Annotated in this window: 49 protein-coding genes (1 of these 49 running past the window's edge); 25 read left to right on the top strand and 24 right to left on the bottom strand. The window is 50.5% G+C overall.

Annotated features, from left to right (window positions below):
- The 3 genes from J5I83_RS03800 to groES all read right to left on the bottom strand — a co-directional run.
- Positions 1-61, bottom strand: the beginning of a protein-coding gene (locus J5I83_RS03800; protein ID WP_304053408.1) for an SDR family NAD(P)-dependent oxidoreductase. It extends 698 nt beyond the left edge of the window; the window shows 61 of its 759 coding nt (coding positions 1-61); its start codon is at positions 59-61; its stop codon lies beyond the left edge, outside the window.
- A 257-nt stretch (positions 62-318) separates the two neighbouring features.
- Entirely contained in the window at positions 319-1,962 is a 1,644-nt protein-coding gene (gene groL / locus J5I83_RS03795) for a chaperonin GroEL (RefSeq protein WP_304053406.1), read from the bottom strand.
- A gap of 55 nt (positions 1,963-2,017) precedes the next feature.
- Positions 2,018-2,308, bottom strand: coding sequence for a co-chaperone GroES (gene groES, locus J5I83_RS03790; protein WP_304053404.1), 291 nt, complete (start codon positions 2,306-2,308; stop codon positions 2,018-2,020).
- Positions 2,309-2,473: 165 nt separating this feature from the next.
- Here groES and bioA point away from each other — a divergent pair, with 165 nt between their 5' ends.
- Entirely contained in the window at positions 2,474-3,784 is a 1,311-nt protein-coding gene (gene bioA, locus J5I83_RS03785) for an adenosylmethionine--8-amino-7-oxononanoate transaminase (protein ID WP_304053402.1), read from the top strand.
- Positions 3,785-3,811: 27 nt separating this feature from the next.
- Entirely contained in the window at positions 3,812-5,215 is a 1,404-nt protein-coding gene (locus J5I83_RS03780; protein WP_304053401.1) for an MBL fold metallo-hydrolase, read from the top strand.
- A 71-nt stretch (positions 5,216-5,286) separates the two neighbouring features.
- Here J5I83_RS03780 and J5I83_RS03775 read toward each other — a convergent pair whose 3' ends face one another.
- The 7 genes from J5I83_RS03775 to J5I83_RS03745 all read right to left on the bottom strand — a co-directional run bounded on the left by J5I83_RS03775 (position 5,287) and on the right by J5I83_RS03745 (position 11,581).
- Positions 5,287-6,249, bottom strand: a complete 963-nt coding sequence (locus J5I83_RS03775) for a hypothetical protein (RefSeq protein ID WP_304053400.1) — start codon at positions 6,247-6,249, stop codon at positions 5,287-5,289.
- A gap of 34 nt (positions 6,250-6,283) precedes the next feature.
- Positions 6,284-7,519, bottom strand: coding sequence for a vanadium-dependent haloperoxidase (locus J5I83_RS03770; protein WP_304053399.1), 1,236 nt, complete (start codon positions 7,517-7,519; stop codon positions 6,284-6,286).
- 523 nt (positions 7,520-8,042) lie between these two features.
- Positions 8,043-8,537: a lysozyme gene (locus J5I83_RS03765; protein ID WP_304053397.1), complete on the bottom strand. Its 495-nt coding sequence runs from the start codon at positions 8,535-8,537 to the stop codon at positions 8,043-8,045.
- A gap of 25 nt (positions 8,538-8,562) precedes the next feature.
- On the bottom strand, positions 8,563-9,024 hold the full coding sequence (locus tag J5I83_RS03760) for a lysozyme inhibitor LprI family protein (RefSeq protein ID WP_304053395.1): 462 nt from the start codon (positions 9,022-9,024) through the stop codon (positions 8,563-8,565).
- 177 nt (positions 9,025-9,201) lie between these two features.
- Entirely contained in the window at positions 9,202-9,702 is a 501-nt protein-coding gene (locus J5I83_RS03755) for a phosphate-starvation-inducible PsiE family protein (protein WP_304053393.1), read from the bottom strand.
- Positions 9,703-9,892: 190 nt separating this feature from the next.
- Positions 9,893-10,324, bottom strand: coding sequence for a GNAT family N-acetyltransferase (locus J5I83_RS03750; protein WP_304053391.1), 432 nt, complete (start codon positions 10,322-10,324; stop codon positions 9,893-9,895).
- Between the two features lie 18 nt (positions 10,325-10,342).
- The gene (locus J5I83_RS03745; RefSeq protein WP_304053390.1) at positions 10,343-11,581 is read right to left on the bottom strand and encodes an NnrS family protein; all 1,239 of its coding nucleotides are present in this window, start codon (positions 11,579-11,581) and stop codon (positions 10,343-10,345) included.
- A gap of 141 nt (positions 11,582-11,722) precedes the next feature.
- On the opposite strand from J5I83_RS03745, the gene J5I83_RS03740 reads away from it, so the two are divergent.
- The 6 genes from J5I83_RS03740 (at position 11,723) to scpB (ending at position 16,747) form a co-directional block, all read left to right on the top strand.
- On the top strand, positions 11,723-12,568 hold the full coding sequence (locus J5I83_RS03740; protein ID WP_304053388.1) for a 3',5'-nucleoside bisphosphate phosphatase: 846 nt from the start codon (positions 11,723-11,725) through the stop codon (positions 12,566-12,568).
- 74 nt (positions 12,569-12,642) lie between these two features.
- On the top strand, positions 12,643-13,275 hold the full coding sequence (locus J5I83_RS03735) for an L-threonylcarbamoyladenylate synthase (protein WP_304053387.1): 633 nt from the start codon (positions 12,643-12,645) through the stop codon (positions 13,273-13,275).
- Complete coding sequence (locus J5I83_RS03730; RefSeq protein ID WP_304053386.1) at positions 13,268-13,933, top strand: site-2 protease family protein; 666 nt, start codon at positions 13,268-13,270, stop codon at positions 13,931-13,933. The genes J5I83_RS03735 and J5I83_RS03730 overlap by 8 nt, the downstream gene beginning before the upstream one ends.
- A gap of 99 nt (positions 13,934-14,032) precedes the next feature.
- Positions 14,033-15,235, top strand: coding sequence for a tryptophan--tRNA ligase (locus tag J5I83_RS03725; RefSeq protein WP_304053384.1), 1,203 nt, complete (start codon positions 14,033-14,035; stop codon positions 15,233-15,235).
- 50 nt (positions 15,236-15,285) lie between these two features.
- Positions 15,286-16,095, top strand: coding sequence for a ScpA family protein (locus J5I83_RS03720; protein ID WP_304053382.1), 810 nt, complete (start codon positions 15,286-15,288; stop codon positions 16,093-16,095).
- The gene (gene scpB / locus J5I83_RS03715) at positions 16,061-16,747 is read left to right on the top strand and encodes an SMC-Scp complex subunit ScpB (protein WP_304053381.1); all 687 of its coding nucleotides are present in this window, start codon (positions 16,061-16,063) and stop codon (positions 16,745-16,747) included. The genes J5I83_RS03720 and scpB overlap by 35 nt, the downstream gene beginning before the upstream one ends.
- A 201-nt stretch (positions 16,748-16,948) precedes the next feature.
- On the opposite strand, the gene J5I83_RS03710 is transcribed toward scpB, so the two are convergent.
- A complete protein-coding gene (locus J5I83_RS03710; protein WP_304053380.1) occupies positions 16,949-17,668 on the bottom strand; it encodes a transposase in 720 nt (239 codons plus the stop codon).
- 22 nt (positions 17,669-17,690) lie between these two features.
- Between J5I83_RS03710 and J5I83_RS03705 the strand changes: the two genes are divergently transcribed.
- From J5I83_RS03705 to J5I83_RS03700, 3 genes are all read left to right on the top strand, one after another.
- The gene (locus J5I83_RS03705; protein WP_304053378.1) at positions 17,691-18,407 is read left to right on the top strand and encodes a nucleoside recognition domain-containing protein; all 717 of its coding nucleotides are present in this window, start codon (positions 17,691-17,693) and stop codon (positions 18,405-18,407) included.
- Between the two features lie 83 nt (positions 18,408-18,490).
- On the top strand, positions 18,491-18,694 hold the full coding sequence (locus J5I83_RS14490) for a FeoC-like transcriptional regulator (RefSeq protein ID WP_369683392.1): 204 nt from the start codon (positions 18,491-18,493) through the stop codon (positions 18,692-18,694).
- Entirely contained in the window at positions 18,651-19,277 is a 627-nt protein-coding gene (locus tag J5I83_RS03700) for a hypothetical protein (RefSeq protein WP_304053376.1), read from the top strand. Before J5I83_RS14490 ends, J5I83_RS03700 begins: the two co-directional genes overlap by 44 nt.
- A gap of 238 nt (positions 19,278-19,515) precedes the next feature.
- On the opposite strand, the gene J5I83_RS03695 is transcribed toward J5I83_RS03700, so the two are convergent.
- Positions 19,516-22,902: a M20/M25/M40 family metallo-hydrolase gene (locus J5I83_RS03695; RefSeq protein WP_304053375.1), complete on the bottom strand. Its 3,387-nt coding sequence runs from the start codon at positions 22,900-22,902 to the stop codon at positions 19,516-19,518.
- A gap of 160 nt (positions 22,903-23,062) precedes the next feature.
- Here J5I83_RS03695 and J5I83_RS03690 point away from each other — a divergent pair, with 160 nt between their 5' ends.
- A complete protein-coding gene (locus tag J5I83_RS03690) occupies positions 23,063-24,172 on the top strand; it encodes a biopolymer transporter Tol (RefSeq protein ID WP_304053373.1) in 1,110 nt (369 codons plus the stop codon).
- A 65-nt stretch (positions 24,173-24,237) separates the two neighbouring features.
- Positions 24,238-25,395, top strand: coding sequence for a glycosyltransferase family 4 protein (locus J5I83_RS03685; RefSeq protein ID WP_304053371.1), 1,158 nt, complete (start codon positions 24,238-24,240; stop codon positions 25,393-25,395).
- Positions 25,396-25,602: 207 nt separating this feature from the next.
- Here J5I83_RS03685 and J5I83_RS03680 read toward each other — a convergent pair whose 3' ends face one another.
- The 6 genes from J5I83_RS03680 to J5I83_RS03655 form a co-directional block, all read right to left on the bottom strand.
- Positions 25,603-27,357 (bottom strand): ATP-dependent endonuclease, encoded by a 1,755-nt coding sequence (locus J5I83_RS03680; RefSeq protein WP_304053369.1) that lies wholly within the window; start codon positions 27,355-27,357, stop codon positions 25,603-25,605.
- Between the two features lie 13 nt (positions 27,358-27,370).
- On the bottom strand, positions 27,371-28,519 hold the full coding sequence (locus tag J5I83_RS03675; protein ID WP_304053368.1) for a restriction endonuclease subunit S: 1,149 nt from the start codon (positions 28,517-28,519) through the stop codon (positions 27,371-27,373).
- Positions 28,516-29,697 (bottom strand): YhcG family protein, encoded by a 1,182-nt coding sequence (locus J5I83_RS03670; RefSeq protein ID WP_304053367.1) that lies wholly within the window; start codon positions 29,695-29,697, stop codon positions 28,516-28,518. Before J5I83_RS03670 ends, J5I83_RS03675 begins: the two co-directional genes overlap by 4 nt.
- Positions 29,694-31,529 carry a class I SAM-dependent DNA methyltransferase gene (locus J5I83_RS03665; protein ID WP_304053365.1) on the bottom strand — a complete coding sequence of 612 codons (1,836 nt, stop codon included), beginning with the start codon at positions 31,527-31,529 and terminating at the stop codon, positions 29,694-29,696. Before J5I83_RS03665 ends, J5I83_RS03670 begins: the two co-directional genes overlap by 4 nt.
- Positions 31,530-31,544: 15 nt before the next feature.
- Positions 31,545-33,932, bottom strand: a complete 2,388-nt coding sequence (gene hsdR, locus J5I83_RS03660; RefSeq protein WP_304053364.1) for an EcoAI/FtnUII family type I restriction enzme subunit R — start codon at positions 33,930-33,932, stop codon at positions 31,545-31,547.
- A 75-nt stretch (positions 33,933-34,007) separates the two neighbouring features.
- On the bottom strand, positions 34,008-34,295 hold the full coding sequence (locus J5I83_RS03655; RefSeq protein ID WP_304053362.1) for a hypothetical protein: 288 nt from the start codon (positions 34,293-34,295) through the stop codon (positions 34,008-34,010).
- Positions 34,296-34,322: 27 nt separating this feature from the next.
- Here J5I83_RS03655 and J5I83_RS03650 point away from each other — a divergent pair, with 27 nt between their 5' ends.
- From J5I83_RS03650 to bamC, 5 genes are all read left to right on the top strand, one after another.
- A complete protein-coding gene (locus J5I83_RS03650) occupies positions 34,323-34,520 on the top strand; it encodes a hypothetical protein (RefSeq protein ID WP_304053360.1) in 198 nt (65 codons plus the stop codon).
- A 273-nt stretch (positions 34,521-34,793) separates the two neighbouring features.
- Positions 34,794-36,299 (top strand): FMN-binding glutamate synthase family protein, encoded by a 1,506-nt coding sequence (locus J5I83_RS03645; RefSeq protein ID WP_304053359.1) that lies wholly within the window; start codon positions 34,794-34,796, stop codon positions 36,297-36,299.
- A 56-nt stretch (positions 36,300-36,355) separates the two neighbouring features.
- Positions 36,356-38,956, top strand: coding sequence for an ATP-dependent chaperone ClpB (clpB, locus tag J5I83_RS03640; RefSeq protein ID WP_304053358.1), 2,601 nt, complete (start codon positions 36,356-36,358; stop codon positions 38,954-38,956).
- Between the two features lie 82 nt (positions 38,957-39,038).
- Positions 39,039-39,917 carry a 4-hydroxy-tetrahydrodipicolinate synthase gene (gene dapA, locus J5I83_RS03635; protein WP_304053357.1) on the top strand — a complete coding sequence of 293 codons (879 nt, stop codon included), beginning with the start codon at positions 39,039-39,041 and terminating at the stop codon, positions 39,915-39,917.
- Between the two features lie 9 nt (positions 39,918-39,926).
- Positions 39,927-41,072 carry an outer membrane protein assembly factor BamC gene (gene bamC / locus J5I83_RS03630; RefSeq protein ID WP_304053355.1) on the top strand — a complete coding sequence of 382 codons (1,146 nt, stop codon included), beginning with the start codon at positions 39,927-39,929 and terminating at the stop codon, positions 41,070-41,072.
- Positions 41,073-41,204: 132 nt separating this feature from the next.
- On the opposite strand, the gene J5I83_RS03625 is transcribed toward bamC, so the two are convergent.
- Entirely contained in the window at positions 41,205-41,423 is a 219-nt protein-coding gene (locus tag J5I83_RS03625) for a hypothetical protein (RefSeq protein ID WP_304053353.1), read from the bottom strand.
- A gap of 335 nt (positions 41,424-41,758) precedes the next feature.
- Complete coding sequence (locus J5I83_RS03620) at positions 41,759-42,487, bottom strand: tellurite resistance TerB family protein (protein ID WP_304053351.1); 729 nt, start codon at positions 42,485-42,487, stop codon at positions 41,759-41,761.
- A 246-nt stretch (positions 42,488-42,733) separates the two neighbouring features.
- Between J5I83_RS03620 and J5I83_RS03615 the strand changes: the two genes are divergently transcribed.
- From J5I83_RS03615 to J5I83_RS03600, 4 genes are all read left to right on the top strand, one after another.
- Positions 42,734-43,192: a hemerythrin domain-containing protein gene (locus J5I83_RS03615; RefSeq protein ID WP_304053350.1), complete on the top strand. Its 459-nt coding sequence runs from the start codon at positions 42,734-42,736 to the stop codon at positions 43,190-43,192.
- Positions 43,193-43,440: 248 nt separating this feature from the next.
- Positions 43,441-43,806 carry a hypothetical protein gene (locus J5I83_RS03610; protein ID WP_304053348.1) on the top strand — a complete coding sequence of 122 codons (366 nt, stop codon included), beginning with the start codon at positions 43,441-43,443 and terminating at the stop codon, positions 43,804-43,806.
- Positions 43,807-43,834: 28 nt separating this feature from the next.
- Positions 43,835-45,277: a pyruvate kinase gene (locus tag J5I83_RS03605; RefSeq protein WP_304053345.1), complete on the top strand. Its 1,443-nt coding sequence runs from the start codon at positions 43,835-43,837 to the stop codon at positions 45,275-45,277.
- A gap of 96 nt (positions 45,278-45,373) precedes the next feature.
- Positions 45,374-46,396 carry a metallophosphoesterase gene (locus tag J5I83_RS03600; RefSeq protein WP_304053344.1) on the top strand — a complete coding sequence of 341 codons (1,023 nt, stop codon included), beginning with the start codon at positions 45,374-45,376 and terminating at the stop codon, positions 46,394-46,396.
- Positions 46,397-46,535: 139 nt separating this feature from the next.
- On the opposite strand, the gene J5I83_RS03595 is transcribed toward J5I83_RS03600, so the two are convergent.
- From J5I83_RS03595 to J5I83_RS03585, 3 genes are all read right to left on the bottom strand, one after another.
- Positions 46,536-47,903 carry an alpha/beta hydrolase gene (locus J5I83_RS03595; protein WP_304053343.1) on the bottom strand — a complete coding sequence of 456 codons (1,368 nt, stop codon included), beginning with the start codon at positions 47,901-47,903 and terminating at the stop codon, positions 46,536-46,538.
- A complete protein-coding gene (gene polX, locus J5I83_RS03590) occupies positions 47,900-49,627 on the bottom strand; it encodes a DNA polymerase/3'-5' exonuclease PolX (RefSeq protein ID WP_304053341.1) in 1,728 nt (575 codons plus the stop codon). The genes J5I83_RS03595 and polX overlap by 4 nt, the downstream gene beginning before the upstream one ends.
- Before the next feature lie 152 nt (positions 49,628-49,779).
- Entirely contained in the window at positions 49,780-50,529 is a 750-nt protein-coding gene (locus tag J5I83_RS03585; protein ID WP_304053340.1) for a Mut7-C RNAse domain-containing protein, read from the bottom strand.
- Positions 50,530-50,894: 365 nt separating this feature from the next.
- On the opposite strand from J5I83_RS03585, the gene J5I83_RS03580 reads away from it, so the two are divergent.
- Complete coding sequence (locus tag J5I83_RS03580; protein ID WP_304053339.1) at positions 50,895-52,511, top strand: Na/Pi symporter; 1,617 nt, start codon at positions 50,895-50,897, stop codon at positions 52,509-52,511.
- 190 nt (positions 52,512-52,701) lie between these two features.
- The gene (locus J5I83_RS03575) at positions 52,702-53,739 is read left to right on the top strand and encodes a DUF2278 family protein (protein ID WP_304053337.1); all 1,038 of its coding nucleotides are present in this window, start codon (positions 52,702-52,704) and stop codon (positions 53,737-53,739) included.
- 64 nt (positions 53,740-53,803) lie between these two features.
- Here J5I83_RS03575 and J5I83_RS03570 read toward each other — a convergent pair whose 3' ends face one another.
- On the bottom strand, positions 53,804-56,884 hold the full coding sequence (locus J5I83_RS03570; RefSeq protein WP_304053336.1) for a hypothetical protein: 3,081 nt from the start codon (positions 56,882-56,884) through the stop codon (positions 53,804-53,806).
- A 266-nt stretch (positions 56,885-57,150) separates the two neighbouring features.
- Between J5I83_RS03570 and J5I83_RS03565 the strand changes: the two genes are divergently transcribed.
- On the top strand, positions 57,151-57,671 hold a 521-nt coding region (locus tag J5I83_RS03565), incomplete at its 3' end, for an ABC transporter ATP-binding protein (protein WP_304053335.1).

Below are 57,671 nucleotides of genomic sequence, written 5' to 3'. Positions count from 1 at the left end.
TTAAAACGACTCGTCCTCTCAGTAAATCTTTATCCGCTTGATAATTCTTTAAATTATTCATCAAAAAAAGAACAATAACATGGAAAACTATCTATTTAATCAACTCTTTTGAAATCAGTTGCATTACCATGTCATTGCTTAATAGACAGAAGGCAAAATAAAATTAATTTCTAAACCGGTTTATTGATACAGCACTGATAACTATAAGAAAAGTATATGCTTAAAAAAGATACATAAAAGTTTATCGCTACAATAACAGATTGCCGAAGCAGAGTCTGCCACTGTAGCGATCCTAACATAATCCGCAAGCGGCTAGGGTTACATCTCCATGCCGCCCATACCACCCATACCACCCATGCCGGCACCTGGACCAGCAGATTCATCTTTTGGCAGTTCCGCTACCATTGCATCAGTTGTTAAAATGAGACCAGCAACTGAGGCAGCATTTTGCAATGCTGAGCGAGTTACTTTAGTAGGATCTAATACACCCATGGCAACCATATCTCCATATTCGCTCGAGGCTGCATTGTAACCAAAATTACCCTGCCCTTCTTTCACTTTATTAACTACCACAGACGGTTCATCACCACAGTTAGCTACAATTTGACGCAGAGGCTCTTCCAATGCACGTAAAACGATTTTAATACCGGCATCTTGATCGTGGTTATCACCTTTCACTTTACTTACGGTATTAATCGCCCGCAACAATGCTACGCCACCACCAGGAATGATGCCTTCTTCCACCGCTGCGCGCGTAGCATGCAGCGCGTCTTCGACGCGTGCTTTTTTCTCTTTCATTTCAACTTCAGTAGCCGCACCCACTTTGATTAGTGCTACACCACCGGCCAGTTTTGCTACCCGCTCTTGGAGTTTTTCCTTATCGTAGTCACTAGTCGCCTCTTCGATCTGGGTACGAATCTGAGCTACACGCGCTTCAATATTTTTAGTGTTACCTGCGCCATCGATAATGGTGGTATTTTCTTTACCAACCTCAATTCGCTTAGCTTGCCCCAAATCCTCCAGTTTAGCTTTTTCGAGTGACAATCCAACTTCCTCAGCAATCACTGTACCGCCTGTAAGGATTGCGATATCTTCCAGCATTGCTTTACGACGATCTCCGAAGCCAGGCGCTTTAACTGCGCAAGTTTTAAGTATTCCGCGTATGTTGTTTACTACCAGCGTCGCCAGCGCTTCGCCGTCCACATCCTCAGCAATGATCAACAAAGGCTTGCCTGCTTTGGCAACTTGCTCCAATACTGGTAATAAATCACGAATATTAGAAATTTTTTTGTCGTGTAACAACACATAAGGATTTTCCAGCAATGCGATTTGTTTTTCCGCGCTGCTGACAAAATAAGGAGAGAGATAACCGCGATCAAATTGCATCCCTTCGACGACTTCAAGCTCGTTTTGCAAGCCTGAGCCATCCTCAACCGTAATCACCCCTTCTTTACCCACTTTTTCCATTGCCTCAGCAATGATCTTGCCTATTTCCACATCGGAATTGGCTGAGATACTGCCAACCTGCGCAATTTCCTTACTGGTGGAACACGGTTTGGAAAGTTTTTTCAAATCTTCAATCGTTGCAGCAACTGCTTTGTCAATACCACGCTTTAAGTCCATCGGATTCATACCGGCAGCGACATAACGCATTCCCTCTTTGACAATAGATTGCGCCAGCACGGTCGCTGTCGTGGTACCGTCACCAGCCACGTCAGATGTTTTGCTCGCGACTTCCTTGAGCATCTGCGCGCCCATGTTTTCAAACTTATCTTTCAGTTCAATCTCTTTCGCTACTGAAACGCCATCTTTGGTAATCGTAGGTGCGCCGTAAGAACGCTCCAACACTACATTACGCCCTTTTGGACCCAAGGTAACCTTAACCGCATCGGCCAGAATGTTGACCCCATTGACCAAATTATGACGGGCCACATCACCAAATCTCACTTCCTTTGCTGCCATAATCTTTCTCCTAATTTACAGTACTATTATCTAATTACTAAAAACTTGAATCCGATTAACCTTCGATTACTCCCATAATGTCTTCTTCGCGCATCACCAGATACTCTTCACCTTTGATCTTCACGCTCTGGCCAGCATATTTCCCAAACAGCACCTTATCGCCTACCTTCACTTCCAGCGCACGAACTTTACCATCATCACCCACTTTACCTTTTCCTACCGCGATTATTTCGCCTTGATCTGGCTTTTCTGTAGCAGAATCAGGAATCACAATGCCAGAAGCAGTCTTGCGTTCTTCTTCCAGCCGCTTGACAATAACACGATCATGCAAAGGGCGAATATTCATAGTTGTTTCTCCTAATAATGATTAAAAACATGAACACCAATAAATTAATAACGTTGACCTAGACACAGAAAGCTGTGTAGAGATGTTAGCAATAATATAAGCAATATTAGCACTCACCTCCGACGAGTGCTAATAATAAAATCTATTCGAAGGAATTTCAAGTCAATGAGTGATAAAAATTTATCAAAGCGCAGTCAGCAAGTTGTTTGGCATCCATGCAGTCAGATGAAGCAGCATGAAAATCTTCCGCTTATCTCCATTGTAAGAGGGCATGGTGTATGGTTATATGACGCCGATGGTAATCGTTATCTCGATGCGATCAGCTCATGGTGGGTCAATCTGTTTGGTCATTGTCACCCCTATATCAATCACGCGCTCAACGATCAACTTGGCAAACTTGAGCATGTCATGCTCGCAGGTTTAACCCATGAGCCGGTGGTATTGCTCTCGGAACGTTTGAGTAAACTCACACCGGGCGATTTGGGGCATTGCTTTTATGCCAGTGATGGTGCCTCAGCCACTGAAATTGCCTTGAAAATGAGTTTCCACTACTGGCAACAATGCGGCTTGACTAGTAAAACTGATTTTATCAGCCTGCAAAATGGCTATCATGGCGAAACACTGGGTGCATTGTCAGTGACCGATGTTGCCCTCTTTAAACAAACCTATGCTCCATTACTACGACATTCTCAGCATATGCCTTCACCAGACTGGCGTTATGCGCCGCAAGGTGAATCTGCCGAAAATTATGCGCTGGGCGCAGCACATGAACTGGAAAATTACCTAGCAGAACATCATGCCCATACGGCAGCACTGATTCTGGAACCACTCGTGCAAGGTGCAACTGGCATGGCCATGTATCATCCTGTTTATTTACAACGTGCCAGAGAAATTTGCAATCAATATCAGGTGCTCTTGATTGCGGATGAAATCGCAGTTGGCTTTGGTCGCACAGGAACAATGTTCGCTTGTGAGCAAGCCAGTATTACGCCTGATTTTTTATGTCTGTCAAAAGGATTGAGCGGCGGTTATTTACCGCTTTCGGTCGTCTTGACGACGCCCACAGTATTCCAGGCTTTTTATCATGACAAAACCTCGCAAGCTTTTCTACATTCACATTCTCACAGTGGCAATGCCCTAGCTTGTCGCGCTGCTTTGGCAACGCTTGATCTATTCGAACAGAACAACGCTATTGAAACCAACCGGAGCAAGACGAATTATCTCAACCAATTATCGCACCCACTGCAATCTCACCCAAAAGTGAAAAATTTTCGCAACTGCGGCATGATCTGGGCATTCGAAGTCATCACTGATGACACTGCTTTTACAAACACCTTCTTTAAAAAGGCGCTTGAGAAAAAACTACTGCTACGCCCGCTCGGCAATACCGTTTATTTCATGCCGCCGTACATTATTAATGAGGAAGAAATGGACTGGCTGGTAAAAAGTGTTGTCCACATTCTTGATACATTCTAATAATCCAAAGAGAAAGGAAAATACCCTATGCAACTCACCTTTCTAGGTGGCGCCGGTGAAGTCACTGGCTCAAGTTATCTGATTGAAACCGCTCACACCCGCTTTCTGGTTGATTGCGGCATGTTCCAAGGCGGACGTGAGGCAGATCGCAAAAACAGAACTGCTTTCAGTTTTGATCCGGAGCAAATTGACTTTGTTTTGATCACACATGCCCACATTGATCACTCTGGCCTCCTGCCTCGCCTTAGCGCCTTGGGATTCAGAGGCCCTGTTTATGCCACTGAAGCCACTATCGATCTGCTCAAGGTAATGCTGAAGGACAGTGCCTATATTCAGGAAAAAGAGGCTGAGTGGCAAAACAAAGCACGCCGGCGTAAACACATGCTCGCTAATCACGAGAATGCGCCGTTGTATACCGTGGCCCAGGCAGAAGCTTTTCTCAAGCAATTACGAAGCATAAATTATGATGCAGAAATTTCTCCTCACCCCTCAGTCCGCTGTAGATTTCGTGATGCGGGACATATCTTGGGTTCCGCCATCATTGAACTATGGATAAAATCCAATGCAAAGCAGAAAAAGCTGGTATTCTCCGGCGATCTTGGCCAACCTAACCGCCCTATCGTGCGTGATCCCACGCCCATTCAGCAAGCCGATATTCTGCTAGTCGAATCTACCTACGGCAACCGCCTTCATCGAACCATGACCGACACCTTGGATGAGCTGGTACATGCTATTAATGACACACTGCACCGCAAAGGTGGCAATATCATCGTACCCGCCTTTGCTGTCGGACGCACCCAGGAATTGCTCTTTCTGCTGGTTGATCTTCACCGCCAAGGCAGGCTTGGAGAAATAGATATCTATGTCGATTCGCCCATGGCGCTGGCAGCAACAGATATCACGCTACAACATGGCTCTCTGCTAGACAGGGAAGCAACCGAGGCGCTGCAGTGGTTCAACAGTCATGGCAGCAAATTAAAAATCCATTTCATCCAGGAAGTGGAAGATTCGATCATACTCAACACGATACAACAAGGTGCAATCATCATTTCGGCCAGCGGCATGTGTGAAGCAGGACGCATTAAATACCACCTCAAATTTAACCTGCCCAGAGCCGAATGCACCATTCTCATTACTGGCTATCAAGCTGCGGGAACATTGGGGCGAAGATTGGTTGATGGCGTCAAGCGCGTCCGTATCTTCGGTCAGGAAATACCTGTCCGCGCGGATATTTATACCATTGGCGGTCTTTCTGCACATGCAGATCAAGCAGGTTTACTGCACTGGCTCGGAAGCTTTAACAGCGCGCCGGAAAAAACCTTCATCATTCATGGTGAGCCAGGCAATGCTAACGCGCTGGCAGAGGCCATCAAACAACAGCTGAAGTGGCACATCGTTGTACCAGCACGATTAACTTCAGTTTTGCTTTGACTAAAATAAACAATCGCCCTGCAGAACTGCTTCCATGTGCCCTGGTTATTAGCCACATGAATGCTTGATATCTACTCATGCATTACAGTCGATTTTGGTCTTGGACCAGTTCCCCGTAAACGTGTCAAATGCTGCAATAAATCAAACCAGAATGGTGCGCCGAAAAGCGCAGCAGATGCAGTAATCAGCCAACCAAAAATAACCAGCAACAAACCAGCTAAGTCGTAATGATAAAACTCAAACAGACTGGAACAACCGGTCTCTGCTGTACAAAATTTTTGATTCTGCCAGCCGATGGGTAATTCATCCAATTGTTTCAAGGAATCGATAATAATCAGACTACTATCCTCAGTAGCAGCCGAATTATCCGTAAGCATCCTATCTGCCGCAACAGAAGCAGCAGACGGCAAATTCGCCGCCATGGCGATCCGGGCAGCTAAAGTCGGCTGTTTCCACAACGTGGAAAAAAGATGAATACTATCGATATTCAATATCGCCGCTAGTACAAAGGCAATAGCAAAACACCAGACTTGGGATTGCCGTTTAAATGAACCTGCCGCTCGATCCATTCCCGCGTCGAACCAGGCAGCCAATTCCGCTTGAAATTTTCCCATTTTACCGGCAGACCTATCATACATGCCGCGAAGCAGTTTGCGAATCTGCTCATCCTCGATAGCATCGATATCCTCACCGAGCTTAGCAAAATCGCCAGGAGCTGATCGAATTGCATCGATTAAGGCAAGAGAAAAATTATTTGAATCAATATAGGAAGGACGATTTTTAAGATCTACTAGCGATGTGACTGCCCCATTACCCATTGGATGGACTAAGGCATGGTTATATATTTTTACAAGTAACTCCTCACCAACGGCATTGCCCGCATTCAGCAGTTTCTTAACCCCAGTCAATAAATTCTTTGAGCGAAGACCGAGAAAAGATGCAATGGACTCATAAATGGAGCTCGTGATCAATGCAACTGACGCATAGCAAAATACCAATCCAATTGCAACTTCCACCACCGTGCTATTTAGCATTTATCCTCTAGCACTAATACTAGCCCCACCTTGTTCACCTTGAGGTGAGCTGATATTTCTTGACTGCCAGATTGCCAATCTGCTTGCCCATAGCAGCACCAACCATGCCTGAGTTACGATAGTGCACGCCATCATAAATGCGGGCATTGATTACTTCCTGCATGAAATCGTCGACTGCCGTCCAGCTGCGGACTGCGCCACTTGCTGCCTTGCTGGTTGTGGTCAATAACGGCGTAGCGCCAGCGCCAATTTCAGCCTGCAACACAGTCCCAACTGCCGCAGAAACAATGCAATGCGCACAGGGGTATTCGGGATGCATGGGAGTATCAATGAAAGGTAGCCAGGATGCTTCTCTTTCCGTCGCATCATTGCTATCGATATCACCATTACGGATTGCGGTCATGGGACGCCAGAAACCATAGTGATACTTGGCGTCGAATACAGCGATCAGCGCATCATCCGAAGCTTGCGTGACTGCCGCAAATAAGCGTGCGTTCTGCGTAATTTCTCTTCCTGGGACATTTGCCACCGAGCGCACGATACCATGATAAATCGGCGGCATTACTTCTTCCCAAAAACGGGCAATTTCTGTCTGCTCACTCGTGCGCTGTTGGCTATTTCTACTGCCAAGCGCCTTAACCTCATTATAGTCGCGTGCCCACAATTCACTTCCCAGTTCAGGAGGTGGCGCCGGGCGTAACTGGTCAGGACTCACCATCAACCAAGGCTTACGCTGCGCCCACTGCGGCGCTTCCGGTATCATGGTCGGTACATACACACCCGGGCTCGTAGCAGGACGGTAGTTTTCTGGCGCAGCAGCTCCATCTCCTGCGCGCAGCGCCAACACCGCTGCGGCTGCTTTCTCGCCTATAACAACCCCCTTGTTTTTTGCTGATCCATCAGCAATCATTGCCAGCGCGGCCTGGTAAGCATGCTCAACTGCAGCCTGTTGAGAAGGCACAAGTTTTGACAAGACCGCATGGTTTGCAGCTGCGATCGCAGCCTCTATCGAAGCGCCCGCCGCTGCTGCCAGCTTCAGATCGCTCACTGGATAGCGCTGAGTAATCGCATTGACCGCTTCATAGGCTGCTGCATGCACCATTGCCAGTGCCCGTTCAGCCGGTAGCGGCCCGATATTGGCATTGACTACGATATTGCCTGCGCGTTGATTCCATTCCGTTATGGCATCCGCATGCGCGGGCAAAATCATATCTATCCAAACAGCAACAAGCAGAAATACTATTTGCTGACATTTAACCCTGTATTGCATACCATTCTCTCCTTTTCGCATTGCCTCAAGCTTAAAAAATTCCCCTTCATCCTTTCTGCGACAATTTGCCACATTTTTGTTATCTCCTCTCACAGTAACAATAAGCCACTCGCAGCTTTCACTTCATTGGCATGCTCATCCTTGTATATCAAAAACGGTTTTCATGCAAATGTTCTTAATTGGAAGAAGGAGTTTTACATCACCGAAATCAGGATACACCCCGGCAACCCCAGAATACATCCTGAAGCAATGGCAATTGCGCTTGGACAAAAAGATCGGCTGCCATTCCCTTTCAGGGCCCTGGCGGCTAACCCCCAGATAATGCCCATTTATTGCATTGCAATATAAGCGCTTATGGTCAACACCGCCGACACCATGAGCTAGTGTCCAGGTAGAAAAATTGTGCACGCCATAGCTATTAAAATTCTGCGGAAAAAACAGACTTTCCCCAGTTCTTCCCAACCTCTCGCTTGCACAACCATTTCAGCGAAATCGTCATGCGCACTTACAGCAATGAACTCCCTCATAGAGGGGTATTCCACAGAGCGATTTCTTTATCACGCCGGTTGACGAGGCCTTGCACAATTTTTCCGCTATCTTTTACCCAACGCCTTAATTGTGCAGGCACCTGATCGTACTGCCCTTGATTCAACAATTTAAGCAACGTGCTATTCTGAAAGGCAGCCGCGCCCACATTAAAGGCAAATGATACCAAGGCATTAAACTGATTCTGGTTGAGCGGCACTGTTACTGCCTCATTGATAATCTTTTCAGTATCATCCAAGTCTTGATCCAGCAAATCCCAGCACTGCTGCTCGGTAAGTCCATTGCGATAGTCTACTGGCTGTCCTCTAATGATGATTTTTCCTGATGTGCGTTCCGATCTGGTCAACAAATGACCAATGCCTATCGTCGGCACACCGCCCGAGTCCCAATACACATGGGTAGCCAGGCCTTCCCACTCCTTGAATAAATTCTTTCCACCTTGATCTACTTGCATTGGCATTGGCATTGGCATCGGCCACCTCCTGACCAATCATGGCTTAATGTTCCTGCTTAATCTGTACAGAACCCGCACACACGTCCCCTTCTTCTACGCCATCAAGCCACTCCCGTAGTTGCCTGATTCTTTCCTGGGTGCGTTGCGCAAGAAAATGCGCCGCGCACATTGGATATATAGATCCATACTGTGATTGCTTGCATCCGGCAGGAAATCTGGCCGCCAGTTCTGCATCCCGAAAAATCAACCAGGCGTGCTGGGCGTTACGGAGCTTCTCAAGAAACTCGCGATCCTCTTTATATTTGCTGATTATGGCATGGTAAACACGGTTCAGCTCATCATCGACCTCGTTCAATCGATTTTCCGCACATTGATTAAGATCCATTTGTGACGGCGAGCAAGTCTTACACTCCGATTGATCAACGGCAGAAGCTGCAGAAGAAAGCAGGAGTGCTGCAGCCAGCACCCGGCAACCCACCCTTTCTGCTAGTTTAAATTGCCACATTGCTTACTCTCATCAATATAATCTGCGACCAAGTCATCTCAAGATCTCCTTCATCACCTAATTTCTTGCGCAAACATCCGAAGAAACAAGATCAAAAGTGTTGTCTGAGCTGCCATACTCCATCAATGCCAGACGCAGGCGCCACGAACGCGCCAAGCATTTAGCCCGATCAATATGTCATAATTTCTTTGTTATCAGCCAGTAAGTGACACCCAACCCTAATACTACTGCAGCAGTCGCAAAAATATAGTCCGGCGTGATCTTTTCGTAATCCAGCACAATTACCTTCCGGGCAATGGCCATAAGCGCAGTCGCAATCACAAGCTGCACAGGAAGCACATGCGCACCAAGGTAAAGTCTGATATTAATAAAAATTTCAATTGCGATCAAAATCGCCAGAAAAGCCCCAAACGTCTCCAGCATATCGCTGATACTTAGCAGGAAAACAGGAGGAGTAATCAACCGTTGGTATAGCACATATATCACATCACCAACAGCCAATACAATGATGATAACCATCAAAATAGCCAGCACCCTAACTGCACCACGAATTACGAGATGCAGAATGCGTATCAGAGGATCTTCATGCTCCTTTGGCAGTTCTTCATGAAGCAGGGTTCGACGACTCTTCTCCTTCGTCATCAGAATCAGTGGGCTGCTATCATCTTCTTGACTCATTTGTTATCGATCCTGATCATAAACTTGAGAGACATATCCAGCATCTCTCAAAGTAATTAAAGATATACAGAGCATAGATTCAATTATCTGAGGGCGCAAGCCGCAAAACGGCTTGCCACCCCACCTGTTGATATCGTTGAACCACCCTCAGAAAAAATTTTTTCAGCGAATCATTCTCTTAATCCTTGCGTCAATATATGTCAGGATGATGGATTTCCAAGAACCATTCCGGGTAACGTAATACCACGAAGCCATTTTGTTCATACAAACCATGCGCATCCAGGGTGGCCAACAGCCAGCGGCGCAACCCCTGCAACTCTGGATGCGCAAGAATGCACGCAATCAGCCATTTTCCAAGACCCTGTCCTCTGTAATCTGGTACGACAAACACATCGGCAAGATAGGCAAAGGTAGCACAATCCGAAATAGCCCGGGCAAAGCCAATTTGTTTGTTATGGTGATATAAACCAAAACAAAGCGAATGCTCCACTGATTTCTCGACGGTTGCTCGAGGAATATTTTTTGCCCAGTAAGATTCTTTGCACAAAAAACCATAAATCACTTCCATGTCCAGATCTTCCCGCTTGTCTGTCACCGTGAATTCACCTTGTTGCCACTTCATAACTCGCGACTCTCTTTATCAACCTGGCTTACCATCTATTCGTGGCCGCCAGTAGATAGGCGCAAAACGCGCTGCCCAGAGAGTGAAGCAGATAAGCCATACCGTTGCTGCAAAAAGATAAAGCATTGACGCAACCGTGGAAGCAACCGGAATAATGTCAGCCAATATTCTGAATAAAGTAGCCGTTTGGAAGCCGAGAAACAACAACCAGGTGAAATGATCCAGCGCCAGCGGGCGGCCGGAATGCCCGATCGTGACACGCGAGGCCATACCCAGCACCATGCTGGCGAAATAACCTATCGCCAACGCATGAAGTGGTGCAAGCCCAAACCAGATACGCTCACCATCGTTCAGCCACATCATCAGACTCTGCATCGCAAATAACAACATTGCCACGCTCAGCCAAGCAAACGAGATATGCAGCACCGCCAGCAGGCTCACACTGAAGCTGCGCAACAATCCCCAGGCCCACGACAGATAAAGCGCACACCCGGCCAGTGGCAGATCCACCCACCATGTATACTGCGGCATCCCCATAAGCTGCAGCAGGCCATGTCCGGCTGAACAGGCAAGCATCAGCCAAAGCAGCGCATAGGGTCTGACAATCACGTAATTTTCCAGCACCCGGCTGGAGAAAAAGGGAATCATACGATGCGAAACGGTCAAGAGGATAGGCAGCAGGAAAAACCAAATACCTGCCTGCCGTGAAAAATCGAGAAACACCCAATGGTCGGTCAATAACCATACAAGATAAGCTGCCATCCCCAGCCAGCCAAAAATAAAGGCAATACTGGCCACCCGCGCATGACGTTTATCCTGTGCCTGCGTGTTAAACAACACTTGCAACAAGGCCATAATCGCGATTCCCCAGCCTGTCAGCATCAAGACAATTCCTGTTGCCAATAAACTTTTTCCCGCAAACAAGCCCATATAGAACAGGATCACCCCTCCGGCCATAAACAAGCAAGTCGCCAGAAAATGATGCGGTTTGATCTTTTCACCATTCATCCAGTTAGGAAAGGTGGTAAACAAAAAACCAAATATGAAAAACGGGAAAAACCCATATACCATCAAAAAAGCATGCGCCCAGATAGGCGCCATGCTCCATGCCGGCGCATTGCCAACCATGCCGTAGCGCCCCATCAGATCAAGCGTCCACCATAACAAGGTAACCACGCCCTGTAACGCACCCACCAGAAACAAACTGCGATGCGGCGCGGCAGACAAGTGATGCCAGATAGTTGTCTGTTTATTCATATATTTTCCTTGTAATGTCATTTAAAATTTAGTTAGCTGATGAATAACCCCTAGACCATATCAGCCTTTTTCGCTTAACGTTTTTATCATGCTGCATATTTGTTATGATGTACCTATTCTTTACGTATAGCACCCTATTTGATGCTCAATATTGATCTGCATTGCCACTCCTCTGTTTCAGATGGTTTACTGTCGCCTGCTCGCTTGGTAGAACACGCAGCCTTACGTGGCGTCAATGTGCTCGCGTTAACCGATCACGATGATGTAGCGGGATTAGCTGAAGCGCGTATTGCAGCGCGTGAAAAAAATATCACACTTATTAATGGGGTGGAAATCTCCGTCACGTGGCAGGGCAGAACCTTGCATATCATTGGTCTTGGAATCAATCCGGAATATCCTCCTCTCGAAGGAGGACTTGCCTGGATTCGAGTGGGGCGGATGAGGCGCGCACGTAACATCGCTGCTGAACTGGATCGTTGCGGCATCCATGGGAGTCTAGAAGGCGCCTATGCTTATGCCGGGGATGGACGTTTGATTGGCCGCACCCATTTTGCACGCTTTCTCGTTGAAAAAGGATACGCAAAAGATGTCAGATCGGTATTCAAGAAATATCTGGTAAAGGGCAAACCAGGTTATACCCCGCACCAATGGGCAACATTAAATGATGCTGTCAGCTGGATACGCGAGAGTGGCGGTCAGGCAGTGATTGCCCATCCAGCGCGCTACCAACTGGGCAAGAACGTTCTGGAAGCACTATTACACGAATTTCGCGAGCTCGGTGGTACTGGCCTTGAAATCATCTCACCCACTCATACCGCCGAGCAGGTAAAGTTGTTTGCAACCCATGCTCAGCGACTGAATTTTTTAGCTTCATGCGGCTCAGACTATCATGGTCCTGGCGAAAGTTATTTTGATCTCGGCCAATTACCGCCATTACCCGCTGGATGCAAACCCATCTGGCATGACTGGAATATTGAAAAAAATTAAATCATTATTGAGCCGCTAAATTAAACTAGCGCCACATTAAAAAATATCGATAAAACCCTGGATCTTGATTAATTATGGCACAATTTTTTTCTATTCACCCACAAAACCCCCAAGCAAGATTGCTGCGGCAAGCCGTTGCGATCCTGCATGAGGGTGGTATCATCGTTTATCCGACAGACTCCTGCTATGCGTTCGGTTGTCAGATCGGCAATAAAGAGGCCATGGAGCGCATACGGGCCATACGGCAAGTCGATGAGCAACATCATTTCACACTGGTATGCCGTGACTTGGCTGAGATTTCCAACTATGCCAAGGTAGATAATATCCAATACCGTCTGCTCAAGGCTTGCACACCTGGCAGCTACACCTTCATCCTCAAAGCCAGCCGGGAAGTACCCCGCCGCTTGCAGCATCCCAAACGTCAGACCATCGGTCTGCGTATTCCGGATCATCCGGTAGCACACGGTCTTCTATCAGAATTGGATGAACCGTTATTGAGCTCTACGCTGATTCTGCCGGGAGATGAATTCCCGCTGAACGATGCGCTGGAAATTCGCGAACGCCTGGAGCATCAGGTCGATCTAGTGATCGATGCAGGTTCCTGCGGCACAGACATGACAACCGTGATTGATTTGACAGAAGATGCACCCGAATTGATTCGCCCTGGCAAGGGCAGCCTTGCACCTTTTGGAATAGCACATGGATAGTATTATTCAAGGCATTGCGATTTACGCGCTACCCGTTATCTTTGCCATCACCTTACATGAGGCAGCACATGGTTATGTTGCCAAGCATTATGGTGATTTGACTGCCTACATGGCGGGACGCATTACACTCAATCCAATCAAGCATATCGATCCAGTAGGCACCATTATCGTGCCACTGACGCTATTTATCATCGGCAAACTGACTATGGGCACCGGTTTTCTGTTTGGCTGGGCCAAGCCGGTACCCGTTAATTTCAGCCAGTTACGCCATCCGAAGCGGGACATGCTGTGGGTAGCGGCAGCGGGACCCGGTGCGAATCTTTTTATGGCTTGTTTCTGGGCGCTGATTATCAAGCTTGGGCTCATGTTTCCAGAAAATATTTATGCTAAGCCAATGATTTTTATGGGCATGGCGGGCATTGATATCAATCTCATCCTGATGGTACTGAACCTGCTGCCGTTACCGCCGCTGGATGGCGGGCGTATGGCCGTCAGTCTGCTGCCTCATCACCTTGCCTACCAATTCTCCAAGATCGAGCCTTATGGGTTTATGATTTTATTGTTACTGTTGATGACGGGTGTGCTGAGTGTGATCGTCTTGCCATTTATCATCTTCATGAAGCAACTTCTCGTTTGGGTGTTTGGACTGTATGTCTGATTTCGCAGCGCAAAATGCGCCTGCCTTTCATAAATCAATAACACGCAAATGCTCTCATTTTATTTCCGACTAACTTTGTATTAATTTAGGATTTGTAGCATGTTTGCTGATCGTGTTTTATCGGGAATGCGCCCGACGGGTAATTTGCATTTAGGACACTACCATGGTGTGCTGAAAAACTGGATTGCCTTGCAGCAGCAGTATGAATGTTTATTTTTCGTTGCTGACTGGCATGCACTGACCACCCACTACGACTCACCTGAGTTGATTGAACAGCATACCTGGGACATGATCATCGATTGGCTAGCTGCCGGCGTTGATCCTACCCAGGCAACGTTGTTCATTCAGTCAAAAGTACCCGCCCATGCCGAACTCTATCTGTTACTGTCGATGATCACGCCGCTCGGCTGGCTGGAGCGCGTTCCCACCTATAAGGATCAACAGGAAAAACTGACTGAAAAAGATTTAAGCACTTATGGTTTCTTGGGATATCCGCTGCTGCAGAGCGCGGATATCCTCATTTACCGCGCCAATCTTGTGCCGGTCGGCGAGGATCAGGCACCGCACCTTGAGTTTACCCGGGAAATTTCGCGCCGCTTCAACCATATTTTCGGTAAGGAACCCGGTTTTGAAGAAAAGGCTGAACTGGCCATCAAAAAGCTCGGCTCCAAGAAATCCAGGCTTTATCGCGAATTACGCAACCGCTATCAGGAGCAAGGCGATGAAGGCGCACTGGAAGAAGCCAAATCATTGCTGGATGAACAGCAGAATCTCAGTATGGGCGACCGGGAGCGGTTATTCGGCTACCTGGAAGGCGGCGGCAGGGTCATCCTGTCGGAACCCGAGACACTGCTCACTCAGGCATCGAGAATGCCGGGACTGGATGGCCAGAAAATGTCCAAATCCTACAACAACACCATCAGTTTGCGCGAAGACACCGACACCATTGTAAAAAAAATTCGTACCATGCCGACCGATCCGGCACGGATACGGCGCAGTGATCCAGGCGATCCAGCCAAATGCCCGGTGTGGTCATTTCATACCGTCTACTCCAATGATGAAGTCAGGAACTGGGTGCTGGACGGCTGCACCACTGCTGGCATTGGTTGCCTGGAATGCAAGCAACCAGTCATAGACACCATTCTGGCTGAGCAGGCACCTATTTGCGAGCGCGCCAGAATGTATGAGGAAGATCCGGCACTGGTCAAAAATATCATCGCGGATGGTTGTGAAAAAGCCAATAAGCTGGCAGAAGAAACCATGCGCGATGTCAGGGAAGTGATGGGATTAAACTACTCCTGATTGCTGGCTTTCCCCGGTTTTGATAACAAGAAAGTAGCTTATCGCGGCTCATGAGTGTAGCAGACGATGTGGTCGATATTCAGCCTGTGGCCAGGATCTGTGGTCAGCCGTTACTGGAAATACCGCGCGATCTCTATATTCCGCCCGAGGCACTGACAGTATTTCTTGACACGTTTGAAGGCCCGCTCGATTTATTGCTGTATCTCATCCGCAAGCACAATCTCGATATCCTGGATATCCCGATGGCAGAGCTTACCCAGCAGTACATGGCTTATGTGGAGATGATGCGTGCCGATCAATTTGAGCTGGCAGCAGAATACCTGCTCATGACTGCGCTGCTGATCGAAATCAAATCGCGCATGCTGCTGCCACCGCCTGTCACGGAAATGGAGGAGGAAGCCGATCCGCGCGCTGAATTGGTGCGCCGCCTGCTGGAATACGAGCAAATGAAAAAAGCAGCGATGCACCTGAATGAACTGCCGCAAGCCAACCGGGATTTTGCCCTGGTGCAGGTATGGATCGATCATGTGGCGGCCAAGCAACTTCCTCATGTCAACGTAGATGATTTACGGCATGCCTGGCTCACACTGCTCGAACGCGCCAGGGTCAACCGCCATCATCATATCAGCCATGAACAAATTTCAGTGCGCGCCTGCATGAGCCAGATCCTGCGCACGCTGCAAGGCGGCAAGGTGGCCCGTTTTGATGAATTGTTCAATCAAACCGCAGGTGTTATGGAAATCGTCACCAATTTTCTCGCCTTGCTGGAGCTTGCTAAGGAAACGCTTGTCGCCATTGAACAATCCGAAAACTTTGGAATGATTTATGTCAAATCAGCCCAGCCCGCTGCTGCCGTCTGAAATACTCTCCTCCTTCAGCCAGGAAGAAATCATCAGAATCCTGGAAACTGCATTGCTGACCACACAGGAACCACTCACCCTGGCAGAATTGAAGAAATTATTCGATGGCGAAGTCAGCAGCAAACTGCTGCACACCTCACTCGAAGCATTACAAGCAAAATGGCGCGATAGCGGCATCGAGCTGATTAATGTCGCTGGTGGCTGGCGTTTCCGCAGCCGGCCGGAAATGCAAGTGTTTCTCGACCGCCTCAACCCGCAGAAACCCCCTCGTTACTCACGCGCCGTACTGGAAACCTTGGCGATCATCGCCTACCGGCAGCCGGTGACGCGCGGCGATATCGAAGACATCCGCGGCGTCGCGGTCTCCAGCAACATCCTGAAAACCTTGGAAACACGCGGCTGGATCGAAGCCGTCGGCCAGCGCAACGTACCCGGCCGCCCCACCCTCTACGCCACTTCGGAAAGTTTTCTTAACGACCTCAACCTGCAATCACTCGAGCAACTGCCACCACTAGAAGAACTGGCAGCACTCACCGAGGTAGTCGAATCCCAGGATCAGGAACCGCCTACCGATTCAGAAACGATGGAAACGTTGGAATCCGAGCAAGCAGAATCACGTCAGAGCATCACACCCGAGCCATCAGCGCATTGAGTAAAGCCGCCTGCTTATTGGAAGCAGCATCGATTTGACTTTCCAGCGTATCGCACAGCGCCATCAGCTGATCGACTTTGGCGACGATGCGGTGTTGTTTAGATGGAGGCCATATATGAAAAAATGAGATAATTCTATCTTATCAACCGGACTGATTTTCTTCACAAAAGAATCAAATTAAAGTTATTCATAGGATATAGCCTACGTCACATAAAATGATTCGATTCTAAAGAGCTGCTCAACAGTTTGGTTTTGTTGTTTTCTGATTGCTTTGGCTTGTGCCCATTTGTGCTCAATGGGGTTAAGGTCTGGTGAATATGCTGGCAGATATTCAAGTGCATGTCCGGCTTGTGTGATTGCATTTTGAATATCCTGTCTTTTGTGAAAGATTGCGTTATCCATGACCACAACTGATGCTGGCGGGAGTTTTGGCAACAGATCGTATACCGTCCAGCCGAAAAAAGTATCTGCATCAATATTGCTTTTGAACAATCCTACCGCCAGAAGATATTTGCCGATCAATGCGCCGATCACGTTGACGTGGTTTTGAGCTTTATACGCCTTAATCGTCTCCTGGAAGATGTGCCGTTCGTCTTCGTCCGCTTTGGGATGCCGCAGTGTTTCTTTATAGCTGATGTTCATACGCCGCAGCGCGTGGCCGATACCTTTTTCGCTTACACCTAGTCGACGAGCCCGTTCGGCTTGATAGGCGTCCGGAAACGCCTGCACATCACGGGCCAACGCGATCATGTCGATCTTCGTCGCCGGTTTGTTACGGGTCTGCTTGGGATTGGGATTCTTCACCCAGCGCGTCACGCTGGCAATTCCCACACAAAAACGCGCCGCCGCCTGCGCAATGGTAAGTCCTTCCTTCTTGCGAACGGACAAAACTTTGCAGCGAAATGATGATGGATAAGTCATCTATGAATTGTAATCAATTTATTTGAGCTTTGCTATAGATGGCAGCATTGACAACGAAGACAGTGACCGGTCGGTGCTGGCCGCTATCGGCCGCAGCATCGCTCCCGCATTTGCCCCCATGGGCCTGCAGGAAGACAATTGGCCCGCTGCTGTAGGCATTTTTACTGGAATTCTGGCTAAAGAAGCCGTGGTTGGCACACTGAACGCTGCCTATACTGCATTGGCCGCCAGCGGGGCAGAGGAAAACAGCGGCAGGCCACCTTTCGATCTGGCCGCTGGTTTGCGTGAAGCCTTCACCACCATTCCTGCCAATTTGAGTAATGCGCTGGCTAGCTGGTCAGATCCCCTGGGACTGAATGTCGGAGATGTAAACGATCCAACTGCAGTAACGGAAAAACAGGCGCTTTCCACTAGCACCTTCGGTGCCATGGCCAGCCGCTTCGAAGGTGCCGCGGGTGCTTTTGCCTACCTACTTTTTATCTTGCTCTATTTCCCCTGTGCTTCAGCCATTGCCGCTGTGTATCAGGAGGCGGGTGGCCGCTGGACTATGTTTGTCGCATGCTGGACTACCGGTCTCGGCTACGGCATCAGCACCCTGTATTACCAGGCCGCCACCTGGAACCAGCATCCCGCGACTTCACTCGCCTGGATCACGGCTATCTTGCTGGCGTTTGGCGCCACGTTAGTGGCGATGCGCTGGGTTGGCCATTCTGTGCCGGATAATTTGAGCTTGCGCTAAAGCTCGGTTGAAGGGAAAGCACCATGATTCTGTCGCGCCTGACCAGTTACCTCCAACATCACAGCTGCGCCAGTCTCCACGATCTGGCGTTGCATCTTGATGCTGCACCGGCAGCGTTACAGGGAATGCTCGAACGCCTGGAACGCAAGGGCAAGGTAAGGAGACTACCGACGCCCCCACCATGCAGTCATTGCGGTCATTGTGATACTTCTGTCATTACATTTTACGAATGGATCGCTCCTGATGACGAGGACCAAACCCGTCGCGACGACAACGTTCAAAGCTGAGCCAGGCAAGGCGACGAAATCCGTCACGGCACCGCGTGTGCTGCTGGTGATCGGCATCCATCGCGAAGAACTGGCTTTCGGCAAGGCAGTAGGTGCAATGGTGAATGCGGAGGACGTAGCCGTGCTCACTATCCCGGAAGGTATCTCGGGACGACATCCGCGTGCGGATCAGCTTTTCCAATATGAACGCCTGCATCAACGGCTTTATACCCAGCTACTGTCTCATGTCGAGGGTCATTATATGGCGTTGATCGATCTGCATAGCGGCGAGGATCAGAACGGTCCCAAAGCAGATCTTTTCTGTGCTGACAAGTCCTTGCGCGAACAACTGGAACAGCGCATACGCGAAGATGCCAGCCTGTTGGATCGAAGGGTGCGCCTCATTCCCTTGGGTGCACCCGGCCTCCTGCATGCTGTCACCGTTATTCCCGAAGCGATCTGGAACAACTCTGATTTTCGTTATATCGGTGTGGAAATCTACTTGCCCGAAACCAAAGCAGGAAGGATAGCTTCTTGCCACTTGGCCAACTATCTGATCGGCATCGTCGCTGATTGCTTTAGAGACGAACCTGTGCAGCTATGATTTCCGCTGGAGCGGAAGTTATTTACTAATCCAAGCGGCCGATCCAATGATGCAGATACAAAAGAGCTGCGTACACAGCACAGGAAAATCATGCCGGGCACCGTATGTTCTCACATTGCGCGCCAGTCGTTGCCAATGTCAGGGAGATTTCCATCAATCAACTACGAGGATTGCGAAAAAACGCGAAGCAATCGGGTCACACATTCTGGTTGCTCCAAATTCATCCCTGCTGAGCCAATTACCGCTCAACTAATACCACTTCAACCGTATTCACCTTACCGTCCCGCAGGTATTGCAGCATCGTTTTCTGTCCAACCTCAAGCGTTCGTAAAATATTGGCATACGATGCCAGGTCGTTGATCAATTCTCCGGCCAGTTGAATCAGGATGTCACCTGCCTTTAGCTGTGCTTGATATGCTGGAGAGCCATGAATAATGTTATCCACGCGCACGCCTTCACCTTGATGGGAGAAATCCGGCACTGTGCCGAGGCTGACTTTGCGTTTATCTTTTACTTGAGCAGTTTCAGGTTGCGTATTTTGTGTGTTTAGCGTGACGGTCAGGGGTTCGGGACGATTGGCCAGATATTCGCTCGCTTCTTTGAGGATGGTGGCTACTTTGACCAGTCCGGCGGCATCGATTTTATCCACCGTGTCACCGGGAGCGTGATAGTCTTCATGTGCGCTGGCAAAGAACTGGACAGCAGGTACGCCTGCTTGGATGAAAGCCGCCTGATCGCTGGAGCCGAAATCGTCCTGCACCGCATTGACCGGGATGCCAGTGACAAAGCCTGCGCCACGAAACACATGCACCAGCTCACGCGCGCTGCCGGTGCCGAACAGGGTGACCGGATTGTTCCCGAGTCGTCCTACTGTATCCAGATTGAGCATGGCGGCTATTTTCTCTAGCGGATAGGTCTTGGTGTTGTTGATGTAATGCTTTGAACCGAGCAGGCTGGCTTCTTCGCCGGTGAACGCGACAAAAATGATGGTACGCTGCGGTTGCCACTTGGGAGCGATCTGCCGCGCCAGTTCCAGCATGACCGCAATTCCGCTGGCATTATCATCTGCACCGTAATGAATTTTACCCTGGTTGGCTGCCCGCACATCCGGCCAGCCCATGCCGAGATGGTCATAATGCGCGCCGATCACCAGACTTTGCCCGGCGAGTTGCGGGTTTGTGCCAGGCAAAATGCCGATCACATTGCGCAAGGTGATCTTTCCTTTTGGCTTGCCGACATCCTGCTGCCAGATCTGGAAATAGCTGTTGTCATCGCCACCGGGCAGCAGGCCAGCCTGCTGAAAATGCTGGGCGATATAGTCCCCAGCCGCATCCAGTTCGGGGCTGCCCAATTCACGTCCCTTAAATGCTTCGCTGGCTAAATGGGTAATGTCTGCCAGCATGCGGCTGTCAGAGAACAGCGGGGGTAATTCCGCCAATGCGCGGCGGGGTGCTAAAGTGCCGACGTGGCTGGAAGTAAATGAGGCATCGTCCTTTTGCTTGATTGACTGCATTAACGGCGATTGGGTAACAGGCCATTGACCTTTGTTGATATTGGTCAGTTCATCACCTTCAAATGCGAGGTAGCTGTATTTGCGGTAATGCGGCAGTTTTCTGGCCAATTCTGCAATTGCTGTGGGGTGATCAGATGCTACCCATAACAGTGTTTTGTCCGGGTTGGCAGGCTGTCTGGCCGTCAGCACTATCGCATGCTTATCCTCTCGATAAGTTTGCTGGTCCAGTTGCAGCGCGCCTGCGCGATAAGCTACATCCTGGGACGACAAAGCAGCGATCAAGTCTTGACTGAATTTGTTTTGCCAGCCCATGATCCAGATTGTTCGATCGGTAGGTAGTTTATCCAGTTGATCATCACGCACCACTTCCAGTGAACCGGCTTGGGTTTTTTGCCAATTTGTAGCCAGTGATTGATATGCCTGCAATACGTCTTTATCTGCCTTTGCTGGCAGTACCAATAGCGGTTTTTCCGCCCCGAATCCTTGCGACAAGGCGGATGGAATTTCGCGGCTATCCAGACGCCGGAATACATCAAATTGTGGATCGATATCGATGCGCACGGGCCGTGCATGCAAATCCAGTTCGATCGTTTGAGCGGGTTGATTAATGTCTATGCGAGTTTGATAAGCCTTTGCTTCTCCCTCCAGATGAACAGCGACAGGCACAGTTAACTGGTAGGGTGCTCCCTGCTGGGTTTGTTTGATCACCGCCTTGAGTTTGAACCCATCTGTGCTGGGTTCAGCGTGTGCATCTTGCAGCAGGAGATTGGGTGCGCCGCTGTGGTGCACCCATTGTTCAAAGAACGGAGAAAAATCCTTGCCGCTAAGTGTGTTAAAGGTCGCCTTTAAATCCTCGAAAGTCGCCTGCTTGAATTTGAACTGTTTGTAAAAAGTGCGTAATACCCGGACAAAGTCTTCATCACCCAGTTCCTGCCGCAGCATGTGAAAAAACATCATGGTTTTTCCATAACCAACCGCTTCTGAACTGGAACTGTGACGCGAAGTAAAGCGGGCAATCGGGAAATCCTTTTCTTTATTGACAAAATCCGCATATTTTTGCAGCACGTCACGCCGGTATTCCTCGCCTTTGCCACCTTGTTCACTCACCAGATGATCGGCGAGGTAGGCGGTCAATCCTTCTGACCAATTTCCTTTGGCGTAATCGACAAATACGCCATTTCCCCAGTAGTTATGCAAAATCTCATGCGGATAGGATGAATGCAGGATGAAAGGAAAGCGCACTACCTTGGGGCCGAGCAGGGTAAAAGAAGGCATGCCGTAGCCGGTTTCCCAGAAATTCTCGACCAAGGCGAATTTTGCATACGGGTAAGGCCCCAGCAGTTTGTTATACATGGCAATATACTGTGCGGTGGTGTCCAGATATTTCTGCGCTAATGCTTCATCGGCACCGCGCAAATAGACATAGGCATCCACTGCGCCCGCTGATTGTTTGTAACGTTGATAGCGTCCTGCCACGAGATAGATATCATCCTGTGGCTGTTTTTCTTCCCAGATCACTTGCTGGGTCGTCTCTGTTTTCTGCTCTCGTACTAGCGCGCCCTGGCTGACAGCATCCCAGGCAGCCGGCATCTGAATATCCAAGCGAAATGACACCATGGCATCTTCAAACTGGGGATACCAGGCAGTGGAATTGGCCAGAAAAATGCCTTCATCCGAAATGAGTCCAGGCGTATAACTGAAACTGCGTGCGTATTCCAGCGCAGGGCCCTGCACGGCGTGATTGATTTTTCCGCTGAAAGTCAAGGTGAATTCCTCTTGTTGCGGCGGCAGGGTCAAGGTGTACAGTTTTAATGGAGCCGGTCTGGCGCTCAAGGCAGCATTACTTTGCTGTAAGGTGATGTGCGCACCTTGTATTTCGGTCACCGTCAAATCAGCATGCAGGCTGAAATCAAGCTGAATTGCTGTTGGTTGATTGCGGTAGCGTTCCGGCACACGCACCTGATCTTTTACCTGGATTTCCGAGGTGGCTGGTGACAGCGTAATTTCCATCTGATGATGAAAGGTCTCACTGCTTGCGAATACCGTGACACCATAGAGTAAGCAACTGATAATGAAACCCCATGTCACGTTCAATTTGATTGATTTTTTCATGCTCTAAATTTTATAACTATTTGATACTCAGGTTGTTCTAATGGATATTGTCATGATTGCTAAACTGATTTGCAGCAGCTTGCTGGCAATGACATCTTGTTTACTTTCTTTTTAAAGCTATGTTTAAATGATTTTTTTAGCAACGAGGCTTATAAGTCAAATGAAAAATTTTACACAGATATCTTCTTTTACCAGATCTCCATTATTAATCAATAGACTGTTGGCAGCACTTTTTTTCTTTAGCGCAACCCATATCAGTGCAGCCGCGTTTATTTCTGAGGAGCATCAGCTGTCAGACAAAGAAGTCAGAGTCGGCGAAGCCTATTACCGTGCCGATATGCAGTGGATGGCTTATCAGGCAGAAGTCTCCGAAGAAAATCCCTTTTATCAAATTTACCTGAAAAATCTGGCAAGTGGAAAAGTACAGCAAGTATCGCCCGGCACTGGCAAAACAACGTGCTCATGGGTACATCCTTTACAAGAAAAAGTGCTGTTTTCCTCGACCCATGAAGATCCTGATGCCAAAGCCAAGATGGCTGCCGAGATTGCAAGAAGAAAATCCGGTGAGCGGCAATCTTACGCCTGGGATTATGATGAATTTTATGATATCTATGAAACCGACTTTCAAGGCGGGAAAATCAGGAATCTCACCAATACCCTCGGGTATGATGCGGAAGCTTCTTGGTCGCCCGACGGCAAACTGATCGCGTTCGCTTCCAATCGCAGAGCCTACACTGAACAATTATCCGAAGAAGAAGCGGCGCTGTTCAAAAAAGATCCCTCCTCTCTAATTGATATTTACATCATGAATGCCGATGGTTCCAGCGTAAAAAGATTAACCCATACCAATGCCTATGATGGCGGCCCCTTTTTTAGTCCGGACGGCAAGAGAATCGTGTGGCGCCGTTTCTCAGCGAATGGCCGGGAGGCAGAAATATTCACCATGAATATCGATGGTTCGGATCAGAAACAAATTACCCGTCTCAATATGATGTCGTGGGCGCCTTTCTATCATCCTTCCGGAAAATACATCATTTTTTCCACCAACGTCCATGGACACCGCAATTTTGAGCTGTACATCGTCGATGTGGAAGGTAAAAAAGAGCCCGTGCGTGTAACTGACAAGGAAGGTTTTGATGGCCTGCCGGTATTTACCCCCGATGGCAAATATCTTACCTGGACCAGTGACCGGACACCTGAGAAAAAAGGCCACCTCTTTCATGGAAAATGGAATCATGAAAAAGCGCTGGAAAGCCTTTCCTTACAATAAATTGAATTAACCATCGGCAAGAACAGGGAAAATCGGTTGGTATTCATAAATCTGTCATTGACGCTTTGAAGATACTTCACGTTACTCGCGACAACCACGAAGACAAGCGCTACGGCATGAGTCGCGCGGTTACCCAGTTGCAGTCGGGCTTACGCACGCGGGATGTCGAAATTGACGGCTTATGCGCTGGAGATCTGAGTCCAGCAACTGTTCGTCTCGCATATGACCGTGCTCAGCGCTGGGCGCACCGCTGGGGCCGGGATCTGCTGCCATTGTTCGACGTTATCAGCCGTGCCTGGCATACAGGTGTGGCTGCAGCCGATCTCGTTCGCACGAGTGGCAACGATCCGATCACCCATGTCCATTGCCACGATGCGGTGATAGCTCATGGCTACCTGCACCGTGCCAGACAGCAACGGTCACCATGGGGCGTAACGCAGCATAGTTTTGACACCATTGCGAACAGTTTGCATCATTACTACATGCCCCTTCCGTCGATGTTGCGCAGCCTGTTGTTACGCCTGGAGCGTGAGGTGTTCGAGCAGGCGCAATGGGTCATTTTCCCTACCGGGCTCGGTGCTGCCCGGGTGTCACAAGGCTTGGGGCTGGACGGTGAATTGCCGCCCAACTGGTTCGTCCTGCCACACGCTAAAAGGCCCTGGCAGCTGCCGCCACGTGAGACAGCACGCCAGCGTTTGGGCTGGCGCGATGACGAGCGTATTTTGCTGTGTGTGGGACAGTTGATACCGCTTAAACGTATTGATTGGGTAGTACAGGCAATGAAGGGGGCACCATCACCCTGGCGGCTTGTGATTCTGGGCGAAGGCGACAGCAATGGCCTGCATCGCGTGGCAGCAGAAGCGGGCATAGCTCCACCATTGATCACTGCCACCGATGATCCGCGCGACTATTTTGCCGGAGCAGATGCCTTTACCAGCGCGTCTGCCACCGAATCCTTCGGGATGGCGCATATCGAAGCGTTGCAAGCGGGGTTGCCATGCGCTTGCACGGCAGTCGGCGGCGTGCCCGAATTGATGGGTGATGCCTGTGTGTTATTGCCCGATGAGTTCGATGCCTATGTGCAGGGATTGCACAGATTCCTGGCTGACGAGTTGGTTCTGCGTCAAAGTGCCGAACGTGCGCGGGTGCACGCAGCAACGCTTCCAGGCGTGGATGAAGTCGCCCGCCAGCACATTGAAATTTACCGCATTGCACTACGGTAAAGATTTTTTAATCCATCTTAGTTCTAGCGTTAATGTAGCTAATCTTGCTATAAACAGCGGTATTACGAATCGACAAAAAGGCGTAAGAAGAAGCATTATCCGAGTGATCAGAGCAATGGTGCGTGGTATTACTTGAAACCGCATTTACCGGTATCGACAGTAGGGAGACCACGATTCTCGCAGTGTTGCGGGAGTCGCAATTGCTGCTCATGCTGATTTAGTTGGGTGATCGGAAACGGTATCATCGAGCGCAAGTGCCTTACAAAAGAGCTGCCGAAGCTCGGTTAGCTTCTCTTGCTTGATACCGCCGCTTTCAAGTTCTTTGAGGACTTGCACTGGCTTCTGGTCGTTCCGACCGGGCAGGGGCTTGTCAAGGAAGGATTCCATGCATTGGGGAATAAACTCCGGTGCGGCCAAACGATGGGAATTCGCCTTGCTTCTGAGCATCTCGTTGACGGCCTTGTGGTGTTGCTTGTTCTGATCGTCATCGAGCATCAGGCCGTATGGGATATGGAAATATTCCAGAAGCGCGATGTATCGATGGAAGTTGAATTTGCCCATCACGTCAACAACAGCGATCCGGTGTCTACTCAAGTCATGCCAGTCACGAGCGAGCAACCAACCGAACAATGCCTTTTCGGTTGCCCCTTCCACGAGAAGTACTCGGTCAGCAAAGAACATCGAGGCACGTTCGGTATCCAGCCAAAGCTGATATCGGAATCGCTCTTCCTGCGTCGCGATCTCTTCGTCATTGGACGCGTTGGCGAGTAGCTTTTCCGCCTCTTTCTTCTGCTCCTCCTGCACTGCCGGATCGTTGACATAGGCTTCGAGACACCTCTTGAAGTCGAGCCCGTCGGCAAAGACTTTCTGGATTTCAACTCGTCCGATCTGACCGAATGTTGTCAAACCGTTCTCGCGACGAGCGCGCACGATTTGACAAAGATCATCGGCTACCTTGCCGACGAAGATCGGCGAGTGGCTCGTCACGATAACCTGCTGCGCGTCGCCCGATCCGAGGCGCCGCAGATGATAGGCCATGTTTTCTTGCTGTGCAGGGTGCAGGAAGGCTTCGGGCTCTTCGAAAAGAATCAGCGTGAAATCTGGATCAAACTCCTTCTTCTCTACCTTCTTGCTTTCGGCGAATGCCGGGGCGAGCTTGATCAACTCGTAGAGAAAGGATCTCTGGAAACCATGGCCGTACCGATCCAGCGCAAATGCCGTGTCGCCAAGCATGGCATCGGCGAATCCATGCTTGACAAGGTTTTTGGTGATGTCGTCTGGTGAAACGGTATTCACCGACATGTCGAAACGGATGCCCCAGTGTTCGATGGCCTCGTTAATCGGCTTAGCGATTTTGGCAAGGAAGCCATCCGTGCCGCGTGCTTCATCGTTGAGCTTGCCGAATGCGCTTTCTACCTCCTTGTACGCAGCGCTGTCCGAGACCACTCGCTTCAACATGAAGTTCAGCATGTCACGTAGCGGAGAAGGACCCATCGTTTTCATTTGGTCGGCCGGTGTTGTCAGTGCGGGGATGTAGATGACGCGCCCGACCTTAGCCGTGCCAACGTTCTTTGCGCCGTAGAACAGTTCCTTTTCGGGTTCACCTTTGACGATGCCGTAGATATTGCTCTGGTTCGACTTCACGCGATCTTTCGAGGCGAAATACCTCCGGACCATCAAGACTTGATCAGCGACTCCGTCTTTGTACTTGTCAGCGAGTCCTGACCATTCTTCATCAGTTAGAGCGAGCGAGAGTTCGATCCAGGACTCTTCCGAGCTTTTCCCGACTTTGGGCACATCATCGTTCGACCATTTGATCTCTTCGTAAAAAGCCCGTAGCGCTGAAAGAGCGTTGCTCTTGCCCGCGTTGTTAGCGCCGACGAGCATCGTGTAGTCATGGACTTCGACGTCCGCATCAATGATCGAACGGAAGTTGTGAATACGCAAGCGCTGGAGTTTCATTCGGATTTCCCAATCAGTATTGTTGTTTGAACACCCGCTCCAGCGTCGCCGGTAGCAGCGCGGCGTTGGCTTCGCGGATGGTAGCGTGTTTGCCCTTGAGGACTGCGACTTCAGCTTGCAGGCGGTTAAAGGTTTGCTGTGTGACTAGCGGAGGCATTGGCACTTCGATGGCCATCAGCTTTTCCAGTCCAAGGGTACGGTTGCGACCAGCTCCACCGGGCGACGCTTTCCCGATCTTCAATATCCCCTCGTCGGTCAGGAAGTAGTAGCGCAGGAACTCGGCGGAGGTCAGATCGGGGTCAGCTTGGCAAGTGATGAAGCGATGGGAACCGAAACGGCCTGTGTCTTCGGGCTGGGCGATTGCAATTGCTCCCTCCCATGCGAACACGTTGGAGAAGAGCAAGTCGCCGGGTTCGATGCGATACAGGCGCTTAGTGCCCACTTCACTGCCAGACAATGGCGGTTTGTGGAAGGTACCTTTGCCGAACGAGCGGATGCCAAGTTCCGGATAGCTTCCGTCCAGATCGATGGATTGTTCCCGTCGTACCAACGGTGCTACTTCCGCCATCGTCCGCAGCGGCGCGTCGGCGATGGTATCGCGGAAGCGCAGGGCCAGCAGGTGTTCGGCATCGCGTTCGACGGCATCCAGATGCGCTTCGACCTGTCGTGTTTTCTCGGCCAGTGTGTCGAGGCGGGTGACGAGGGCTTGTTGTTCGGTCAATGGAGGAAGGGCGATCTGTTGGTCGAGAAAGCGGTCCTCCTTGATGCGCACACGGTTTGTGGTGCCTTCGCTGGCGGCCTTGCATAGCTCGACAAAGGGGGTTGAGCGAACCAGCCAGCCCATGAACGCCGCATCGCATCGGTCCGGATCACGGAACTCGAACGACGGGAAGTCGTTGCTGACGATGGCGCCATCAAGTTCCGGGGGCACCAGACCGATTGCGCCATTGCGCGCATCGATCTTGGATAGGATCAATTGGTTTGCTCGCACAATGCGACGCACCGAGACGACATCGCTGCCGCGCACCTTGCCCCGGCTAACGATCCCTTTGCCCCAAAGCTTGATCGTGACCTCATGATACTCAGCAGCCGGGTTAATCACTGCGGATTCATCGGAACGACGGAGCAACTCGCCCAAAGCGACTTTAGGCCACGTTTTCATTTGCCGATTTCCGCGTCGCCACCGCGCCCAATGCGCCGCGCCTCCAGTTCCCGCCGCGTTTTGTCCAATTCCTCGGCCAGCAGCTTTTCATTGGGCAGCACGGTCTGGTATTCGGCGGCCAATACCTTGTTGGGCAGGCCTTCCAGCGCGTAGTGGGCTTCGGCAGCGCCTTTTTCGGCGCACAGGATCAGGCCAACGGGCGGGTTCTCGTCTAGCTTCATCCAGTGTTCGCGGGCGTAGTTCAGGTACAGGTGCATCTGCCCGGCGTCGGCGTAGCCAAACTTGCCGACCTTGAGGTCGATGACCAGCAGGCACTTGAGCCGCCGGTGGAAGAACAGCAGATCGACGCGGAACCAGCTGTCGTCGATGCGCAGGCGGCGCTGGCGGCCGACGAAGGCGAAGTCATCGCCCAGCTCTAGCAGGAAGTCGGTCAGGTGCTGGATGAGCGCTTCTTCCAGCTCGGATTCGGAGTACTCGTCCTTAAGGCCCAGAAACTCCAGCACAAAAGGATCCTTGATTGCTTGCTCGGGGGTAAGGGCGTCGCCGGGTTTCGCCACTTCGCCCTTTTTCAGCATCGCTGCCTTGTTGTGCGACAGTGCGGTGCGCTCGTAGAACTGGCTGCCGATCTGGCGGTCGAGCTGGCGCACGCTCCAGCCGCCGCGCAGTGCCTCGATTTCGTAGAAGGCGCGAGCCTGCGGGTTCTTGACCGACAGCAGGCGCACGTAGGCTGACCAGGGCAACGGGAAGACTTGGGCGAGTGCTGGCAGGTCGGGCAATAGCCCAGACGTTGTCGAAAGATTTCCCGATGCGGCAGATTCTCCAGACGGTGTCTGGAGAATTCGGGTCGTAGAAGATTTTGCAGACAGCGTCTGCAAAATCTGGTCGGAAGGCCAAGCGAGGTAGAAGGCGCGCATCTGGGCCAGATTACGCCAGCCAAAGCCGCGTCCGAACTGGCGGCTCAGGTCGGCGCCCAGGCGCTTGATCATCGCTTCGCCATAGGCTGCCCGATCCTGCCCACCCTGCTCGAATTCAACGATGCGTCGCCCGATTTCCCAGTAGGTAGCCGTCATCAGCGCGTTGACACTGCGCGCCGCAGCGCGGCGGGCACCGTCCAGCAAGGCGACGATGTCGGCGTGAACGAGCGCGTAGTCGGATGGATTCGGGGTCAAGGTCGTCATGCCTGTATCTCGCTCACCAGAGCTTCGATTTCGCCCAACAGGCGTATTACCTCGGTCTCGTGGCTGCGCATCGAGGCGATCAGGTCTTTTGGATCGGCATGTTCCAGGCCGGCCTTGGCATGAGGGTTCTTGAGATCCAGGTTGTAGATGGGCCAGTAGAGGGCATCGCCCTCGGCCTGAGCGGCCTTGGCGGCCTGCTCGTGAGCTTGCTGCTCGGTCTTCAAAGTGCGCAACTGTTCCTGCAGCGCGGCTTTCTCGCCATTTGCCGCTGATTGAACGGCTTGCTCCAGTTCGCGGATCGGCTTACCCAGCGCGATGACGGCGTTGCGTTCGCTTTCTGCCCGTTGCCAGTGGGGCGTGGCGGCTTCGATGGCAGCGGCGCGCTTGGCGGCGAAATCCACCTTCCACGCCTGCGGGTTTTCCTGACGGTCGTTCCACCAGGCCAATGCTGGCCCGAACGCCTCAAATTGTAGCGGGGCGGTCTTGCTGTATTTCTTGCGACCCTCGGGCAGCGGCAGTTCGTAGTACCAGATGGTATCGGTGGGGCCGCCGCGCTCGAAGAACAGCAAGTTGGCCGGGATGTCGGTGTAGGGGGCGAACACACCTTGCGGCAGGCGCACGATGGTGTGCAGGCGGAATTCCTTGAGCATTTCCTCCTTGATGACGGCGCACACGCCGTCGCCAAACAGGGTGCCGTTGGGCACGACTACGGCGGCGCGGCCACCCTGGGCAGCCGGTTTGCCGCCGGGCACCGGGGCGCCTGCCACGCGTAGCTTGCGCATGATGTACTGCAGGAACAGCAACGCGGTTTCCGCCGTCTGCATGTTGGGCGGGAAGTTGGCCTTGATGCCGATCTCTTCCTCGCCGCCGAAGGGCGGATTGGTGAGGATCACGTCCACCCGCTCGGCATGGCCGATTTCGTTGAGGCGCCGGTCCAGTGTGTTGCCGTAGGCGATATGCGGCTCTTCCAGGCCGTGCAGCAGCAGGTTCATCTGCGCCAGCATGTAGGGCAGCGGCTTGGCTTCCTGGCCGTAGAGGGTGTCGCGTTGCAGCATGCGGCGCTGCTCGGGCGTGGTTACCTGCGGGGCGATGTGGTCATAGGCTTCCACCAGAAAACCGCCGGTACCGCAGGCCGGGTCGAGTACGGTTTCGCCCAGGCGCGGGTCGCTCACCTGTACCATGAAGCGTACCACCGGGCGCGGGGTGTAGAACTCGCCGGCATCGCCCGCCGCGTCGCGCATCTCGCGCAGCATCGATTCGTACAGGTGCGAGAGAGTGTGGATTTCCTCGCTGGCGGAAAAGTGGATGCCGTTGATCTTGTTGAGGATGTCGCGCAGCAAGTAGCCGCTGACCATGCGGTTCTGCACGCCCTTGAACACGTTGGCGATAACTTCGCGCTGGCTGCCTTTCTCTCCCTCGCCCGCCAAGCCGCGCAGGTAGGCGAACAGGCCGCGGCCCTTGCTGCCATCAGAGCGCGTAGTGATTTCTTGGCTGATGAAGGCGAGCAATTCGTCGCCGGTGATGCCGTCCTCGCGGGCGGCCCAGTCGCGCCAGCGGTAAGGGGCTTCGATAATAGGCTGGTAGCGCTTGCCGTCGAGCTCGGCTTCCTCCTCGTGGATGATTTCCAGATCGTCGAGGAACTTGAGGAACATTATCCAGGTGAGCAGCGGTAGACGATCCACATCGCCATTGAGGCCCTTATCCTTGCGCAGGATGTCGCGCGCCGACTTGATCAGCGCAGAGAGTCTCTCGCGGGTAGTCAGTGGAGCCCTGGCTTTGGCGCGGACGCGGGGCTTTTTCTCGGTGGTTGCGGTGGCGGCAGCTTTGGCCATCGGTTCGGGTTCTCGTTATTGATAGAGCGCGGTCTGCAGCCGGGATACGGCGTCCTTCATGCCGCGTACGCCACCGAAATAACGGGCGGCGATCTCGGAAGGACTGCCGTAGCGGTCGAAGGGTTGCACTTTCATCAGCTCGGACAGCGTGTTGAATTGCAGAGTGCCGCGCTCGACGTAGCGGTCGAGCAGCAGCGTGAGGATTTCGCGGGCGGTGTCGCCATACTGGGCGAACAGGTCCTGCGCCTTGCGACGGGCCTGCTCGGCACGCTGGCGGCGCGTGAGCAGCGGCGCGTTCCAAGCCAGGTGGCACAGCAGGTCGAAGGAATCGGCGTCGGGCTGCTCGCTGCTGGCGGCCAGTTCTTCGAAGCTGATGCCGCGCTCGGTCAGCTCGCGCAACACTTCGCTGCGCGTATCCGGGTTGGCCCAGGCCGATTGCAGCGCCTCGCGCGTCGGGTACAGGGTGCGCACGGCGCGGCCGGAGTATTCGGTGTACTTGACTACCTGTAGCTTCTTGCCGCCGCTGTCGAGATCATAGACCAGGTGGCCGATGACCTCGACCTCGCCGCCATCGATGTAGTACTTGCGGGGTTCGGGTGGCGGTTCGTTGATGAGCACGCCAGTGTCCGGGCCGATTTGCTCTTCGGGGATTTCGTATTCCACTGACGGCGTGTCAGCTAGTGTTTCCTGCTCGGTCTCGGTGATGCCGAGCTGCTCGCCTGTTTCGTCGATCGTCACTTCCTCGATGCGCGCCGGTTCGCCATCGAAGTCCGGATCAGCAAAGTGGCGGGTGGCCGTGCCGGTGAAGGCGATGAGGGTGAAGTACTCCTTGCCGTAATCGATCTTGAGCCGCGTGCCTCGCCCGACGATCTGCTTGAATTCGGCGCGGGAGCCGACCACGCGGGCCAGCACCACGTTTTTGACCATCTCCGCATCGACGCCGGTAGTCAGCAGTTGCGAGGTGGTGAGAATGACGGGTGCAGGCTTGTCCACATCCTGGAAGTGTGCCAGATGGGTCAGGCCAATCGCGCCTTCATCGGCTGTGACGCGGCAGACGTAGTCCGGGTACTGCTTGACGAGATCACTGTTGAGATTGAGCAGTTCCTGGCGCATCTCAGCGGCGTGTTCCTGATCGACGCAGAACACCAGCGTTTTGGCGAAACGGTCGGCGCTCTTGAGAAGGTCGGTCAGGTGTCGGGCCATCGCCCGCGTGCGGGCCCGCAGCGCCACGACACGCTCGAAATCCTTGGTCTGATACTCGTCGTCGGGAACCGCGCGTCCGTAGCGATCCAGTTCGTCTTTGCTGGGCCGCCAGCCCGCGGCATCGACGGTAGTGATGACGCGATGCACGCGGTACGGCGCGAGAAAACCATCCTCGATGCCCTGGCGCAGGCTGTAGGTATAGACCGGGTTGCCGAAGTATTCGTAGCTGTCGCGGGATTCCTCGCGTAGCGGAGTGGCCGTCATGCCGAACTGCACGGCGGGCTCGAAGTAATCGAGCATCGCACGCCAGGTGCTTTCGTCACGGCTGGAGCCCCGGTGGCATTCGTCGATGATGATCAGATCGAAGAAATCCGGCCGGTACTGGCGGAACACGTCTTCGCTGGCGGTGGTCAGCGCCTGATAGATGCCGAAATACATGTCCCGGCTCTGGCGGGTGTCGCCGCCGGCGATCTTGTGACGCGCGTCGCCGAAAGGCGCGAACATCTTGGCCATTGGATCATCGACGAGGATGTTGCGATCGGCCAGGAACAGGATCTTGGGGCGGCGGTATTCACCCGTGCGGTTCCAGCGACTGTTCCACAATTTCCAGCAGACTTGGAAAGCCACGCAGGTCTTGCCGGTGCCGGTGGCCAGCGTAGCCAGGATGCGCTTTTGCCGCTGCAGGATGGCCTCGATCACACGGTGAATGGTGATCTGCTGGTAGTAACGTGGCACTTTGCCGGACATAAGATTGAACGGCTCCAGCAGATGTGATGTCACCTCTTGCGGTAACTGCGTCGCGGTCATCAAGCGATCAAACAGCTCGGCGGGCGTGGCATAGCGTTTCACCTCGCGCTCGGTGCCTGTGATGTAGTCAATTTCGATGATGCGGTGACCGTTGGTGGCGTAGGCAAACTTGAGTCCGAGGATTTCGGCATACTCACGTGCTTGCTGAATGCCCGTCTCTGCCGGCAGGCCGGTTTCCTTGGCTTCGACCACGGCTAGGGGGTGGTCGCGGCGGTAGTATAGCAGGTAGTCGGCACGCTTTTTCTTGCCGCGCCGAACCTTTCCGCCCGCCACGATGATGCGGCCGTTGGTGAAATAGCGTTGTTCACCGATAGTATGTGGCGCGGCAGCCCAGCCGGCCTCGACCAGTTTGGGCGTAACGAATTCGCGGCAGGTGTCTGCTTCGGTGATCATGCCGTCTCTCCTTGCCTCGCTATTCATCCTTATCCCCTGAGTCGATCAGAATCCTGAAGCTGATCGTCAATGTCACTAGATTGATCTCACGCATTTTCTTCTTTTCAGCGCCACTAAACCGCAGCCTTCCATCATTCGCAGCGCGCGCACAAAGTTTGGCGCCAGATGCCCGGCCAGCTCGGTCAGTGAGTTAGGCAGCTTGTTATGGATGAGGTGCAGCAAGGCTTGGTTGATCCCGGACAGCGCTACCATCATCATCATCATCGTGGACATTGCCGGAAAACAGAGCGTTGGATCGTCTTTAGCGATCGCTGTCCCCTCCGAACAACCAAAGTGACGAAGACCGACAGCGCAGCGCTGCATTTAGGATGTTCTATCGGCATGGCATAAATGAAACATTTTATCAATGTGGCACGCCAGCATCCAGCTTTTAATGAACACCCAGATTCCGCGATTGGTTTTTTTAATGTCATTCTTTGGTATGCCGAGATATGCTCGCGGGAGAGGAAACAAGGAAAAAAATCAGTAAATTTGATGGCAGTTATGTGTATGGCACTGCTATTTTTGGTGTTATTGGTGCAAGAGTGAGAGGTAGTAGATGTTCGCGTCGATTCGGATCTTTGGCTGAGTGACTGTAGCCCAGCTTCATGCCGTACTACAAAGCCAGATTACGCATTTGCCGGATGAGCCGATTAAACTGGGTATTTGCGCGACTAAAATTTTATCTGCAGGGAACCGGCGAAACGATTTGATCGTCTTTACCAATAGCTTTTGTCAATGCTAGTCTGGCATTTTCTGGATTGATTCTTACCGCTCCATGAGATACTACGAATCAACATAAGGAGGATAATTGAATTCAATATGTCCAACGTACTGAATCTACTCGTATATAGTATCGGCACAATCCTGGGGCTGATAGTCGTCGGGGCTATTGTGGCGCTGTTTATCCGCGACATCACCCAGAAGCAGCACACGATCTTGCGCAACTATCCGATCATTGGGCGGTTACGCTATTTTTTCGAGATTCAGGGAAAATACTTCCGCCAGTATCTATTTTCCGGTGATCGGACCGAATTGCCATTCAATCGTGCCACCCGGGCCTGGGTATACAAAAATGCCAAGAATAAGGGAGGGATAATTGGTTTTGGTTCGACTTATGATTTGCGCGAGCCCGGTGCGATCATTTTCGTCAACGCGACTTTTCCAATTTTAGAAGAAGATCAGTTGCCGACGCCTTCGCTGCTGATTGGTGAAGATTATTGTCAATTTCCTTTCGAAGCTCATTCGATCATCAATATCAGTGGCATGAGTTATGGCGCCATTTCTGCGCCGGCAGTACGGGCGTTATCACTGGGTGCAGCCAAGGCTGGTTGCTGGCTCAACACTGGAGAAGGCGGGCTTGCACCTTATCATAAGGAAGGTGATTGCGACATCATTATGCAGATCGGCACGGCCAAATATGGTATCCGCGATGAACACGGCAATTTTTCCCCTGCGCGCGCCAAGGAAATCGCCCAATTCGTCAAGGCTTTTGAGATTAAACTCTCGCAGGGTGCTAAGCCTGGCAAGGGGGGGGTGCTGCTTGGTCCCAAGGTACACTCTGAAATTGCTGCTATTCGCGGTATTCCTGCGTTTCAGGATTCTATCAGCCCCAATCGTCATCGTGATATTGGCAGTATTGATGAATTGCTGGATAAAGTGGCTTATATCCGCGATTTAACCGGGCGTCCGGTAGGTGTTAAGACAGCCATTGGCGGCTGGCGCTTTATCAATGAACTTTGCGATACCATTCATCGGCGTGGGTTGGAGTACGCGCCTGATTTTTTGACTATTGATGGCGGAGAAGGCGGCAGCGGCGCTGCGCCACAAACGCTGGTCGATCATGCCGGATTGCCGATAGCAGAGGCGTTACCACGCGTGGTGGATGCGTTAATTGAATCCGACTTGAAGAAACGGATTCGTGTCATTGCGGCAGGTAAGCTCGTTACCTCGGCGCATGGTGCCTGGGCATTATGTGCGGGAGCAGATTTTGTTAATACTGCCCGTGGCTTTATGTTTTCGTTGGGTTGTATCCAGGCGATGCGCTGCCACCTGAATACTTGTCCGACAGGTGTTACCACGCATAATCCCCGGCTACAACATGGTCTGGTGGTAGAAGAAAAATACCTGCGTGTTGCTAATTATGCGATGAATGTCAACAAGGAAATTGGCATGATCGCGCATTCCTGCGGACTCAGGCATGCGCGCGAGTTTCGGCGTGAGCATGTGCGCATCGTCGAAACCGCGGGCAAGAGCATCGCCTTGAATATGCTGTATCCTTATCCGGAAGTGCGTAAAGAATTTAATGAAGCAATGCGCAAAGATTGAAATTTCGTTGCCTTCCCATATAGTAAGGTCAATTTCCATTCTCATCAGGAGCTTCTATGCGTTTCGATAAACTAACCACAAAATTTCAGCAAGCACTCGGTGAAGCCCAAAGCATGGCGCTCGGTAAGGATCATCCGTATATCGAACCACAGCATTTGCTACTTGCATTATTGCAGCAAGATGATGGCGGGACAACTTCACTATTGCAGCGTGCGGGTGTTAATGTTAGCCCCCTGCGCGAGGCGTTGATAAAAAGCCTGGAACGTATGCCCAAAGTGGAAGGCGTTGGTGGAGAAATCAATATCTCGCGCGACCTCAATAGTTTGCTTAATTTGACTGATAAGGAAGCGCAGAAACAGGGTGATCAGTTCATTGCTTCGGAAATGTTCCTGCTGGCCGTACTTGAGGATAAAGGTGAAACTGGGCAGTTGCTGAAACAACATGGCGCGAACCGTAACGCTTTGGAACAAGCGATCAAATCAGTGCGGGGTGGTGAGCATGTGTCCAGCGCGGAGGCAGAGGGAAGCCGTGAGGCATTGAAGAAATATACGCTCGATCTTACTGAACGCGCACGCATGGGCAAGCTGGATCCGGTGATTGGGCGTGATGACGAAATTCGGCGAACTATCCAGGTGTTGCAACGGCGCACCAAGAATAATCCAGTGCTGATCGGTGAACCAGGGGTAGGTAAAACCGCCATCATCGAGGGGCTGGCGCAGCGTATCGTCAATGGGGAAGTGCCTGAGACCCTCAAAAACAAGCGCGTATTGTCACTCGATATGGCAGCATTGCTAGCAGGCGCAAAATATCGGGGTGAGTTTGAAGAGCGGTTGAAAGCAGTGCTCAAAGAGCTGGCGCAGGACGAAGGCCGCACCATCGTATTCATCGATGAGCTGCATACCATGGTGGGCGCGGGCAAGGCTGAAGGTGCCATCGATGCCGGCAATATGCTGAAACCCGCGCTGGCCAGAGGAGAATTGCACTGTGTCGGCGCGACGACTCTGGATGAATACCGCAAGTATGTGGAAAAGGACGCGGCGTTAGAGCGGCGTTTTCAGAAAGTGCTGGTCGACGAGCCGACGGTGGAAGCAACCATTGCCATTTTGCGTGGTTTGCAAGAACGCTATGAAGTGCATCATGGCGTGGACATTACCGATCCCGCCATTGTAGCGGCAGCAGAGTTATCCCATCGTTACATTACTGACCGTTTTCTGCCGGATAAGGCCATCGATTTGATCGATGAGGCGGCTGCCCGGATTCGTATGGAGCGTGATTCCAAGCCTGAAGTGATGGACAAGCTCGATCGCCGACTGATCCAACTCAAGATCGAACGGGAGGCGATGAAAAAGGAAAAAGATGAAGCATCGCAAAGACGGCTGGCGTTGCTGGAAGAGGAGATTAAAAAACTGGAGCGTGAGTACGCCGATCTGGAAGAAATTCTCAAAGCGGAAAAATCACGTGTGCAAGGCTCACAGCAGATCAAGGAGGAACTGGAAAAGCTCAGAAAGGAAGTGGAAACCGCGACACGCAAGGGAGACTGGCAGAAAGTCTCGGAATTGCAATATGGCCGTATTCCTCAACTGGAAGCACAACTTGCAGAACAAATCCAGCAGACTGAAGCAGCTATACGAGGCAAAGATACCAACAAGCCGAAGTTGTTTCGGACACAAGTAGGTGCTGAAGAAATCGCCGAAGTAGTTTCGCGTGCAACTGGTATTCCGGTTGCCAAAATGATGCAAGGTGAACGCGAAAAACTGCTCTTGATGGAGCAAAAATTACATGAACGTGTGGTGGGGCAAGATGAAGCAACACGACTCATTTCAGATGCGATTCGCCGCTCGCGCTCAGGACTGGCTGACCCCAACCGGCCTTATGGTTCTTTTTTATTTCTGGGGCCTACCGGCGTAGGGAAAACGGAATTATGCAAAACATTGGCTGAATTTTTGTTTGACTCCGAAGAACATTTGATTCGGGTTGATATGTCGGAATTTATGGAGAAGCATTCCGTGGCGCGCTTGATAGGTGCTCCGCCTGGCTATGTTGGCTACGAGGAAGGCGGCTATCTTACCGAATTGGTGCGCAGAAAGCCTTACTCGGTGATTTTGCTCGATGAGGTAGAAAAAGCGCATCCGGATGTATTCAATGTGTTGCTGCAGGTGCTCGATGATGGACGCATGACGGATGGACAGGGGCGGACGGTTGATTTTAAAAATACGGTGATCGTCATGACTTCTAACCTCGGTTCGCAGATGATTCAGCAAATGAGCGGAGATGATTATCAAGTGATCAAACTTGCAGTGATGGGGGAGGTCAAAGCTTATTTTCGTCCCGAGTTTATTAATCGCATTGATGAGGTTGTTGTCTTTCATGCGCTGGATGAAAAGCATATTAAATCGATTGCACAGATCCAATTGCGCAACTTGGAGGCACGCCTGGAAAAAATGGAAATCAAGCTCGAAGTCACTGATGCTGCTTTATCAGAGCTTGCGCGAGCAGGTTTTGACCCTGTCTTCGGTGCGCGTCCATTGAAACGCGCGATACAGGCACAAATCGAGAATCCACTCGCAAAAGAACTTTTGCAAGGTAATTTTGCTGCTAAAGATACGATTAAAGTGGATTGTGTAAATGGTATTTTGACATTTTCCAAAGCTGCATGAGTTTTTATAAAAGAAAGCCAAGCGATAATGCATGTGAGTAGAGAGTTTCAGGTAAAATATTATTTTTTTAAAGTGAATTCTTATGCTGAGAGGTAGCCTGGTCGCGATTGTTACGCCTATGTTTGAAGATGGCGCTTTGGATCTGGAGAAATTTTGTGCGCTGATCGATTTTCATATTTCACAAAAAACAGACGCTATAGTAGTGGTCGGGACAACGGGCGAATCTCCTACTGTAGATTTTGATGAGCACAATTTGCTGATACGAACTGCAGTAGCGCATGCGGCTGGGCGAATACCGATTATCGCTGGTACTGGAGCAAACTCCACGAAAGAAGCGATTGACCTGACTATCTTTGCCAAGGATGCGGGTGCAGATGCTTGCTTATCGGTGGTTCCCTACTATAATAAGCCGACGCAAGAAGGGCTCTATCAACACTTCAGGGCAGTGGCGGAAGCAGTCGATATTCCGACGATTTTATATAATGTGCCTGGTCGAACAGTTGCCGATATTTCCAATGATACCGTCCTTCGGCTGGCACAAATTCCTAATATCATTGGCATAAAAGATGCCACAGGTAACATTGCGCGTGGTTGTGATTTATTGCATCGTGTGCCAGTGGATTTCAGCGTGTATAGCGGGGATGATGCAACTGCACTTGCATTATTGCTGTTAGGAGGTCATGGTGTCATTTCAGTAACAGCAAATGTTGCACCGAAATTAATGCATGAAATGTGTGTTGCAGCGTTTGCTGGAGATTTGACGACTGCCCGCACTATTAACAATAAGTTGTTGAAACTGCATGTAGATTTGTTCGTCGAAGCAAATCCAATTCCAGTAAAGTGGGCTGTGATGCAAATGGGTTTGATAGGCTCGGGTATCCGGTTGCCTTTAATACCGCTTTCTGATCAATTCCATCAGTTGATCAAAGATGCCATGAAACAAGCTGAGGTTCTGATTTAAAGGTTTGTGATGTCAAGAATAAAACACCAAAGAGCAATCATACTGAGCGTAGCGTGGGTGCTAATGATTTCTGGCTGTAATTTATTGCCGGAAAGTAAAAAAATAGATTATAAGTCGGCTGGTAAACTGCCTCCGTTGGAGGTGCCGCCTGATCTGACAGCACCATCTGCAGATGATCGTTATGCTGTACCTGACATCTCTTCTTCAGGAAGTGCAACATTCTCTACATATAACAGAGAACGTGAAGAACAACCGCAGGCCTATAATGGTGGTGCTATATTGCCGCTAACAACAGATGCAGTCTATGTTGCCCGATCTGGCACTCAGCGGTGGTTAGTCGTGCAACAGGCTCCCGAAGATGTTTGGCCAATAGTCAAAGAATTCTGGCAGGATTTGGGATTTCTGATTAAGGTTGAGGCGCCTGATGTGGGAATTATGGAGACTGATTGGGCGGAGAATCGTGCAAAAATTCCGCAGGATATTATTCGCAGCGTTCTTTCAACTTTTCTGGATAGTTTGTACTCCACTTCTGAACGTGACAAATTTCGCACACGGTTAGAACGAAATGAATCAGGTGCGACCGAAATTTTCATCAGTCACCGAGGGATGGACGAAGTGCTTGCTGACAGAAATACGCAACGTACTATTTGGCAGCCGCGTCCTGCTGATCCTGATTTGGAAGCAGAGATGCTTGCCCGCTTGATGATGCGCTTTGGTACAGAAGAAGAACTTGCCAGACAAGAAGTGGCTGCTGTAACGAATGGTGCCACCGTCGAGAAGCAGGCTTATATGGACAAAGCCAGGGACGGTGTACTCATAGTGAGCGAAACATTTGAACGCGCATGGCGTCGCGTCGGGCTGGCACTTGATCGTGTGGGCTTTACTGTTGAAGATCGGGATAGATCAAATGGTGTTTATTTTGTTCGTTATGCCGATCCTGATATCGAAAGCCGGAAGGCAAGTGAAGGGGAAGGGATACTTTCAAAACTTGCTTTCTGGCGGAGTGATGCTAACTCAAAAGCGGAGCGATATCGTATTCAAGTAAACGAAGTCGGTGCCAATAGCGAAGTCAAGGTACTTAACCAGGATGGCACACCGGAAGAATCAGAAGCAACTAATCGAATTCTTAATTTATTGTATGAGCAGCTCAAATAGCTTAGATACTCGGATAGTATACGATCTCATGCCTAATGAATGAAATTCAGTGTGGGGGAGAAGGGGCAGAACTAGAAATTAAAAAAACCGCCGAGTTAGGCGGTTTTTAATTTTGCGACATTTCTTATATGATTAATGTCCTGGTTTGCTGGTGCCACCGTATGGACGTGGGTCAGCGCCTTCTTTAAGGCAGTTGCCATTAGCATCTAATCCATGAGGGCATTCTAACTTTCCGCCGGATATGATTCTCTCGTAGTTTTCTTTTTCTTGTTCAGGTAATGCCTGGCCTGGTCTGCCACATCCTGACAATGTTAAGGCTGTTAAAGCGGCGGCGATCAGAAAAAATCTCATTATATTGATTCCTTATTAAAATTTGTGTAACTAAGAACTTGTGACGATTTCAGTATATAACGAAAATACTTCAGTGCTCAAGCATTAGTTAACAAAATTTTCACGCTTTAGCCGCAGAATATACTACCTTTAATTCGTCAAACCCTAGAACCAGACACGGTTCTGCTGGGATATCGTGCCAGCCGGAAATTTTGTCAAAGCCACAACTGGCAGGCAAAACAGATACGCTGCCTGCTGAGTTCCAGCATAACATTGTGCAGGGCGCAATAACTGCTGTGCTTCCGGGTATAACGGTCAATTCTATGGTTGGCACCAGAAATAATATGAAAATAGATTTAAATTACGGGGGAACCCGTCATTTCATGAAGCCTTCTAACTGTTTCTATATCCAGACTAAGTGCTTGTGCCAATTGGCGTAAATAGTTCTTTTCCGCTTCCGTATCGATATCAAGAGCAAACAATGAAGCTGCATAAACCTGGGTGGCAACAATTTGGTTAGGTACGCTAGAAACCAGCTTATTGAGATCCAGTGGTTGATTTAGCTCATCACGAATAAATTGACGTTCCTCCTCTGTGAGACCGTCTTCACCCGCCTTGCCCATAATTTTGTTCATTTCTGATTGATCAAGCTGTTTGTCTGCTTTGGCAGCACTGATCATCGCCTGCAGTATGAGTTTTTCTGTTTCTGCTGAAGTCATCGCTGCTGCTGGTTCCTCGGGCGAGGAATCAGCACGCTCCTGCACATCCGAGAATTGGGCACCATATTTTTTTTGAAGCGCATTGATTGCCATGGCTCCCAGCATTGATAATGCGCTTCCGCCTAATGCGCCTGTTGCTGCGGTAGCGCCGCCGCCCAGCAGAGCGCCAGCCAGTGCCCCTATGCCGCCCAGTTGCGCGCCTGTGACGTTACCCGCCTGCTTGGAATGAAGGAATTTTTCAATCAGGCTTAACCATTTATTGGTAGATTTTGTAGACTGAGGAGAATGGGCCATATGTTCAAGTCTTGAATGCCCTTCGTTTGTCATTGCGTTCAACAAACGTCCAACAATGTCGCCATAGCTCATGATATAACTCCTTTGCTTGAATAATCTTTGTGAAAAATTATAGGAAGATTGCCTATACCCATCAAACTATGCTTGAAGTTAATCCGAAATAGGAGGGCGAGTAAATACGTACAAACACGTAATGCAACTAATTCTGATACATCAATTATTCTTATTATGCTTCATTATATTATCGGCTCATTGCTATGCTCTCGTTTCTTCCGCATGGTTATACTGATCGATCATCCAGAAAATGAGTGATTACCCATGAAACGTCACAAAAGCCTTTATCTTTTGTCTCATGATCATCATCATGTGCTTGTTCAGGCAAAAAATCTGCGCATTGCCTCTACCAATGCGGACATGCCATTGCTTCACCAGATTGCTAGTCGTTTTGTTGCTTTCTGGGATACCAGCCTGCAAAGCCATTTCCGTCAAGAAGAGGAAATTTTACTGCCTGTTTTCTCTCAGTATTCATCGACAGATCGCCTGGAAATTGTCGAAACCTTAAAGCAACATGCCGATATTCAGCAAGCCGTGGATCATTTGAGAAAAAACCTTGCCCAGGAAACAGTGCTAACGATGGAAAGTCAGGCGCTTTCAACGCTACTTAGCATGCATATCCGTTTTGAGGAACAGCATTTATTCCCCGCCATTCAAGAAATTGTTCCGGAGGAAGCCTTATGGGAAATCAATCGTCGACTCACTGCGAAATCAACATGCTAGTGCTAGTCGGTATGGGAAGAGCCGGTAGCTGCGGTTTTCCATCATCGCTCATTTTGCAAAAACTAGCACAGCCGATCAATGTCCACTGCATCACGAACATTATGGCTTTATCTTTACCAACAGGCTGTTTTTTGTGCTCAATGAGTGTCACAAAGGTGTCACAATAAAGTGGCAGTGTAATCCGAATTAACTTGCCTGCTATCAAGCTGGCGCATCTACTTCGCAATGACCAAATCAAGCACGAAAGAATGAAGGCCTATACTGCGTTACTGCGGGAATTAGAGATATTGCAGCAAGAATTGATCGCAGTAGAAAATGACTCTGCCGAAATCTTAAATCTGATCGATGCGCATCATAAAGCGAGTGCCGCTAACTTGATTCATTACCTGGGGCTACGCCGGCGGGATATGCGCCCATTACAGAAGAAATTAGCCGCAGCCGGTTTGTCCTCCTTGGGACGCGCAGAGGCAGAAGTTCTCAGCAATTTGAATGCGATCATTGTATTGCTGCAGCACGCGCTGGGAAAGCAGGCACAAAAAAAGCCTACGGCCCTGACCATGCCTTCAGTCAGCGGCACTACCTTATTGGAAAATAATACAAAATCTACTGGGTAATCCTCCTCCCAATAGATGGGTGCGTATCATGGTGACGTTGCCCACCGAAGCTGCCAGTAATTACCAATTGGTCAAAGAGATGTTGCTGGCAGGGATGGATTGTGCCCGTATCAATTGCGCCCATGATAATGCAGCCCTATGGTCAAGGATGATTGCGTATATCAAACAAGCCTGCCGTGAAACAGGGCGTTCTTGCCGCGTTCTGATGGATCTGGCCGGGCCCAAGCTACGTACTGGACAAATTGCATTGGGCCCTGGTGTCATTAAATGGCGTCCTCATCGTGATGTTTACGGCAACCTGATCGCACCTGCCCGGATTTGGCTGTATCCTGAAAATGGATCGCCCGCTTATCCGAAACAGGCGGATGCTTGTTTGCCCGTCAAGAAAGATTGGCTACAGCAATTAACGCCTCAGGACAAAATCGAGTTTGTTGACGCAAGAGGTGCCAGCCGCACGCTCAGGATAGTTGAGCAGGCAGGCACAGGCTGTTGGGCTGAGTGTAATAAAACAGCCTACATCAGACTAGGGAGCAAGCTTAATCGGGTAGGCAAACGTGTCTCCGGAAAATCATCTCTGACGAATGCTTGTGAAGTGGGCGTATTGCCCAGGATAGCCGAGGTGATCCGGTTAAAACGCGGTGATCATTTATTGTTGACGCGCGAACAGGTTCCGGGAAGAGCTGCGCAATTGGATTCAGCTGGTCATCTCATTTATCCGGCGAGTATTGCCTGCCTGACGCCTGAAATTTTTGATCATGTTCAACCCGGGGAGCGTGTACTTTTTGACGATGGTCGCATTGGCGGGGTTATTCATAGTGTCAACGCGGATCATCTCGTGGTCGAGATTACCCAGGCGTGCGATACCGGCGAGAAATTACTGGCTGACAAAGGGATCAATCTGCCGGATACGCATTTAGAACTAAGCGGATTAACGGTGAGGGATATTGAGCATCTGGCGTTTATTGTGGAGCATGCCGATATCGTGGGGCTTTCTTTCGTGCAACACTCTGCTGACATTGAATTATTGCAAGATCATCTTCAACAGCTCGGCGGACAGAAGCTTGGGATCATGATCAAGATCGAAATACGTGCTGCCTTTGAGCAATTGCCGGAGCTTTTGCTTACGTTGTTACGCTGGCCGGCAGTTGGTGTAATGATTGCGCGCGGTGATTTGGCGGTAGAATGTGGCTACGAGCGATTGGCTGAATTGCAGGAAGAGATTTTGTGGCTGTCCGAAGCCGCCCATGTTCCGGTTATCTGGGCAACACAAGTGCTGGAAACGCTGGTCAAAAGCGGTAAGCCCAGCCGGGCTGAAGTTACTGATGCAGCCATGAGTGAGCGGGCTGAATGCGTGATGCTCAACAAAGGCGCGCATATTATTAAAGCTATTGCAGTGCTGGATAACATCTTGCAGCGCATGCAAGCGCATCAACGGAAAAAAAGCGCATTGCTGAAGCGTTTGCACTGGTAATGAAGTGGAAGCATGCTGACTTTTCCTTCGCTTGCAATTGTTATACTGTTAGTTTGCTAACCAAAATGAGCATTCCTTTCTGATTCAGGAGAAAACATGTCGCGGTTGAAATTTTTGGTGGCGTCGCTATGGATAACAATGCTTTTCTGCACACATGCTCAGGCACAACCGCAATCTGAGCGGGGTAACAGCGCAGGCTCAGGGAAATTCGAATTCGCATTGATAGGTGACATGCCCTACCGCGCTGATGATTATTGGAAATTCGATAATGTTATCCACGCCATCAATGCCAACGAGCAGTTGGAATGGGTGCTGCATGCGGGCGATATCAAGTCGGGTTCATCACGCTGTTTTGATGAATTGTTTCTGGATCGCTTGGAACGATTCCAGCGATTCAGAATACCGTTCATCCTAACGCCAGGCGATAACGAATGGACAGATTGCCATCGTATTTTTGCCGGATCGTACTTGCCGCTTGAGCGATTGGCACGTTTACGGCAAATTTTTTATCCACGCCCGGGTGTGAGTTTGGGGCAGAAAACCATGACCGTCCAGAGCCAGGCAAATGATCCAAATTTTCCGGAATTTGTCGAAAATGTGCGCTGGATGAGAAATCAAGTCTTGTTTGCAACCTTGCATATTGTTGGCAGTAATAATGGACTAGCGCCTTTTGCGACACGTACGCAAGCGGATGACGATGAGGTTGCGCGCCGGATAAACGCTGCCGTATCGTGGATAAAGCAGGCTTTTGACGAAGCTAACGCCATGAACGCGCGTGGCGTGTTTCTACTTTTTCAAGCCAATCCTCGATTTGAAGGGGCTAAAGGAAAACGAGCGCGACAGGGATTCGAAGAAATTCTCCAAGCGTTTGAACAAGCGGCCGTGGATTTTGGTAAACCCGTTATGCTTGCTCATGGGGATTCGCATTATTTCCGGGTGGACAAGCCCATGCGCGGCAGTGTGAGCCATCTTCGTCTGGGAAACGTCACGCGGGTGGAAACTTTTGGTGACCGCGACGTGCACTGGGTGCGCGTAGTGGTCGATGCTGATGCACCAGAAGTTTTTACTATCCAGCAGGAAATTATTGAGCAGAATCAGAAAAGCTATTCGCTGTTCTAGTGGACTAATGGATCGTTTCCATAAAACCCCTGTACCGTTCACGGTGAGCTCGTCGAACTGCTAAGCAACTGACATTGGCTTTCGACAGGCCGGATGGGGACATTTGTAAATATTTCACTGAAACAATCTCCTGGTTACTTTAGCGGTTTGCTGCTTGCGGCTGATCCAGTGACAGTAGTCGCTTATCCAGCCATTGTTCGATTTTTTCCAGGAGTTCATCGCGTAACGGTTGCGATGAGAACAGGTGCTCGTGATGGCTTATTTCCGGTAGCGGCAGTAGCGCATTGTCGGGATGATTCTGCAGGGTAGCCTGTGCGAAATCTTCGCTGCCCCAGGCAGGGGTAATTGGATCTCGCCCCGAGTAGATCAGCAAATAGGGGAGGGTAAACTCGTTCATGCGGCGGCGAAAGTGAACGACTTCTGCTTCGATTCCCTTGACATAGCGCAACAGAGTGCGGCGGATGATCCAGCCATCTGCGCGGATGCGGACTTTTTCTGCTTCGCTGTCAGTGAGATAGTCTACGACCCAAGGCGGTGAAACCGGCGTGAACAGCGTTCGCAGGCCGGGCCAGGAAAAAATTTCAAATAGACTATCGAGCAATGGCACAGTGATAAAGGAAACAAGCTGATTCACGATCAACAATGGCAAAGGCTCGGGGTGCGGATGCAGAAAATGTTCCTCCGCGTGAAACGATAACTTGATGAACGGATTTGCCAGCCAGCCGCGCCAGCCAGGAACTTCACTGACAGAAAACGCTGGCCCCAGCAGGACGATTCCTTGTATTCGCGTGACCGGATCAGGCGCTTGCCAAGTTGCCAGCAAGTAGGATGCAGCAATCAGGGAACCCAGACTATGAGAAACCAGGAAGATTGGTTTGTCTGGTTTGCCCACTTGATGCTGCTTATCGCAAAGGGGGATGAAATGGCGCAATGCCAGGTCCAGATCCTGTCGCATCGGCTCCAGATCATACAGTTGCGTTTGTGCCAGATAGGCATCACTGACTGACTGTTGGGCAGCACCCCCAGTCAGGGCCTGATCTGCTTGTTGCAGTATCGGATTGGATAGACCATGCGCATGGAGATCGAAGCCTGCCACCATGAAACGCTGAGCAAAATAGCGGGCTATTTCATCATAACGCCCGATATATTCATTCATGCCGTGCACCAGCAGCACACAGGCTGGCGCATCGTCTGGGTTGGCAGGCTGCATGACGCGCAGGATCAGAGGATTGGCCTCATTCGTCTGGTTGATCGGGATTTCCTCCCCCCAGCGGGGATAGGGTTCGGTGACAAACTGCCGGTGGACGCAACCCGCAAGCATCGCCAATAGCAAAAGCAGGAATACCAGCCTGGCGGATCGTTCCAGTAAAACCATGATCGGTCGCGGGTAACTTGTCGAACGGCTAAGCAATTGACATTGACCTTCGGCGAGTTTAAGCCAAACGGCGTTTTGGTAAATATTGTGCTCGCTCGGACTGCTCGTAAGATGCTTGCGGCAATCGATCATGACATCGTACGGTTGAGAAGGGGCCGCAGCTCTTGCAGTGAGCGTGTATTCAGTACGTTCTGTTTCTCCAGCCAGCCGCGCCGCGCCTGACCGACACCAAAGCGCAGGTTATCGAAATCCAGCACACTGTGCGCGTCCGAATTGATGCTGATCAGCACGCCTGCATCCTTGGCTGCCTGGCAATAAGTATCGAGCAAATCCAGCCGGTCAGGAGTGGCATTAAGCTCCAGGTAGCAGCCGCGCTCCTTGGCTTTGCGGATGATACGCAACATATCGACATCGTAGGGTTCGCGCTTGGCGATGAGCCGTCCGCTGGGATGGGCCAGCAGCGTGAAATGAGGATGATCCATCGCTTTCAGAATGCGCTCGGTCTGGCGGGCGCGGGACAAGCCGAAGTGACTGTGGATCGCGCCGACGACCAGATCCAGCTTTCCCAGCACCCAATCCGGCAGATCAAGACTGCCATCTTCCAGGATATCGACTTCAATCCCCTTGAGCAGGGTGATGCCCTGCAACTGCTCGTTAATTCGGTCAATTTCGTCCATCTGCTTGGTCAGTTGCACTGAATCAAGGCCCCGCGCAATCGTGAGCCGGCTGGAATGCTCAGTAATGGCCAGGTATTCAAAACCATGCTGTTGCGCGGCCTGAGCCATTTTTTTCAAGGTGTCATGACCATCGCTTGCCCTGCTATGCGCATGCAGGTCACCTTTCAGGTCACTCAATTCGATCAGTTTGGGTAAATATCCATGCCGGGCTGCTTCAATTTCGCCGCGGTCTTCGCGCAATTCCGGCGGAATAAACGGTAGCCCCACCGCCTGATAGACAGATTCCTCAGTTTCCCCCGCAATGCGCGCCTGCCCTTTGAACACGCCGTATTCATTGATCTTGAGTCCTCGCTCCTGCCCCAGACGGCGGATGGCAATGTTATGTGCCTTGCTGCCAGTGAAATAATGCAGCGCAGCACCGTAACTTTCCGGGCTGACTGCGCGCACATCCACTTGCAGCTTGCACTTGAGCACCACACTGCTGCGCGTCGGGCCGTGCGAAAGCACTTCTGCGATTTCATCATAGCTGCAAAAGCGCGCCATGACCGGGCTATCCGCCATAGCTGTGATTAAAATATCGATATCGCCCACTGTTTCCCGCGCGCGCCGGTAGCTGCCTGCGATCACTACTTGGTGGACACCGGGAATGGTACGCAGCCAGGTTGCCAGCGGTTCAGCATACTGAGCGGCAACGGCCAGTTTGAAACGGCTACTGCTGCCAGCGTGTACTGCCAGAGCGTCGGCAATGTGTATTTCGGTTTTTTCACCGAAGCCGGGCAGGGCCTGGATGCGGTGATCGCGCACGGCGCGTTGCAATTGCTCCATGGTATGAATATCCAGTTCATGGTACAGCGCCCTTACCCGTTTGGGTCCCAACCCAGGAATTTTCAGTAACTCTGTAATGGTCGACGGCAATTGCTTATGCAATTTATCCAGCATGGCACAGTGGCCAGTCTCGACGATTTCCCGTATCTTGGCAGCGAGATCATCGCCAATACCAGGCAGCCTGGTCAAATCCTCATCATTTTCCGCCATAGCCCGCACATCTTTACCCAGTTCCTGCAAGGTGCGGGCAGCATTGCGGTAAGCACGCACACGGAACACATTGGCGCTCTCGATTTCGAGCAAATCAGCGATCTCTTCGAAGATGACTGCAATATCGGCATTATGAATGGGCATGATCTCTCCTTCATTTTTTGGCGCAGGAGCAGGAAAACAAGTTATGAACATGCGAATTTAGATTCAAATCTGGCTGCTATGATCATAGTAGCTTCCCATCACTTTGACTAGTTTTGCCAGGCCTGCTGGTGCAATGAAAATTGACGCCCTGATTAGGGCGTCAACACGCCAGCGAAACGTCGCCGCATATTCTCCAGGTGCGAACCTTCCCAGTAGATGCGCTGGCAATTGACGCATTGACGGAAAGTTTGGAAGTAGCGCTTGGTCTTGGGTTCAAGCTGATCGAGGATAGCCGTTTTGTCGACGGGTGTCAGCATGCCATTACATACCAGGCAACGCGCAAACGGATGAATCAAATGGCATAGATCGAAGCGGCGGATGACTTCCTCGATCTGGCTATCGACATCGACAGCGCGCACCCAGTAGCCATGCTGGATTTGCTTGGCATGCAACAGGCGGCGATCGCGGGTCAGCACGATGCGTTGCTCGTTCACGGCGATTTTTACAATATCCGCATCGTGGAGATTGTTACGGTAGAGGCTGTCAAAGCCCAGTAAACGCATAAATTTGGCGAGCTTGCCCAGATTGACATCCAGGATAAAGCGAGGATCGGATGAAATCTGATCGCGTAATTGGGGCAAGGCGGCGCTATCCAGAGTTGTAAAAAATGGGTAAACCGAAACGTAATCGCCTGCCTGGAGTTGATAACTGAAAGTTACCGGCTGTCCGTTGACAACGATCAGCGCTACTTCGGTATGAGGTACACCCAAAGCTTCGATCGGATCTTTGATTCCTGGATGACCGCTGAAACGATAGCGCATCGTTTGCTGGCGCTGCTCGGGAGAAAGAAAATCATTCAGCTCGGCATAGAAACGAAATTCAGCTACATTATCGGGTTGCACGTTTCCTGCTCCTCGCTGATTGTCATAGGGTAAACTGCCAGAAAATCAGGGCTGATATGTCAATCATTTGATCTTGCTGTTACATTTTGACAGTTGCAGCGTAGCACGTTATCTCAAACAAAAGCAAAAAGGATAAAAGGAATGAGTCGAGGTGCAGAGTGAGCTTGTTATCAACTGGAACGAAACCAGTCCAGGATAAGGCTAAATAACATGAAAATACCGGGAGTGGTGATCATAAATAAGCATCGATGCATACTGCCAACAGTTAATAACCTGGCTGGCTTGATGCAAACGGGAGAATAAAGGTTGATCAAATCAATACTGGAAGTGCGCGGATTATTTTATTCGCTTGAGGTCATCCGGCCATGACCGCCATGATTTTTCAGCTGCTAGGGGGTATCGGCCTGTTTTTAATGGGCGTGGTACTGCTCACTGACGGACTCAAGGCGCTAGCCGGTGGCGCGCTTAACCGCGCTCTGGTGCGCTTCACTGGCACACCTTACAAGGCATTTGCGTCCGGAGCGCTGGTGACCTTGATGGTCCAGTCTTCCAGTGCGACCACTATGACGCTGATTGGTTTTGTCAGCGCAGGCCTGCTTACTTTCCCGCAGGCGGTCGGCGTGGTGCTGGGTGCAAGCCTGGGAGCTACTGGCACTAGCTGGGTCGTTTCGATGCTCGGCTTGAAAGTCAGTTTAGGTTTTTACGCATTGCCGCTGGTGGGCGTCGGTGCGCTGTTACGGTTACTCTCCCATGGACGCTGGCGCTCGCTGGGTCTGACTCTGGCAAGTTTTGGCCTGATTTTCATAGGTATCGATAAGCTGCAAAACAGCATGCAGGATATGGCCGGGGTCTTCGATCTGGCTGCGCTGCCATCGACTGGCGTGATCAGCCGCCTGGCAACAGTGGTGATCGGGATGCTCATGACGGTCATCATGCAGTCCTCGAGCGCAGTGGTAGCAACGACATTGACTGCCCTGCATGTCAATGCAATCAATTTTGATCAGGCAGCAACACTCGTGATCGGTGCCGCGATCGGTACAACTGTTACCAGCGCCCTGGCGGCTAGTGGCGGCAGCGTTTCCGCCAAACGCACTGCACTGGCCCATATTGCATTCAACCTGGTTAGCGGCATCATGGCCCTGCTATTACTACCCGCATTTTTATGGGGGCTGGCATTCGCGCAACAACAGATGGGCTTGGAGTCGGGTGCGGTAAGTCTGGCTGCTTTCCATACTGCTTTCATTACCTTGGGCGTGGTAATTTTTCTACCTTTTAACCGTACTTTTGCGCGCTCGATCGAGCGGCTGTTGCCTGAGCAGGGGCCGCGCCTGACCCGTCACCTGGACGATACCTTGTTACAGGCGCCGGCAGTTGCGCTCGAGTCCACGCGCCGTACCTTGATCGTTACCACGCTTGAGACGATCAGCCTGCTGAATCATTTGCTGAGCAGTGCGGTGGCGCGTGTAAGCGAGCCGCAGCGGGTTGAAGTCAAGGATGCTCTAAAAACGACACAACACTTCTTTGCCAAGATTCCACCCATTACCGATGACGAACCGCTATCCCGCTCGCGCATGGCGCAATTGCATGCGATTGATCATCTGGCACGGTTGCTCACTCGTTTGAACTTATCTATAGCCACACGCAAGGTGATGGCCCAGCCAGCACTGCACGGTGCGTTGACTCGTTGCCAAAAGGCGCTGGTATTAGCACGCCAGGGATTGCTCAATCGGGTGTCACCCCAGTGGATGATGCAGATGGAGCGCCAGGCGCAAGCCTTGGCAGAGTTACGTCATGACGAGCGTCTGGTCATCCTGCGCCGGACAGCCCACGGCAAACAGAGTCCGTTCGATGCGCTGGAGGCATTGGATGCCATTCGCTGGCTGGAGCGTGTAACCTATCATACCTGGCGTCTATGCCATTATTTGGCTGAAGAGGAAGCCGAAAACAGCGAGATGGAGCCGCCAGATTCCTTGGACGAGTGAAGCTTCGGCTGCGAGCGTGTGCAACGCGGAGTTTTTCATAATTGTACGCATTTGCATTATTGCCTGCCTATTTGTTGTTGCTTAACATCATCGTGCAGCAAAGCTGTGTTCGTTTCAAAAACTGGGCCAGATCAATTTGAACAGCAATTCTCAAATGCTATCCCTACCGTAACGCATTTTAGGAGGAATCATGACATTAAAACAGTACGGCGTTCTGAAAGGCAAGGCGATCAATAAAATCATTGGACAAGGTTCGAGCCCGCATTATGAAGTGCATCTGATCGACGATACCACGGACTATCGTATCGCGATTAATGTGAAATCCAAGCTGGCGCCCTCAGAGCTTTTATATTTAATCATCGACGATTTTCACCACCCCATCCTGGAAAAACTGATTCGTCTGGATAAGGGTTTTACGCCACTGGAGAGCGCACCAGACAAAATGGCGCTTGATTTCATCCGCGGCAATCTGTTCGATCCCAGGCAAATGCGCCCTTTACCACATAATATCCCTGGGCCGGATAATGATCTCAATGAAAAAATTGATGCTTATGTCCAACGCGCCATTGGTGACGAGCGGGCGAGTATTTATGCTTTCGGCGAGCGTTGGGGGCCGGAAGCAAAAATAAAAGACAAATATTTTGGTTTCCTGCCTGGCAACGGCATTCACGATATCCACATGAATCAAGGGAATGTCGGGCAGTTTATTGAGGAAGACGGCGTGTGGCAGGATGGCGGGCTGCTTTTTCATTTTCCGAGCATAGAACAGGTGGGCGCTGGCAGTGAGCTGTGGCCAGAACAATGGGTCGCGGTTTTCCTGGCTTTCCAATCACAGTGCTGGCATACCGACGATCGAACCGGCCATCGACTCCCTGGATGCGATGGCCTGATACCCCCTCAAATAGAATCTGATATTCAAATCATCGCGGCGCTGGTCAATCCGAAAGGGGACGATGCCGGAAATGAAACGGTGACCTTGATTAATCGCTCGCCAAACACCGTTGATTTGTCCGGCTGGCTGATTGCAGACAGGAATAAAAGGCGATCCTTTATCGGTAACATGGTGCTTAACCCGGGTACAACCGGGGTGGTGAAACTGGATGGTCAGGGCGCGCAGTTAGGTAATAATGGCGGCATTATTAGCCTGCTTAATCCCGATGGGCTTAAATATCACGGCGTATCCTATACCAAGGAGCAGGCTCGTAGCGGCTGGACTATCGTGTTTTGAGGCTGTGCTCAATAGGGCTATCGCTTCCTCAACCAGAATAGGAGAGCGCATGACGCGTGGATTCCTATGGTGATCCAAATATCATGAGGTACTCACCAGCGAAAAGACCCACTGAAGCCAATATTAGCAATAGCCCTCGCATGACAGGCTGTTCCAGCATGGGATAGAAGGCGCCGTAATTGATGCTGCGTATTTTCTGAATGATTGTGTTTGCATCGTTTCCATTACTGTTCTTGGCCAATTTTTCCGCACAGTTGATGGTTGCGATCTTGAGCAATTCAGCTTCTGACCGGAGCTTGAAGCCAGCATAAAAGAGCAGGGTTATGCTGATGGCAAACGTGATCCCGATGGCTAACGGAAAGTCCAGGTTGTGGAAATAATTGATTCTGGCAAACAGCATCAGCATCATGGCAATCAGCGGATAATAAATAAGCCGGTCGACCACGCGCGTTCTTTTGGCGACCAAAGTTACGAGTATTTCAAGCGATTCCAATGATTCTTTCTTGTTCCTTTCTTTGATATAAAGCGCTTGATCTTGAGGGGATTGCAAAGTAGTCCAATCAACCAGCAAAGGATGTTTTTTGCGCAGTTTTTTTATCCAGTAAAAGCAGAGTCTCAAGGCATCCAGTACAAAAATGATCAAGAACATGATGGCGGTGAAGCTGGTTGTTTGGAAAAAGGAATCCCAACCACAGCTTGCTCCCCGGCAGGGAGAAGGCCAAACGGGTAACAAAAAGGGCAGCATGCTATCCAGAACGACAAACATGGTCACGAAAAATAACCATATTTCAGTTATGCTCACTAGACGCTGCCTGAGCCGGCCATGCTCGTAATACTGTTTCCACAAACTATCGAGAGGGATTGTTTTGTTGGAAGTGTCATCTTCAGTCCAGCTTTTAATCGTTTTGAAGTTTGGATTAATTAAAGTAATAGAGAAGAGTGATAGTGTGAGGAAGGATAAACTAATGATTGTTGCTGTTCTGTTAGGAAGGTAACTCCATACTAAATATAAAAAGATAAATATGATGACGAATTGTATAACGATTTTTATATACAATTTGGAATTATTAAAATAACTATGGGGTAACGAAGATAACCAAAATAACCAGGATAGCCAAATAGATATCCAGGATAGCCAAATAGCTGTTAGTGCAAATAAATCTAAATCTGCCTCTGTAGCTGGTGAGACAGCATATGGCTGGTACAGCATGATATTTATCAAAGAAGAAATGACAGCTAACAATCTAAAAACCAATTCTTGTTTATCGATTTCAGTTTGTTTTAGATTATCGATTATTCTCTTGATCGAGAAAGGAATATCATCTGTGACGAGTGTCTCAAGTTGGTTTTTGCCACTAAAATATCTTCTATTCAGGCGATCAAAATTGATTTCAAGTATTTCTAGTGATTTTAATAAGAACAGCCCTGCCAGCAAGCAGGCAATAATCCGTATCAAGATGGTCGGCCAAAGACTGGCGCCGTCAGTCAAGCTAAGTGGAGCATTGGCTTTATCCAGCGCAATAAGCCAAGTCACATAAAAGATGGCCGCTGTCACTGACAGCCAGCCAATCAGAATACTCGAATTGGGCTGTATTTGGGATAGCAAAAAAATCATCGCCAATGTGATGACGACCGATAAAACCCATATCACTTTGAGTTGAGTGAAATTGTCATAGTCAGGATGAACAGATTGATCCAAATTAATCGCGCTCAACGGAACCGGGCCATTTCTGCCGATTTCAAAAATCAGGGGAGAGAGATCTTTTTTAGGCAAGTTGACTTTATCTTCTTTACCTGCTGCTGCGATTAAGGTGGCGTAATAAAGCGCGGTTTGCTGGCTATCTCGGAAGGGCGGGGATTGTTTCTGATATGCTTCCTTGAGTTTTAGATCGAAGTGGGAAGCAACAATCAGATTCCTGGTCCAGCGCCACTGCTCCGGGTCGAACATTTGTGCATCCAGATCGGTTGTGAACAAAACGATATTAGGCATTTCCTTGCGTAATGCCTGGAAAATAAGCAATTTATCGTGAAAGTCACTGCCAAACACGCCGACGGCTTTGATGTGTTGTTTGAGATCAGGCTCATTATGAGTATTTTTGATTTCGACAGCCAGTCGATGCAGGTAATCAAAGCGGGCTGCTCCAATAGGCGGATTATGGTGGTCAATAATGGATAGCCGGTCATTCTGTTTTTTGGCGGATTGATCGTCTTTATTTTGATTCTGCTTATCGGTTGTTTGCAGGTAGGCATCCAGGCCTTTTTGATAGGTAATGTTTCTTATTTTTGTGCTACAGCCGTTTTTTTCTTCAGGAATTTTCTGGCTAAAAGACTGACAGAATAGCGAACCAAGCTCGCGGATATTTTCTGTTTCCTGTTCCGTGATGATGGCTATCTCTGTAGGTTTGGCGATTCTACGGTGAACAAATAGCTCTTGCACCAGCTCAGCAGTCAGTGCCTTCGTGTCAAATTTTTTATTCTTTTCTTTGGCTTCTGGACTATCCCAACCTTTTAGATAAAGTGGAGCTAACAAATCTATTTCATAGATTGAATCATTCTTATTGAAGCCCGTTAGCTTTGATAAAGAAAGGCAATTTTCATTTGTGGAGTTGCTTTCTGCGCATTTAGCCCTTCTGTCTATCCAGATCACGGCGATATCTGCTCTATCTGACTGGTTTTCCTTGGACTGATTATAGTATTCCCAGCGCATGTCAAATTCTTTCTTATCATCATTCAGGCAACTAGAAGAATAAAAGTAAAGCTGGTTGGGTTCCGAAGGAAGGTAGCCTGATTCTGTCAATCCTGCCATGACTGCATGGCGTTGCCGGATACGGCTTTCTTGATGATCCAGGGTGTTGGGGTGAATTTCTACCCATGACACTAACTTCTTGTGGCTTTTTATTTCTAACGGAGAACAATAATCAATCGGGTTTTTCCATGATACTTTCGGGTCAAAGCCAAAAGGGTCTTCCCATGGCCAGCTTTCATAGGAATTGCCTTTGATTTTTCGCTCCTGTATCTGCTTGTAAGTTGGGTCAGCAGGGCGATCACTTTTGATAGGCTGGTCATGCCAGATCATGAGCCCGAATACGATCAGTAAGGCCAATCCGGCAATTGCCAAATCTGGTTCTTTTGATGAAGATGTCATTTTGCTATTCCCCTGTATTATTCCGTTTTACTGGATGGGTCATATCAAACTAACCGGCGCTGTGCTGTTTCATGCGCACGCTATGAGCATAACTCATTTCTAGCACTTGATGTCGTAAGTTGCAATCAATGCGAAGGGTTTTGTATGTTTCTTGACTCTTTCAGGAAGCGGATTGGGATCTCGGGCTAACCCGAAAAATGAAGTTTTTATGCTTCCCGTCGCCGGTTGCTGACTTTTCAGCTTTTTTCAGAGACAATCGGCTTATCATGAAAAACACAGCTATTCTGGAATTACGCGGCATCAGCAAGGCTTATGCGAATGGACGGCAAGTATTATCAGATTTGTCCTACACCCTGGCAGCAGGCGAGTATGTGGCGATTATGGGAGATTCGGGGGTAGGGAAATCAACGCTGTTGAATCTGATCGCCGGTTTGGATACGCCCGATAGCGGCGAGATTCGTATCGATGGCATTGTACTATCAGCAGGGGATGACGATGCCGTCACTTATTTGCGGCGCAGTCATTTTGGTTTTGTCTTTCAGGCATTTCACGTCCTGCCTCACTTGACCTTGCTGCAGAATATCGCCTTGCCGCTGTTGCTCAATCGTTTGCCGCTCGAGCGCGCCGAGCAAATGTTGGCTGCGGTCGGGTTAGAGGGACGGGGGCAGGATTTCCCGCGGCAGTTATCGGGCGGGGAGTTGCAGCGTGTTGCCATTGCGCGCGCGCTGGTGCATCGCCCGCGCTTGATTCTGGCCGATGAGCCGACAGGCAACCTCGATCCGGATAC

The organism is Nitrosomonas communis (genome assembly GCF_024102715.1).
Lineage (GTDB): Bacteria > Pseudomonadota > Gammaproteobacteria > Burkholderiales > Nitrosomonadaceae > Nitrosomonas > Nitrosomonas communis_B.
This window is presented reverse-complemented; position numbering and strand designations above follow the sequence as displayed.

Coding starts and splice junctions, on each gene's coding strand:
- J5I83_RS03620 (WP_304053351.1), bottom strand. CDS start 42,487: ATGAGCTATGGCGACATTGTTGGACGTTTGTTGAACGCAATGACAAAC.
- dapA (WP_304053357.1), top strand. CDS start 39,039: ATGCTGAGAGGTAGCCTGGTCGCGATTGTTACGCCTATGTTTGAAGAT.
- groES (WP_304053404.1), bottom strand. CDS start 2,308: ATGAATATTCGCCCTTTGCATGATCGTGTTATTGTCAAGCGGCTGGAA.
- J5I83_RS03615 (WP_304053350.1), top strand. CDS start 42,734: ATGAAACGTCACAAAAGCCTTTATCTTTTGTCTCATGATCATCATCAT.
- J5I83_RS03655 (WP_304053362.1), bottom strand. CDS start 34,295: ATGCAGCGCTGCGCTGTCGGTCTTCGTCACTTTGGTTGTTCGGAGGGG.
- J5I83_RS03745 (WP_304053390.1), bottom strand. CDS start 11,581: ATGAATAAACAGACAACTATCTGGCATCACTTGTCTGCCGCGCCGCAT.
- J5I83_RS03775 (WP_304053400.1), bottom strand. CDS start 6,249: ATGCTAAATAGCACGGTGGTGGAAGTTGCAATTGGATTGGTATTTTGC.
- J5I83_RS03580 (WP_304053339.1), top strand. CDS start 50,895: ATGACCGCCATGATTTTTCAGCTGCTAGGGGGTATCGGCCTGTTTTTA.
- J5I83_RS03760 (WP_304053395.1), bottom strand. CDS start 9,024: ATGTGGCAATTTAAACTAGCAGAAAGGGTGGGTTGCCGGGTGCTGGCT.
- J5I83_RS03570 (WP_304053336.1), bottom strand. CDS start 56,884: ATGACATCTTCATCAAAAGAACCAGATTTGGCAATTGCCGGATTGGCC.
- J5I83_RS03600 (WP_304053344.1), top strand. CDS start 45,374: ATGTCGCGGTTGAAATTTTTGGTGGCGTCGCTATGGATAACAATGCTT.
- J5I83_RS03780 (WP_304053401.1), top strand. CDS start 3,812: ATGCAACTCACCTTTCTAGGTGGCGCCGGTGAAGTCACTGGCTCAAGT.
- J5I83_RS03680 (WP_304053369.1), bottom strand. CDS start 27,357: ATGAAACTCCAGCGCTTGCGTATTCACAACTTCCGTTCGATCATTGAT.
- J5I83_RS03675 (WP_304053368.1), bottom strand. CDS start 28,519: ATGAAAACGTGGCCTAAAGTCGCTTTGGGCGAGTTGCTCCGTCGTTCC.
- J5I83_RS03665 (WP_304053365.1), bottom strand. CDS start 31,529: ATGGCCAAAGCTGCCGCCACCGCAACCACCGAGAAAAAGCCCCGCGTC.
- J5I83_RS03720 (WP_304053382.1), top strand. CDS start 15,286: ATGAGTGTAGCAGACGATGTGGTCGATATTCAGCCTGTGGCCAGGATC.
- groL (WP_304053406.1), bottom strand. CDS start 1,962: ATGGCAGCAAAGGAAGTGAGATTTGGTGATGTGGCCCGTCATAATTTG.
- J5I83_RS03750 (WP_304053391.1), bottom strand. CDS start 10,324: ATGAAGTGGCAACAAGGTGAATTCACGGTGACAGACAAGCGGGAAGAT.
- hsdR (WP_304053364.1), bottom strand. CDS start 33,932: ATGATCACCGAAGCAGACACCTGCCGCGAATTCGTTACGCCCAAACTG.
- bamC (WP_304053355.1), top strand. CDS start 39,927: ATGTCAAGAATAAAACACCAAAGAGCAATCATACTGAGCGTAGCGTGG.
- J5I83_RS03575 (WP_304053337.1), top strand. CDS start 52,702: ATGACATTAAAACAGTACGGCGTTCTGAAAGGCAAGGCGATCAATAAA.
- scpB (WP_304053381.1), top strand. CDS start 16,061: ATGTCAAATCAGCCCAGCCCGCTGCTGCCGTCTGAAATACTCTCCTCC.
- J5I83_RS03625 (WP_304053353.1), bottom strand. CDS start 41,423: ATGAGATTTTTTCTGATCGCCGCCGCTTTAACAGCCTTAACATTGTCA.
- J5I83_RS03595 (WP_304053343.1), bottom strand. CDS start 47,903: ATGATCGATTGCCGCAAGCATCTTACGAGCAGTCCGAGCGAGCACAAT.
- J5I83_RS03645 (WP_304053359.1), top strand. CDS start 34,794: ATGTCCAACGTACTGAATCTACTCGTATATAGTATCGGCACAATCCTG.
- J5I83_RS03730 (WP_304053386.1), top strand. CDS start 13,268: ATGGATAGTATTATTCAAGGCATTGCGATTTACGCGCTACCCGTTATC.
- J5I83_RS03740 (WP_304053388.1), top strand. CDS start 11,723: ATGCTCAATATTGATCTGCATTGCCACTCCTCTGTTTCAGATGGTTTA.
- J5I83_RS03690 (WP_304053373.1), top strand. CDS start 23,063: ATGAAAAATTTTACACAGATATCTTCTTTTACCAGATCTCCATTATTA.
- J5I83_RS03710 (WP_304053380.1), bottom strand. CDS start 17,668: ATGACTTATCCATCATCATTTCGCTGCAAAGTTTTGTCCGTTCGCAAG.
- J5I83_RS03610 (WP_304053348.1), top strand. CDS start 43,441: ATGAAGGCCTATACTGCGTTACTGCGGGAATTAGAGATATTGCAGCAA.
- J5I83_RS03670 (WP_304053367.1), bottom strand. CDS start 29,697: ATGACGACCTTGACCCCGAATCCATCCGACTACGCGCTCGTTCACGCC.
- J5I83_RS03725 (WP_304053384.1), top strand. CDS start 14,033: ATGTTTGCTGATCGTGTTTTATCGGGAATGCGCCCGACGGGTAATTTG.
- polX (WP_304053341.1), bottom strand. CDS start 49,627: ATGCCCATTCATAATGCCGATATTGCAGTCATCTTCGAAGAGATCGCT.
- bioA (WP_304053402.1), top strand. CDS start 2,474: ATGAGTGATAAAAATTTATCAAAGCGCAGTCAGCAAGTTGTTTGGCAT.
- J5I83_RS03650 (WP_304053360.1), top strand. CDS start 34,323: ATGAAACATTTTATCAATGTGGCACGCCAGCATCCAGCTTTTAATGAA.
- J5I83_RS03700 (WP_304053376.1), top strand. CDS start 18,651: ATGACGAGGACCAAACCCGTCGCGACGACAACGTTCAAAGCTGAGCCA.
- J5I83_RS03605 (WP_304053345.1), top strand. CDS start 43,835: ATGGTGACGTTGCCCACCGAAGCTGCCAGTAATTACCAATTGGTCAAA.
- J5I83_RS03695 (WP_304053375.1), bottom strand. CDS start 22,902: ATGAAAAAATCAATCAAATTGAACGTGACATGGGGTTTCATTATCAGT.
- clpB (WP_304053358.1), top strand. CDS start 36,356: ATGCGTTTCGATAAACTAACCACAAAATTTCAGCAAGCACTCGGTGAA.
- J5I83_RS03735 (WP_304053387.1), top strand. CDS start 12,643: ATGGCACAATTTTTTTCTATTCACCCACAAAACCCCCAAGCAAGATTG.
- J5I83_RS03765 (WP_304053397.1), bottom strand. CDS start 8,537: ATGCCAATGCCAATGCCAATGCAAGTAGATCAAGGTGGAAAGAATTTA.
- J5I83_RS03770 (WP_304053399.1), bottom strand. CDS start 7,519: ATGCAATACAGGGTTAAATGTCAGCAAATAGTATTTCTGCTTGTTGCT.
- J5I83_RS03755 (WP_304053393.1), bottom strand. CDS start 9,702: ATGAGTCAAGAAGATGATAGCAGCCCACTGATTCTGATGACGAAGGAG.